This is a genomic window from Bacillus sp. 9.4 (genome assembly GCF_055486415.1).
In genome coordinates this window covers 226389-281785 of the sequence record NZ_JBVFMU010000003.1, presented here as the reverse complement: position 1 = coordinate 281785, position 55397 = coordinate 226389, and the positions used below count along the sequence as shown (strand labels likewise).

65 protein-coding genes and 2 riboswitches (2 of these 67 cut by a window edge) are annotated in these 55397 nt (G+C 44.9%); of the genes, 48 read left to right on the top strand and 17 right to left on the bottom strand.

From position 1 onward, the window contains the following. Positions 1-133, top strand: the 3' portion of a protein-coding gene (gene yvrG, locus ACZ07B_RS13510) for a two-component system sensor histidine kinase YvrG (RefSeq protein WP_015714690.1). 1610 nt of this gene lie to the left of the window's left edge; only the last 133 of its 1743 coding nucleotides appear in the window; its start codon lies beyond the left edge, outside the window; the stop codon is at positions 131-133. Between the two features lie 71 nt (positions 134-204). Further along, positions 205-1083 carry an SMP-30/gluconolactonase/LRE family protein gene (locus ACZ07B_RS13505; RefSeq protein ID WP_003228493.1) on the top strand — a complete coding sequence of 293 codons (879 nt, stop codon included), beginning with the start codon at positions 205-207 and terminating at the stop codon, positions 1081-1083. Positions 1084-1120: 37 nt separating this feature from the next. On the opposite strand, the gene ACZ07B_RS13500 is transcribed toward ACZ07B_RS13505, so the two are convergent. Then, complete coding sequence (locus tag ACZ07B_RS13500; protein WP_217020203.1) at positions 1121-1912, bottom strand: SDR family NAD(P)-dependent oxidoreductase; 792 nt, start codon at positions 1910-1912, stop codon at positions 1121-1123. 153 nt (positions 1913-2065) lie between these two features. Further along, positions 2066-2204: riboswitch (cobalamin riboswitch) on the top strand. A 105-nt stretch (positions 2205-2309) separates the two neighbouring features. On the opposite strand from ACZ07B_RS13500, the gene ACZ07B_RS13495 reads away from it, so the two are divergent. The 11 genes from ACZ07B_RS13495 (at position 2310) to liaR (ending at position 12325) form a co-directional block, all read left to right on the top strand. Then, positions 2310-3254, top strand: a complete 945-nt coding sequence (locus ACZ07B_RS13495) for an ABC transporter substrate-binding protein (RefSeq protein WP_217020205.1) — start codon at positions 2310-2312, stop codon at positions 3252-3254. Next, positions 3217-4278 (top strand): FecCD family ABC transporter permease, encoded by a 1062-nt coding sequence (locus ACZ07B_RS13490; protein ID WP_464877315.1) that lies wholly within the window; start codon positions 3217-3219, stop codon positions 4276-4278. Before ACZ07B_RS13495 ends, ACZ07B_RS13490 begins: the two co-directional genes overlap by 38 nt. Next, positions 4278-5606: an ABC transporter ATP-binding protein gene (locus ACZ07B_RS13485; RefSeq protein ID WP_464877406.1), complete on the top strand. Its 1329-nt coding sequence runs from the start codon at positions 4278-4280 to the stop codon at positions 5604-5606. Before ACZ07B_RS13490 ends, ACZ07B_RS13485 begins: the two co-directional genes overlap by 1 nt. A gap of 22 nt (positions 5607-5628) precedes the next feature. After that, a complete protein-coding gene (locus tag ACZ07B_RS13480) occupies positions 5629-6210 on the top strand; it encodes a cob(I)yrinic acid a,c-diamide adenosyltransferase (RefSeq protein ID WP_464877314.1) in 582 nt (193 codons plus the stop codon). Between the two features lie 176 nt (positions 6211-6386). Beyond that, positions 6387-7655 carry an MFS transporter gene (locus tag ACZ07B_RS13475; RefSeq protein WP_003244338.1) on the top strand — a complete coding sequence of 423 codons (1269 nt, stop codon included), beginning with the start codon at positions 6387-6389 and terminating at the stop codon, positions 7653-7655. A gap of 161 nt (positions 7656-7816) precedes the next feature. Beyond that, entirely contained in the window at positions 7817-8197 is a 381-nt protein-coding gene (gene liaI, locus ACZ07B_RS13470; RefSeq protein WP_038829327.1) for a cell envelope stress-induced membrane anchor protein LiaI, read from the top strand. Positions 8198-8223: 26 nt separating this feature from the next. After that, the gene (gene liaH, locus ACZ07B_RS13465) at positions 8224-8901 is read left to right on the top strand and encodes a stress responsive protein LiaH (protein WP_003243047.1); all 678 of its coding nucleotides are present in this window, start codon (positions 8224-8226) and stop codon (positions 8899-8901) included. A 100-nt stretch (positions 8902-9001) separates the two neighbouring features. After that, positions 9002-9874: a LiaG family protein gene (liaG, locus tag ACZ07B_RS13460; RefSeq protein WP_464877313.1), complete on the top strand. Its 873-nt coding sequence runs from the start codon at positions 9002-9004 to the stop codon at positions 9872-9874. 33 nt (positions 9875-9907) lie between these two features. Then, positions 9908-10633 (top strand): LiaRS two-component regulatory system accessory protein LiaF, encoded by a 726-nt coding sequence (gene liaF / locus ACZ07B_RS13455; protein WP_100505807.1) that lies wholly within the window; start codon positions 9908-9910, stop codon positions 10631-10633. Then, complete coding sequence (liaS, locus tag ACZ07B_RS13450) at positions 10630-11712, top strand: two-component system sensor histidine kinase LiaS (RefSeq protein WP_464877312.1); 1083 nt, start codon at positions 10630-10632, stop codon at positions 11710-11712. The genes liaF and liaS overlap by 4 nt, the downstream gene beginning before the upstream one ends. Then, complete coding sequence (gene liaR / locus ACZ07B_RS13445) at positions 11690-12325, top strand: two-component system response regulator LiaR (RefSeq protein WP_123373831.1); 636 nt, start codon at positions 11690-11692, stop codon at positions 12323-12325. The genes liaS and liaR overlap by 23 nt, the downstream gene beginning before the upstream one ends. 7 nt (positions 12326-12332) lie before the next feature. Here the strand turns inward: liaR and gerAC are convergent, their stop codons facing one another. Genes gerAC through gerAA form a run of 3 tightly spaced genes read right to left on the bottom strand, consistent with a single transcriptional unit; the run spans position 12333 to position 15965 of the window. After that, the gene (gene gerAC / locus ACZ07B_RS13440) at positions 12333-13454 is read right to left on the bottom strand and encodes a spore germination receptor protein GerAC (RefSeq protein WP_124059076.1); all 1122 of its coding nucleotides are present in this window, start codon (positions 13452-13454) and stop codon (positions 12333-12335) included. Beyond that, on the bottom strand, positions 13451-14548 hold the full coding sequence (gene gerAB / locus ACZ07B_RS13435; protein ID WP_464877311.1) for a spore germination receptor protein GerAB: 1098 nt from the start codon (positions 14546-14548) through the stop codon (positions 13451-13453). The genes gerAC and gerAB overlap by 4 nt, the downstream gene beginning before the upstream one ends. Then, positions 14517-15965, bottom strand: a complete 1449-nt coding sequence (gene gerAA / locus ACZ07B_RS13430; protein ID WP_014477941.1) for a spore germination receptor protein GerAA — start codon at positions 15963-15965, stop codon at positions 14517-14519. Before gerAA ends, gerAB begins: the two co-directional genes overlap by 32 nt. A gap of 117 nt (positions 15966-16082) precedes the next feature. Here gerAA and ACZ07B_RS13425 point away from each other — a divergent pair, with 117 nt between their 5' ends. Together ACZ07B_RS13425 and fumC are read left to right on the top strand one after the other, a co-directional pair. Further along, positions 16083-16268, top strand: coding sequence for a YvzF family protein (locus ACZ07B_RS13425; RefSeq protein ID WP_003244599.1), 186 nt, complete (start codon positions 16083-16085; stop codon positions 16266-16268). A gap of 66 nt (positions 16269-16334) precedes the next feature. Further along, a complete protein-coding gene (gene fumC, locus ACZ07B_RS13420; RefSeq protein ID WP_003228523.1) occupies positions 16335-17723 on the top strand; it encodes a class II fumarate hydratase in 1389 nt (462 codons plus the stop codon). Positions 17724-17762: 39 nt separating this feature from the next. On the opposite strand, the gene ACZ07B_RS13415 is transcribed toward fumC, so the two are convergent. Continuing rightward, the gene (locus ACZ07B_RS13415) at positions 17763-18638 is read right to left on the bottom strand and encodes a TetR/AcrR family transcriptional regulator (RefSeq protein WP_064671601.1); all 876 of its coding nucleotides are present in this window, start codon (positions 18636-18638) and stop codon (positions 17763-17765) included. A gap of 167 nt (positions 18639-18805) precedes the next feature. Here ACZ07B_RS13415 and spxO point away from each other — a divergent pair, with 167 nt between their 5' ends. Next, entirely contained in the window at positions 18806-18970 is a 165-nt protein-coding gene (spxO, locus tag ACZ07B_RS13410) for an anti-adapter protein SpxO (RefSeq protein ID WP_003221681.1), read from the top strand. Between the two features lie 27 nt (positions 18971-18997). Here the strand turns inward: spxO and cssS are convergent, their stop codons facing one another. Then, positions 18998-20353, bottom strand: a complete 1356-nt coding sequence (gene cssS / locus ACZ07B_RS13405) for a secretion stress-responsive two-component system sensor histidine kinase CssS (protein WP_003228527.1) — start codon at positions 20351-20353, stop codon at positions 18998-19000. Further along, positions 20350-21027 carry a secretion stress-responsive two-component system response regulator CssR gene (gene cssR, locus ACZ07B_RS13400; protein WP_003228529.1) on the bottom strand — a complete coding sequence of 226 codons (678 nt, stop codon included), beginning with the start codon at positions 21025-21027 and terminating at the stop codon, positions 20350-20352. The genes cssS and cssR overlap by 4 nt, the downstream gene beginning before the upstream one ends. 277 nt (positions 21028-21304) lie before the next feature. Between cssR and htrB the strand changes: the two genes are divergently transcribed. After that, positions 21305-22681, top strand: a complete 1377-nt coding sequence (gene htrB, locus ACZ07B_RS13395) for a serine protease Do-like protein HtrB (protein ID WP_464877310.1) — start codon at positions 21305-21307, stop codon at positions 22679-22681. 43 nt (positions 22682-22724) lie between these two features. On the opposite strand, the gene mrgA is transcribed toward htrB, so the two are convergent. After that, on the bottom strand, positions 22725-23186 hold the full coding sequence (gene mrgA, locus ACZ07B_RS13390; protein ID WP_003228537.1) for a metalloregulation DNA-binding stress protein MgrA: 462 nt from the start codon (positions 23184-23186) through the stop codon (positions 22725-22727). 89 nt (positions 23187-23275) lie between these two features. After that, the gene (locus ACZ07B_RS13385) at positions 23276-24118 is read right to left on the bottom strand and encodes an SDR family oxidoreductase (RefSeq protein ID WP_464877309.1); all 843 of its coding nucleotides are present in this window, start codon (positions 24116-24118) and stop codon (positions 23276-23278) included. A gap of 133 nt (positions 24119-24251) precedes the next feature. Between ACZ07B_RS13385 and ACZ07B_RS13380 the strand changes: the two genes are divergently transcribed. The 4 genes from ACZ07B_RS13380 (at position 24252) to ACZ07B_RS13365 (ending at position 27952) form a co-directional block, all read left to right on the top strand. Beyond that, positions 24252-26048, top strand: a complete 1797-nt coding sequence (locus ACZ07B_RS13380; protein ID WP_464877308.1) for a M3 family oligoendopeptidase — start codon at positions 24252-24254, stop codon at positions 26046-26048. 109 nt (positions 26049-26157) lie between these two features. After that, positions 26158-26595 (top strand): YusW family protein, encoded by a 438-nt coding sequence (locus tag ACZ07B_RS13375; protein ID WP_014665325.1) that lies wholly within the window; start codon positions 26158-26160, stop codon positions 26593-26595. A gap of 217 nt (positions 26596-26812) precedes the next feature. Then, complete coding sequence (locus ACZ07B_RS13370) at positions 26813-27640, top strand: ABC transporter ATP-binding protein (RefSeq protein ID WP_464877307.1); 828 nt, start codon at positions 26813-26815, stop codon at positions 27638-27640. A 24-nt stretch (positions 27641-27664) separates the two neighbouring features. Then, positions 27665-27952, top strand: coding sequence for a YusU family protein (locus ACZ07B_RS13365; RefSeq protein ID WP_003228549.1), 288 nt, complete (start codon positions 27665-27667; stop codon positions 27950-27952). A gap of 19 nt (positions 27953-27971) precedes the next feature. Here ACZ07B_RS13365 and ACZ07B_RS13360 read toward each other — a convergent pair whose 3' ends face one another. After that, positions 27972-28859 (bottom strand): LysR family transcriptional regulator, encoded by an 888-nt coding sequence (locus tag ACZ07B_RS13360; RefSeq protein WP_015714676.1) that lies wholly within the window; start codon positions 28857-28859, stop codon positions 27972-27974. 133 nt (positions 28860-28992) lie between these two features. Here ACZ07B_RS13360 and ACZ07B_RS13355 point away from each other — a divergent pair, with 133 nt between their 5' ends. Continuing rightward, complete coding sequence (locus ACZ07B_RS13355) at positions 28993-29733, top strand: SDR family NAD(P)-dependent oxidoreductase (RefSeq protein WP_464877306.1); 741 nt, start codon at positions 28993-28995, stop codon at positions 29731-29733. Positions 29734-29751: 18 nt separating this feature from the next. Beyond that, entirely contained in the window at positions 29752-30135 is a 384-nt protein-coding gene (locus ACZ07B_RS13350; RefSeq protein ID WP_015251261.1) for a tautomerase family protein, read from the top strand. Between the two features lie 35 nt (positions 30136-30170). On the opposite strand, the gene mdtP is transcribed toward ACZ07B_RS13350, so the two are convergent. From mdtP to ACZ07B_RS13330, 4 genes are all read right to left on the bottom strand, one after another. Then, positions 30171-31796 (bottom strand): multidrug efflux MFS transporter MdtP, encoded by a 1626-nt coding sequence (gene mdtP, locus ACZ07B_RS13345; RefSeq protein WP_003228559.1) that lies wholly within the window; start codon positions 31794-31796, stop codon positions 30171-30173. Continuing rightward, the gene (gene mdtR, locus ACZ07B_RS13340) at positions 31793-32260 is read right to left on the bottom strand and encodes a MarR family transcriptional regulator MdtR (protein ID WP_014480800.1); all 468 of its coding nucleotides are present in this window, start codon (positions 32258-32260) and stop codon (positions 31793-31795) included. Before mdtR ends, mdtP begins: the two co-directional genes overlap by 4 nt. A 158-nt stretch (positions 32261-32418) precedes the next feature. Further along, the gene (locus ACZ07B_RS13335; RefSeq protein WP_003222766.1) at positions 32419-32751 is read right to left on the bottom strand and encodes a spore coat protein; all 333 of its coding nucleotides are present in this window, start codon (positions 32749-32751) and stop codon (positions 32419-32421) included. Positions 32752-32763: 12 nt separating this feature from the next. Continuing rightward, positions 32764-33009 carry a hypothetical protein gene (locus ACZ07B_RS13330; protein WP_003228567.1) on the bottom strand — a complete coding sequence of 82 codons (246 nt, stop codon included), beginning with the start codon at positions 33007-33009 and terminating at the stop codon, positions 32764-32766. Between the two features lie 93 nt (positions 33010-33102). Between ACZ07B_RS13330 and ACZ07B_RS13325 the strand changes: the two genes are divergently transcribed. Beyond that, positions 33103-34011, top strand: a complete 909-nt coding sequence (locus tag ACZ07B_RS13325) for a proline dehydrogenase family protein (RefSeq protein WP_041333072.1) — start codon at positions 33103-33105, stop codon at positions 34009-34011. A 24-nt stretch (positions 34012-34035) separates the two neighbouring features. On the opposite strand, the gene ACZ07B_RS13320 is transcribed toward ACZ07B_RS13325, so the two are convergent. Beyond that, the gene (locus ACZ07B_RS13320; RefSeq protein WP_003240817.1) at positions 34036-34182 is read right to left on the bottom strand and encodes a YuzL family protein; all 147 of its coding nucleotides are present in this window, start codon (positions 34180-34182) and stop codon (positions 34036-34038) included. Positions 34183-34356: 174 nt separating this feature from the next. Here ACZ07B_RS13320 and ACZ07B_RS13315 point away from each other — a divergent pair, with 174 nt between their 5' ends. The 21 genes from ACZ07B_RS13315 to glxB all read left to right on the top strand — a co-directional run bounded on the left by ACZ07B_RS13315 (position 34357) and on the right by glxB (position 52199). Continuing rightward, positions 34357-36726, top strand: a complete 2370-nt coding sequence (locus tag ACZ07B_RS13315) for a 3-hydroxyacyl-CoA dehydrogenase/enoyl-CoA hydratase family protein (RefSeq protein WP_064671661.1) — start codon at positions 34357-34359, stop codon at positions 36724-36726. 10 nt (positions 36727-36736) lie between these two features. Continuing rightward, complete coding sequence (locus ACZ07B_RS13310; RefSeq protein WP_029318441.1) at positions 36737-37912, top strand: acetyl-CoA C-acetyltransferase; 1176 nt, start codon at positions 36737-36739, stop codon at positions 37910-37912. A 14-nt stretch (positions 37913-37926) separates the two neighbouring features. Further along, positions 37927-39711, top strand: coding sequence for an acyl-CoA dehydrogenase FadE (gene fadE, locus ACZ07B_RS13305; protein ID WP_464877305.1), 1785 nt, complete (start codon positions 37927-37929; stop codon positions 39709-39711). A 110-nt stretch (positions 39712-39821) separates the two neighbouring features. Further along, on the top strand, positions 39822-40178 hold the full coding sequence (locus tag ACZ07B_RS13300; RefSeq protein ID WP_003222779.1) for an arsenate reductase family protein: 357 nt from the start codon (positions 39822-39824) through the stop codon (positions 40176-40178). Positions 40179-40244: 66 nt separating this feature from the next. Then, on the top strand, positions 40245-40628 hold the full coding sequence (gene gcvH / locus ACZ07B_RS13295) for a glycine cleavage system protein GcvH (protein ID WP_003222781.1): 384 nt from the start codon (positions 40245-40247) through the stop codon (positions 40626-40628). A gap of 55 nt (positions 40629-40683) precedes the next feature. Then, a complete protein-coding gene (locus tag ACZ07B_RS13290) occupies positions 40684-40920 on the top strand; it encodes a YusG family protein (RefSeq protein ID WP_003228581.1) in 237 nt (78 codons plus the stop codon). 77 nt (positions 40921-40997) lie between these two features. After that, a complete protein-coding gene (locus tag ACZ07B_RS13285) occupies positions 40998-41360 on the top strand; it encodes a toprim domain-containing protein (protein ID WP_015483668.1) in 363 nt (120 codons plus the stop codon). Position 41361: 1 nt separating this feature from the next. Further along, positions 41362-41682, top strand: a complete 321-nt coding sequence (locus ACZ07B_RS13280) for a thioredoxin family protein (protein ID WP_014480792.1) — start codon at positions 41362-41364, stop codon at positions 41680-41682. A gap of 106 nt (positions 41683-41788) precedes the next feature. Then, complete coding sequence (locus ACZ07B_RS13275) at positions 41789-42133, top strand: SCP2 sterol-binding domain-containing protein (protein WP_464877304.1); 345 nt, start codon at positions 41789-41791, stop codon at positions 42131-42133. Positions 42134-42247: 114 nt separating this feature from the next. Continuing rightward, a riboswitch (SAM riboswitch) is annotated at positions 42248-42354 on the top strand. Positions 42355-42459: 105 nt separating this feature from the next. Then, complete coding sequence (gene metN, locus ACZ07B_RS13270; protein WP_464877303.1) at positions 42460-43485, top strand: methionine ABC transporter ATP-binding protein MetN; 1026 nt, start codon at positions 42460-42462, stop codon at positions 43483-43485. Further along, positions 43478-44146, top strand: coding sequence for a methionine ABC transporter permease MetP (gene metP / locus ACZ07B_RS13265; RefSeq protein ID WP_047183148.1), 669 nt, complete (start codon positions 43478-43480; stop codon positions 44144-44146). The genes metN and metP overlap by 8 nt, the downstream gene beginning before the upstream one ends. 13 nt (positions 44147-44159) lie before the next feature. Further along, on the top strand, positions 44160-44984 hold the full coding sequence (gene metQ, locus ACZ07B_RS13260) for a methionine ABC transporter substrate-binding lipoprotein MetQ (RefSeq protein ID WP_032722486.1): 825 nt from the start codon (positions 44160-44162) through the stop codon (positions 44982-44984). Between the two features lie 84 nt (positions 44985-45068). After that, positions 45069-45446: a carboxymuconolactone decarboxylase family protein gene (locus ACZ07B_RS13255; protein ID WP_217017065.1), complete on the top strand. Its 378-nt coding sequence runs from the start codon at positions 45069-45071 to the stop codon at positions 45444-45446. 193 nt (positions 45447-45639) lie between these two features. After that, complete coding sequence (locus ACZ07B_RS13250; protein WP_003228600.1) at positions 45640-45777, top strand: hypothetical protein; 138 nt, start codon at positions 45640-45642, stop codon at positions 45775-45777. Positions 45778-45970: 193 nt separating this feature from the next. Beyond that, positions 45971-46756: a Fe-S cluster assembly ATPase SufC gene (gene sufC / locus ACZ07B_RS13245; RefSeq protein ID WP_003151872.1), complete on the top strand. Its 786-nt coding sequence runs from the start codon at positions 45971-45973 to the stop codon at positions 46754-46756. A 17-nt stretch (positions 46757-46773) separates the two neighbouring features. Further along, positions 46774-48087, top strand: a complete 1314-nt coding sequence (gene sufD, locus ACZ07B_RS13240; protein WP_003228602.1) for a Fe-S cluster assembly protein SufD — start codon at positions 46774-46776, stop codon at positions 48085-48087. Beyond that, a complete protein-coding gene (gene sufS, locus ACZ07B_RS13235) occupies positions 48087-49307 on the top strand; it encodes a cysteine desulfurase SufS (RefSeq protein WP_003228604.1) in 1221 nt (406 codons plus the stop codon). The genes sufD and sufS overlap by 1 nt, the downstream gene beginning before the upstream one ends. Further along, on the top strand, positions 49297-49740 hold the full coding sequence (gene sufU / locus ACZ07B_RS13230; RefSeq protein WP_003222809.1) for a Fe-S cluster assembly sulfur transfer protein SufU: 444 nt from the start codon (positions 49297-49299) through the stop codon (positions 49738-49740). The genes sufS and sufU overlap by 11 nt, the downstream gene beginning before the upstream one ends. A gap of 20 nt (positions 49741-49760) precedes the next feature. After that, positions 49761-51158, top strand: a complete 1398-nt coding sequence (gene sufB, locus ACZ07B_RS13225) for a Fe-S cluster assembly protein SufB (RefSeq protein ID WP_003228608.1) — start codon at positions 49761-49763, stop codon at positions 51156-51158. Between the two features lie 269 nt (positions 51159-51427). Further along, on the top strand, positions 51428-51706 hold the full coding sequence (locus tag ACZ07B_RS13220; protein WP_024571868.1) for an ArsR/SmtB family transcription factor: 279 nt from the start codon (positions 51428-51430) through the stop codon (positions 51704-51706). Between the two features lie 109 nt (positions 51707-51815). Next, on the top strand, positions 51816-52199 hold the full coding sequence (glxB, locus tag ACZ07B_RS13215) for a methylglyoxalase (protein ID WP_063334628.1): 384 nt from the start codon (positions 51816-51818) through the stop codon (positions 52197-52199). Between the two features lie 64 nt (positions 52200-52263). On the opposite strand, the gene ACZ07B_RS13210 is transcribed toward glxB, so the two are convergent. Both ACZ07B_RS13210 and sspG read right to left on the bottom strand, forming a co-directional pair. Continuing rightward, entirely contained in the window at positions 52264-52539 is a 276-nt protein-coding gene (locus ACZ07B_RS13210) for a hypothetical protein (RefSeq protein WP_003243521.1), read from the bottom strand. After that, on the bottom strand, positions 52539-52685 hold the full coding sequence (gene sspG / locus ACZ07B_RS13205) for an acid-soluble spore protein SspG (RefSeq protein ID WP_003228613.1): 147 nt from the start codon (positions 52683-52685) through the stop codon (positions 52539-52541). Before sspG ends, ACZ07B_RS13210 begins: the two co-directional genes overlap by 1 nt. A gap of 158 nt (positions 52686-52843) precedes the next feature. Between sspG and ACZ07B_RS13200 the strand changes: the two genes are divergently transcribed. The 3 genes from ACZ07B_RS13200 to frlB form a co-directional block, all read left to right on the top strand. After that, positions 52844-53962, top strand: a complete 1119-nt coding sequence (locus tag ACZ07B_RS13200) for an NAD(P)/FAD-dependent oxidoreductase (protein ID WP_095843923.1) — start codon at positions 52844-52846, stop codon at positions 53960-53962. A gap of 102 nt (positions 53963-54064) precedes the next feature. Continuing rightward, the gene (locus tag ACZ07B_RS13195) at positions 54065-54439 is read left to right on the top strand and encodes a nucleotide excision repair endonuclease (RefSeq protein ID WP_003228617.1); all 375 of its coding nucleotides are present in this window, start codon (positions 54065-54067) and stop codon (positions 54437-54439) included. A 214-nt stretch (positions 54440-54653) separates the two neighbouring features. Further along, positions 54654-55397: the 5' portion of a fructosamine deglycase FrlB gene (gene frlB, locus ACZ07B_RS13190; RefSeq protein WP_015251278.1), read on the top strand. The gene runs 243 nt beyond the window's last position; 744 of the gene's 987 nt are visible here — the first part of the coding sequence; the start codon lies at positions 54654-54656; its stop codon lies off the right edge, out of view.

Here is a 55397-nt window from a genome sequence, read left to right as displayed (position 1 = left end):
AGATTCAACTGCCGGAACGGGTCTCGGGCTCGCGATTGCCAAGGAGCTTGTCCATCTGCATAACGGAACGATCCATGTGAACAGCAGAATGGACATTGGAACGGTCATTACCATCCTTTTTAAAAAACAATAAACATCATGTGGTTTGGACACCTCTTTGCCGGGAATAACAATATATAGACTGAAGCTAAAGAGGTGTAACACATGGATGCAGTATTGGAAGCAGACACTCGGGCAGTGATTGGAGAAGGCCCGTTATGGGATGAAGAAAACGGCCGCTTATATTGGGTTGATATCCTGGGGAGCGAGCTCCACATCTTTGACCCTGAAGAAAAAATCAACCGATCAATCAAATTCAAATCCTTTGTGACGGCGCTTGCGAAATATTCAAAGGATGAACTGATTATGACGATGAAGGACGGGTTTTACCTGTATCATCTTCGGGATGACAGCTTGGAAAAAATTAAACAGCCGAAGGACATGCATGAGAGCCTGAGATTTAATGATGCTAAATGTGACCCGTACGGAAGGCTTTGGGCGGGGACGACGAGCATGGAAGGCGAGCAAAAACAGGCGTCGCTGTACCGTTTGAATCTAGACGGCAGTCTTGTCAAAATCAAGGATCAAGTCTCCACCTCAAACGGTTTGGATTGGGACCGCGAGCGGAATTTGATGTATTACATCGACACGCCGACGCAGGAGATTGTGCGTTACAGCTATGATCCTCAAAGCGGAGATGTTTCGAATCCAGAACCTGTCTATCGTTTTGATCAGTCGGACGGATTGCCGGACGGCATGACAATTGACCAAAATGGCATGCTGTGGGTGGCGCTGTTTGGCGGCAGCCGCGTTGTTCACATTGACCCGTTTCAGAAAAAAGAAATCAATTCAATCAGCGTGCCGGCTAAATATGTCACGTGCTGCGCGTTCGGCGGCAGAGACTTAAAAACTCTTTACATTACAACGGCAACAGAACAAATGACAGAAAAAGAGAGATACGAGCAGCCTCACGCTGGAGGGTTGTTTTCAGCACAACTGGAAACAGGCGGATATCAGCCGGTACCATTTGCTGGAGACGTATAAAAAAAACGCATCCGAAACAACGGATGCGTTTTTTATACTACAGAGAACGGATAATGCCGCCTTCCACACGCTGTGCCGTGCCGTTAATGGCGGATGCGGCGTCAGACGCGAGGAATACGATTGTGTTGGCGACTTCTTCTGCTGTCGCGTATCGCTGAATAAGCGAGGTTGGCTCATTGACCTTGAAATAGTCTTTGATAAATGTATCTGTATCCTGGCCGGCTGCTTGTGCGGCGCCTTCCATATAGGATGCCACGCCCTCCGTCCAAGTAGGTCCCGGGAGCACTGAGTTGACCGTCACATTTGTGCCTTTTGTCATTTCAGCCATTCCTCTTGAAAGGCTGATCAGCGCCGTTTTTGTCATTGAGTATGGAATCATCGTTGGCAGCGGTTTGACGCCTGCTTCACTTGCAATATTTAAAATGCGGCCGCTGTTTTTGGCAAGCATTTTTGGAAGGAAGTGACGGCTTGTCCGAACGGCGCTCATCACGTTCACTTCGAAATATTGATTCCACTCCTCATCTGTCACATCTGTAAAGTCTTTTACTTCGAAGAAACCAAGGTTGTTGACAAGGATATCGATATCACCGATTTCATTTACTTTTTCAATAAAAGCCGCTGCTTCATCTGTTTTTGACAAATCGGCAGCAGCACCGTGCACCGTTCCATAGCCAGAAAGCTCTTCAATGGTGCGATCGACAGTCTCCTGTTTGCGTCCGTTGACAATGACTGCCGCACCCTCTTGCAGAAAGCTTTTTGCGGCGGCTTTCCCGATGCCGGACGTCGAGCCGGTGATTAAGACGAGTTTGTCTTTTAGCTGTAAATCCATAAGAATCATTCCTTTTGATTGATGATGGTATTAAGTATACAAGATCAAATTTAGTGTTTACGAGGATTTTGCTCCCATACACAATACGGGGAAAAGTCATTCAGGACGCATATACAAGCCTGTCAGTCATATAGTATAATTACTCCGAAAAAAGGATACGAATGTCAAATAGGTGCCGGTCCGTGAACAACAGCCGGCTTAAAAGGGAAACCGGTAAAAGCCGGTGCGGTCCCGCCACTGTAATTGGGCAAGCGCCAAGAGCCAGGATACCTGCCTGTTTGATCAGCACGAATTCTGCGAGGACAGATGATGTGTAAACAATAGGCTTTTTTGTGTTGTTTACAGCATCTTTACCGTCGTAGAGATGCTTTTTTAGTTCGTTTAGGAGGAAAATATTATGAAAAAACGAGCCGGGATATGGACTGCGCTCCTGCTGGCTGCTGTTATGCTGGCAGGCTGCGGCAATCCTGCGGATCAGAAGGATTCAAAGGCAAAACAAAAAACAGAAGCGTTTCCTGTCACCATTGATGATGCGTCAAACCAAGATGTAACCATCAAAAAAGAGCCAAAAAAGATTGTTTCATTAATGCCGAGCAACACAGAAATTACATACGCACTCGGCCTTGGTGACAAAGTGGTCGGTGTCACCACAAACGATACCTATCCAAAGGAAGTCAAAAAGGTTGAGAAAGTCGGAGATATGAATGTAAACGTTGAAAAAGTCATTTCTCTAAAACCAGATCTCGTTCTGGCCCATGAGTCTTCCATGTCAGCATCAGCGGATGCCATCAAACAGCTGAAGGACGCGGGCATTACAGTGCTGACTGTCAATGATGCACAATCATTCTCCGAGGTGTACAAATCAATCGAAATGATCGGAGAAGCTGCCGGGGCGGAGAAAAAAGCCGACCAGCTCGTGAAAAGCATGAAATCAGATCTAAAGGATATTCAAGAAAAAGCGAAAAACATTTCAAAGGACGAGGAGAAAAGCGTATTTATCGAGGTTTCTCCTAATCCTGACATTTATACAACCGGAAAAGATACGTTTATGAATGAAATGCTGAATGTCATCCATGCTAAAAACGCAGCTGCGGATCAGACAGGATGGGTGCAAATGACAGACGAGGCGATCGTAAAACTCAATCCTGATGCAATTGTTACAACGGACGGTGTGAAAGCGAAAGCTGTGGAAAAACGCGATGGCTGGAGCGAAATCAATGCTGTGAAACATCATCGTGTATATGATGTGGACCCTGATCTTGTGACACGTTCCGGTCCCCGTCTGATCGAAGGGGTCGAAGAACTTGCAGAAAGCATTTACCCGGATACGTTTAAGGAATAATCGTTATGCCGCATATATCATTGGTTTCTCATTTTTAGCCGTGAGCATCATCTTAGGAATTTCTTGCGGCAGCCTGCATATTCCTATTCCCGCTGTCTTTCGTGTCTTTTGGCATCAAGGCTTCGGCGGCTCTATCGGTTCTGATGATCCGATGTACACTAATATTATGATGAATATCAGACTGCCGAGAGTTGTGCTGGCCGCCCTTGTGGGGGCGGCTCTTTCTATTGCAGGGGCCGCTTTTCAAGGATTGTTGAAAAATCCGCTTGCTGATCCCTATACGCTAGGTGTGTCATCCGGTGCTTCAGTCGGAGCTGTTGTGACTCTGTTCTTAGGTCTGCACCTTCCTGTCATCGGAGAGTTTACACTCCCGGTTGTGAGTGTAGCCGCGGCACTTGCCACGATGGCGGCGGTCCTTTTCTTCAGCCGCCTCGTTCATGCTTCGATGTCTGTTTCCACCCTCATTTTGACCGGTGTCATCACCAACTCTTTTTTAGGCGCATTTATTTCTCTTATCATCGCCTTGACAGGAGACAACCTGCTTCCGATTGTGCATTGGCTGCTTGGCAGCGTCTCAATGAGGGGCTGGAGCTATGTTATTTTGTTTCTCCCGTTTTTTCTTTTGGGAACCATTTTATTGATTATAAACGGAAGGGAACTGAACGTGATGACATATGGAGAAGATAAAGCAAAGCTTCTTGGAGTCAGTGTTCAGCAGAGGAAGATGATGATTTTAATAGCCGGATCTCTTTTGACGGGAAGCGCTGTGGCAGTATCGGGTACGATTGGTTTTGTCGGCCTTGTGATTCCGCATATCACAAGGCTTTTGTGGGGAACGGACCATCGGCATTTACTGCCGCTGTCCGCCTTGCTTGGGGCAGGGTTTCTTGTTTTAGCCGATCTGCTTTCCAGAACCATCATTGAGCCGATTGAACTGCCGATCGGGATCATTACGTCCTTGGCGGGAGCGCCTGTGTTCGCTCTTATTTTAATTCGGCAGCACCGCGGGGGGAGAAGCTTATGATGAAGGCAGAAGGGCTGTCGGGAGGATACGGCGACAGCCGCCTAATTAACAATGTCAGCTTAACCGTGGAGAAGGGAGAATTTCTCGGAATTCTCGGCCCCAATGGAAGCGGAAAAACTACGCTTTTGCACTTGCTGACAGGTACGCTGCCGGCCAAGGAAGGCAGGGTTTATCTGGCCGGAAAACTGCTGGCGGACTATAAACCGAAGGAACTGGCCCAAATCATGGCTGTCCTGCCGCAAAAAACGGATCAAGCCTTCACCTTTACCGTCGAAGAAACTGTAGCCTTTGGCAGATATCCATTCCAAACGGGGCTGTTCAGACAGCAGACTGAAAAGGATGAAGCCATTGTACAGGAAGCAATGGAGCAAACAGGAGTGGCCGATTTTGCGCAAAAGCCGATTCGCGAACTAAGCGGAGGGGAACAGCAGCGGGTGTATTTGGCACAAGCTTTGGCGCAGCAGCCGCGTATTTTATTTTTGGACGAGCCGACTAATTTTCTCGATCTGGCTTATCAAAAAGACCTGCTTGATCTGATCAAACGCCTGACGAGAGAAAGCGGATTGGCAGCTGTCAGCGTTTTTCATGATCTGAACACCGCAAGCCTGTACTGTGATGAGCTCATGTTTATGAAAAACGGTGCCGCTGGGCCTAAGCAAAAACCGGAATATGCTGTCACAGAACAAAGCATAAAGGCGGTGTACGATACAGATGTCACCGCCTTGGTACATCAAAGCTCACCTAAACCGATGATTGTGATTCAGCCTGAAAAAGATAGCGCGAAGCGGCAGTCTATCCCATTTGAAGCATTGCTCCAAGCGGGGCGTGATAACATTCTTCTGCAAACGGAAATCCCGCTTCGAACATTGTCCTCGACGCCTATCGGTGCAGGGTTTTCGTGGAGCAGGACGCTGATCCATAAACGGCTGCCAGATCAGCCAGATCCGATAGAAGGACTTACGGCCTGTCTTTCAGAAAGCGGTTTTCAACTGCAGGAGACGTGTGCGATGGCTTCTTCAGAAAGACTTGACCGTTTCGTGTATCGAACGTATGAAGACAGAGAGTTATCCGTTTTCATATGCGTTCAGACCGGCTTTTCGATTTGGATTTTGATAAACGGCTATGCGGCAGATCAATTCTTCATCAAAGCTCTTATGGCTGCCGAAGCAGAACGGACGAAAGTGCTGGGAGACGGAGGAGGCACAGGTGATATTCTCATCGCCGCGACTCAAACTCAGCAATCCGAAAACATAGAACAGCGGCTGAACCAATTGATAAAGAAAGGGACAGCTGAATGTGTAAAAGAGGCTGCTGAGTTGTTTGAATAAGTCTGTAAAGGAGATTCAGGGTATGAAACTATATACAAAAACAGGCGATAAGGGACAAACGGGCTTAGTCGGGGGCAGAACGGACAAGGACAGCCTACGCGTCGAAAGCTACGGCACGATTGACGAGCTTAACAGCTTTATCGGGCTTGCTTTGGCAGAGCTTTCCGGGCAGCCCGGCTTTGAAGATCTGACAGCCGAGCTGCTGACCATCCAGCATGGGCTGTTTGACTGCGGAGGCGATCTGGCAATCGTCACAGAAAGAAAAGACTACAAACTAACGGAAGAATCTGTTTCCTTTTTAGAAACGCGCATTGATGCCTATACAGCAGAAGCACCGGAACTGAAGAAATTTATTCTTCCAGGCGGATCAAAGGGTGCTTCGCTTCTCCATATCGCGCGCACCATTACTAGGCGGGCAGAACGAAGAGTGGTGGCGCTGATGAAATCGGAGGAGATTCATGAAACAGTGCTGCGTTATCTCAATCGTCTGTCCGATTATTTCTTTGCCGCCGCACGGGTTGTGAATGCAAGAAACGGTATTGGCGATGTAGAATATGAAAGAAGTGCCATTGTGTTTCGGGACCGAGACAGCAGTGAATCATAAAAAGTGAAAACGAAAGCCGGCGTGTTCAAATACATGCCGGCTTTTTTTGTTTTTCACTCTGTCAATTTCCCATTTTACGACAAAAAATGAACCTTATGAATTATTGACTGAAAAATGGAAAAATGAGATATTGTAATAAATAGATGTAAAAAATAGGCAACGGGGGGCTCTGATGGATGGTGAATTTAATTGAAAGTGATAGCATCTGGAAGAGAAATTTCAATTATCTGTTTTTCTCAAGAATAGTCAAGATATCCGGCGATATGTTCGCATTTAATTCAATATTATGGTTTTTAATTTATGACGGCAAAGGTGCGATCGGCACTGCTTTATTGATTGCTGTCACGTTTTTGCCGGAAGCCGTTCTGGCGCCTGTGACGGGGCCTTTTATGAAACAGACCACGCTGAAATTTTGGATGTACTTTTCAGATCTGACAAGGGCGGCGATTGTTTTGATTATCCCTCTATGTCATTTTGCGGGCTTCTCTCCGCTGTGGTTTGTCATGACGCTTATGATTGTGCATTCAGCTACTGGAGCTGCCTACAATCCCGCCTCTATCGCTTTGATTCCTCAAATCGTAAATGAACAGGGCATTCAAAAAGCAAACGCTGTGCTGCAATCCTCCGCTCAAATTGTCAGGCTCGGGGCTGTCACATTATGCGGCGCTTTTCTTACATTTATCAGTCCTTCTTATACCATGCTTATCGCACTTGTGCTCTATTTGGTGTCGGGTTTTCTCGTTCTTTTTATTAAGTACACTGCGGTTGAATCTCAATCAGAGTCTGCGGTTGTTACACAGAGAGGAACATATATCGGAAGACTGAAACGCGGCTTTAGGCTCGTCAGAAAACACCAGATTTTATATCCGCTCGCCATTTACTGTATCTTTATGAATTTCGCGGCTGCCCCATGGGAAGCGCTCTCTGCCGTATACGTTGCGGAAGATTTAAACGGCCAGCCGATTGTATACTCGCTTTTAAAGGCCACCACCGCCGCGGGCGCGTTTTTATTAGGGTTTGTGCTGGCGAAAGTCAAAGTAAACAGGTACGGCTTGTTATTCGTCACTGCCGGCATTATTGAAGGATTTGCTTTCTTTATTACCGGGATGAATACATTTTTGCCGCTCGTCTTTTTCGCTGCTTTTACCTTTGGCGCCGCAGTCAGTGCTGTTAATGTTCCTGAGTACACGATTATCCAGACGTCTGTGGATAGTGAGGATCAGCCGCAGGTTTACGCCGTTATACATATGATCTCCAATATTTCGATCCCTGCCGGAGCTGTCATTTGCGGGTATGCCGCAAATGCTTTCGGCTCAGGTAAAGTGATCGCTGTCGGCGGGATTGTAGAAATTATTGCGGGTATCGGAATCTTGCTGTTTACAAAACTGGCCAAAGCAGAAAGGTCCGACCTGATTAAAGAAAGGGAAGCAAGTGTTCATCTGTAAAGGGTTTTGAAACGCCATGCCTCGTGCATGGCGTTTTTTTGTGCCGATGGGTCCGGTGCCAGATACGACTCCGGTCTTATATAAAAATCAATCTCTGATTCGTTTTGCATATCTTCCAACTTGTATAAGATGAAGACAAGGAAAACGAAAGGAGGATCTGCATGAAGATAAACAAGAAAACAATAGGCGGATTCTTATTAATTGTATTTGGGATCTCTGTCTTTTTTGGAGGAGGAAGCTTCGGCTTTATCATCCCGCTCGCCATCGGGGGCTTAATGACATACGCAGGAGTCAAAAGGTTTGCCGCGGGAAAAACCATCACGGGAATCATCGTGGGCGGTATCGGAGCCATTATGCTCATCTGCTCACTTCCGTTTGTCGTCGGAATCGCATTGGCAGCCGCTATGGTTTATTACGGCTGGAAGCTGATGAAAAACGGATCAGCTGATAACGGTGTATCATCTTTTGATCCTGAACCGGCTTCTGCTGCCTACCAATCTCACTTTGATGACGAATGGGAAGAATTTTTGAAGAAAAAATAATATCAATATATTAGGAGGAATTAGGTATGGTATTAAAAAGAATCAGAGACATGTTTGTTGCGTCAGTTCATGAAGGACTTGATAAAATGGAGAATCCAAAGGTGATGCTGAATCAATATGTACGCGATATGGAAAGCGACATCGCAAAAGCAAAGCAAACAATTGTGAAACAGCACACGATTGCCTATCAATTTAAGAAAAAATATGAAGAAGCCGCTGAAGTGGCTGGCAAACGGAAAAATCAGGCACAGCTCGCATTTGACGCAGGTGAAGAAGAACTGGCGAAAAAGGCGCTGACTGAAATGAAGTATTTAGAAGGGAAGGCGGCTGAGCATAAAGCTTCCTATGAACAGGCTAACAGTCAGCTGGCTGACCTGAAAGAGCAGCTGGCGGCACTTGAAACAAAGCTTCAGGACGTAAAGGATAAAAAACAGGCGCTGATTGCGCGGGCAAATGCGGCGAAAGCTAAAGAGCATATGAATACGACATTTGACAAAATTGACAGTGAAAGCGCGTATCGTGAATTTTTACGTATTGAAAATCGTATTGAAGAAATGGAAATCCGCGCGAATTATTCAAAGTCAGCGGAAGCCGGCACAGAACTTACACGTAAAGAATTCGCAGACGATGTGGAAGCGGAGATTGAAAAAATGCGGACACTTTCACTGCAAAAATCAGACCAGACAAAAGCGGCAAATGAATAAGCGGAACGGGGAAGGATTTGCGGTCAAGTCCTTCCCTTCCGCACGTATCAATTCGCAAGCTTTTCCTTTATAATAGAATGAATGAGAAGGATGAAACCGAATGAAAAAAATGCTTGGCAAACTGTTGATCACTGCCGGTATTCTGGTTTTTTTCGCCGTCGTCGTAAAAGATGTGTTTGCTGCAGGCCTGGGTTTCATAAATGGCACAGAAGCCGATTCAGCCAGCGCATCGCCGCGGGACATTGACAGCATGGTCATTGAGTCGGATAGCAAGGATGTCCGGATTATAGCGGAAGAACGAAGTGACATATCGGCAGGCATTTCAGGAGACTCAGGAAAGTTATTTGTTACTGAAAACAATAGAAAACTGGAGCTGACCGTAAAGGAAAAAGAATTTCAATTTTTGAATGGGTTTAACCGTTCAACTCTTATCGTCAGGCTTCCGTATGATTATAAAGGTGATCTGGCAGTACGAACCTCAAGCGGGGACGTGTCTGTGGTCGGAAATGACCATCTTGCGCTTTCCAGGCTGAACACAGTATCTGCGAGCGGAAATGCGAGCGTGACGGACGTCCGCCTTCAAGACCTGAAAGTGAAGGCGTCATCGGGGGATGTAACCATTTCAAATACCGTCTCCAAAACATCCGGCATTGATTTAGCTTCAGGGGACGCAAATCTGGTTCATGTATCAGGCTCTCTTGATGTGAAAATGACTTCAGGAGATTTTAATGCTGTATTGACAAAGATAACCGGTCCCGTATCTGTCACGCTGACAAGCGGTGATGCCAATCTAAGCCTTCCCAAAAACGGCAGCTTTACAGTCAAAGCGAAATCAGCGAGCGGTGACGTCAGTTCGCCGTATTCATTTGCTGATAAAGCACATAAAGAGCAGCATCACATCACAGGCACGCAAGGAAGCGGCCGGCATCCAATCGACATTAAAACGGACAGCGGGGATCTAGCGATACGGTAGCACCAGGCAGAAGAAAGGAGGCGGACACCAGGAATGACAAAAAAACAGCTTCTCGGATTGATCATTGCTTTATTCGGCATCAGTATGTTTTTGCAAATTATCGGAATAGGCGATCTGCTGTTTTGGCCGCTCTTTTTTCTGATTGCCGGCTATTTCCTTAAAAAATATTCCCGTGATTGGCTTGGCTCCGTCATGTATATCTTTGCCGCGTTTCTATTTTTGAAAAACCTCTTCAGCATCACCTTTAATTTATTCGGCTATGCGTTTGCCGCATTTCTGATTTACGCCGGCTACAGGCTTATCAAAGGGAAGCCGATATTTGAACCGAATGAGAAACAGGTCAATCTCAATAAAAAAGAACATCATGAGACGCCAAAAGATGTAAAACATCCCGACATGCGCAGCTTTTTTATCGGAGAGCTGCAAATGATGAAGCAGCCGTTTGACCTGAATGATTTAAATGTCTCTGGTTTTATCGGTGATATCAAAATCGATTTGTCTAAAGCGATGATTCCCGAGGGAGAAAGCACAATCGTCATTAGCGGAGTCATTGGAAACGTTGATATATATGTACCATCGGACCTTGAAGTGGCTGTCAGCTCGGCTGTTTTTATAGGAGACATCAATCTGATTGGCTCGAAGAAAAGCGGATTAAGCACGAAGGTATATGCCGCGTCAACCGATTTCAGCGAGTCAAAGCGCCGGGTCAAAGTGTCCGTTTCTTTATTTATCGGTGATGTGGATGTGAAGTACGTATGAGAAAAAAAATGCTTGCCAGCCTCCAATGGCGCGCCATCCGCATGACAACGGGAATCAGCCTGCTCCTTTTTGTTTGCCTGATTTCTTTTATGATGTTTTACTATCGGCTCGATCCGCTTGTTTTGCTGTCATCAAGCTGGTTCGGAATTCCGTTTATCCTGATTTTGCTTCTGATCAGCGTGACCGTCGGTTTCGCCTCAGGGTATATGTACGGCAACCGGTTGAAGGCAAGGATTGATACATTAATTGAATCCATTTTAACCTTTGAAAACGGCAATTTCGCTTATCGGATACCGCCGCTCGGTGATGATGAAATCGGCCTGGCCGCTGATCAGCTGAACGAAATGGCGAAGCGCGTGGAGCTTCAAGTCGCATCCCTGCAGAAACTTTCCAATGAACGTGCGGAATGGCAGGCGCAAATGAAGAAGTCGGTTATCTCAGAAGAACGCCAGCGATTAGCCAGAGATCTTCATGACGCGGTCAGCCAGCAGCTCTTTGCCATATCGATGATGACATCAGCCGTGCTGGAACATGTCAAGGATGCTGATGATAAAACAGTCAAGCGGATCAAGATGGTCGAGCATATGGCAGGCGAAGCCCAAAATGAGATGAGGGCGCTGCTGCTCCATTTACGGCCTGTTACTCTTGAAGGAAAAGGGCTGAAGGAGGGCCTTACGGAGCTTTTGGACGAGTTCCGAAAAAAGCAGCCGATTGATATTGAGTGGGATATACAGGACACAGCGATATCCAAGGGTGTTGAAGACCATTTGTTCAGAATTGTGCAGGAGGCCCTTTCAAACGTATTTAGACATTCAAAAGCGTCAAAAGTAACCGTGATTCTGGGCATAAAGAACAGCCAGCTCCGTCTGAAGGTGATTGATAATGGAAAAGGCTTCAAAATGGACCAGGTGAAAGCATCCTCATACGGATTGAATTCTATGAAAGAACGTGCAAGTGAAATCGGCGGGGTCGCCGAAGTGATTTCAGTAGAAGGAAAAGGCACTCAAATCGAAGTGAAGGTCCCGATTTTCCCGGAAGAAAAAGGAGAGAACGAACGTGATTCGAGTATTATTGATTGATGATCATGAAATGGTCAGAATGGGGCTCGCGGCTTTTTTGGAGGCGCAGCCCGATATTGAAGTCATCGGCGAAGCATCGGACGGCAGCGAAGGTGTTCGGCTTGCTGTGGAACTGTCGCCTGATGTCATTTTAATGGACCTTGTCATGGAGGGCATGGATGGCATTGAAGCTACAAAGCAAATTTGCCGGGAGCTTTCCGACCCGAAAATTATTGTACTCACTAGCTTCATTGATGATGACAAAGTGTACCCGGTTATTGAAGCTGGCGCGCTCAGCTATCTGTTGAAAACCTCAAAAGCGGCAGAAATCGCCGATGCCATCCGCGCCGCAAGCAAGGGAGAGCCGAAGCTGGAGTCAAAAGTGGCGGGAAAAGTATTATCCAGGCTGCGCCACTCAGGTGAAAACGCGCTCCCGCATGAATCGCTTACGAAACGGGAGCTCGAAATACTCTGCCTGATCGCAGAAGGAAAGACAAACAAAGAAATAGGCGAGGAACTGTTTATTACGATTAAAACAGTCAAAACACATATTACCAATATTTTATCAAAGCTGGATGTCAGTGACCGGACGCAGGCGGCGGTATACGCACATCGAAACCATCTCGTAAAATAGGCGGCTGCTATTTGTTGGCGCCTTTCGTTCCGAAGTCTCTGACAACCACATTGACCCGGTAGTCTATTTCCGCATTGCTGAAATAATCATCATCCCATTTTCTTGAAATCTTTTTCCACTTTTGAGGATAATGAATTCTGACCTCGTTTCCCAGCCCGGTTACGTCCGCTTTGATCTCTTTCTGCAGCTTCTCTGTAATAAATGACGTTACTGTTTCGTGTACTCGTTTTTCGACTGTCTTTTCAATACTTTTAATATATGAATCCTTAAACGAGTCTTCATTGGGATTCCAGTCCTCAGATAGACGACCTTCAATATTGCGGGTAACGGTGAATTTGAACTTTCCGTCCTTGTATGCCGTCTTGATCTTCCGATTGCTCGAATATACTTCATAAGAAAAGAGATGGCCATCGCGCTTCAAGTCAATGACGCCTCCTTCGACAGTGCCTGAAAATAAGTTGATATTTTGAATCTCAATCGGGGTGAGATCCCGGTGCCATAATTTGTTTTTGATGATAGAGGCTCCGTTTATCGCGAGCTTGCCGTTTTCCTTACCGACATGAGGGATGAGGAATGAATCGTCAGAGGTTAAGTGTTCTGAGATCTCCCCCAATGTAACTGGCTCCATCATTCTGATCGTCACCTTATTATTCTCTGTCAGATCATATATCACGTTGGATGCGGGTTCACCTTCATCATTCATTTTAAATATATCCTTAGTTCGGCCGTTGGTGATAAAGACGTAGGAACTCCTCCTTGTTCCGTTGTCTCTGACAAACTGGTTAATGATCGCGTCCATTCCAATTTGATCCGCAATCACGCTTTTGGAAAGCAGAATGAGACGCAAATGCTGTGAAAACGTAGGATTATGCTTTAATGCAGAGGTTCTCATCATTTGATGGACAGTTTCACCCTTTGTGATAGAAAGCTGTGTCGGATCAGATGAAGAGCCCTCCTTGGCGCTGATTTTTTTCGGCACGAGAATTTGCTGTGTCAGCTCTAAATTTTCATCGTCAGGCTTGTCTAGCCCTACTCCGATCACTAAGCTTAATTCCTCGATATTCTCACTGTCCCAGCATCCGGACAGCAATAGGGTGCATATAAACATACATAAAATCCGGATTTTCATTTTGCTGTAATCCTCCTCTTGAGAGCTACAATGAAAAAGAGAATGAAGGGAAGCAGAAACAGGCAGACGAAAATGTACCCGAGATAATCGCTGTACATCATGACTTGATTGGCGTCATCCGGCCAGAGAGAAAAATAAAAGACCGTTATGCCGATAATCACCATGCTTGTTTTAGTCGATAACCCAAACGTCTTCTTTAGTCCGTTAGCGGCAAAATATCCGTAAATGACAAAAGTCGTGAAAAACTGGATAATCCAGACGACCAGTAAAAAGGATTCAAACCGTTCAATAAATATGCCTTTAAGCTCAAAGGACTGAAAGAGAGAAATAGTCGGCCAAATCAGCGTTTTCACCTCGGGAGCGGTCAAAGCTCCGACAACGAGAATATACGTCAGGATATATAAAATAATCGGAATCAAAAATCCTATAGATGCATACCTGAACGTGTATTTCTTTTTCTTCATATTTTCAGGGAGAAACAGCATTACTTCCATTCCTAAAAAAGAGATGGAAACAACGGTAAGGGAGTTTGCAATGGGGCCAAGGCCTTGGCCTAAAACAGGACGCAAATTATTGATATCAAAAATTTTAAAACTGATCCCAAACACAACCAGCAAAATAATAATGGTTACCGTTAAATAAAAGGGAAACAGCCGCGACACATCGCTTAAGCCCCCAACCATTAAATAAATACCGCAGCAAATAAACGTTAATATAATGACTTGAATTGGGGTTCTCTCCAGCAGGAAAAACTTCACCATTTCAGCCATTGCCCGGGTCTCGAAGCTGGCTACGCCGAGGAAATAGCCGCAGATCAAAAGGCCGATGATGCTGCCGATCCATTTCCCAAGCCCTTCCTTCAAATATTCAAAGAGTGAAGGGTATTGATGTTTTTTCTGAATGAGCGTGTTTAAATAAATGAAGAAAATAAAAATGAAACCTTCTAATATCAGCGTGATCCAGCCGTCAGGCGTATTAGCCTTAGTGGTCAGCGCTCGCGGCAATGTTAAAAGTCCGGCCCCAAGCATTGTATTTGCAACAATAGAAATACCTTGAAAGGTATTAAGTTTCAGTGGAGTCTGTTTTTGGCTCATTTGGATTATTCGCCTCTTTTGGTTTGTTTTTAATTGGGAGACGGATAATGGAGTCATCCGTATTTTTCAGGCTAAAGAATCCGTTTGGCGAAAAATACGGAGACCCAAAGCTCGTTTGTCTCGTTAAGTGCGTATAAACGACAAGCATAAATAAAATAATGCCGTACAGTCCTAAAATAGCGGCGGAAAACATCGAAATAAAACGCAGCACCCGGAAAGACAGACCCATTCCGTATTGAGGAACGGTAAAGGATGCCAGGGCAATGACACTGACGACAATGACCATAATCGAACTGACGAGATTCGCTTCTACAGCAGCCTGTCCGATGACCACGCCCCCTACGAGGCCGATCGTCTGTCCGAGCGGATTGGGGAGTCGCAGCCCGGCTTCCCTTAGCAGCTCGATGGTTACTTCCATCAGCAGGGCTTCAAATATCGGAGGGAACGGCACGTTTTCCCTGTTCGCCGAAATCGTGACGGCGAGCGCGGTCGGCAGCAGCCCCTGATGGAAGGAAACGAGTGCAATATAAATCGATGACAAAAACAAGGTGATAAAGATAGAAGCAAAGCGCAGCGACCGGATAAGAGATGCTGAAATCCAGCGTTCATAGTAGTCATCCGGGGATTGCATCAGGATGCCGAGAGAAACCGGCACCAGCAGCACAAATGGTGAACTGTCGACCAAAATTGCCACACGGCCGTTAAACAGGGCTGAAGATACTTTGTCAGGTCTTTCCGTATTTTGTATCTGCGGAAATGGTGAATATTTATTATCTTCAATGAGCTCCTCGAGCGTTCCGCTGTCCTGGATATCTTCCAGCTGGATATTTTTAAGCCGCGCCTTCACTTCTTTTATGACGGACTTTTTCGCTTTGCCCTCAATGTACATAATGGCTGCGGGCTTCAGCTTGTTTTCGCCGATCATGATTTTTTTGGTGATCAATTTCGGATGAGAGGTTCTTTGTCTGATCAGAGCGAGATTTGTATCAATATCCTCTACAAACGCAACTTTTGGGCCGCGTACCACTTTTTCAGTTGTCGGCTCTGTCAAGCTTCTTGTTTTTTTCTTTCCTGTGGTCAGAATATAGGCTTTATCCAATCCGTTGATAAACACAGCACAATTGCCGTTGAGAATCGATTCAATCGTTTTTTTTGCGGTTTCAATAGGTCTTGCGTCAAGCTGGTCAAGGCGTTTTTTGACCTGGTCAAGCGTTAAGGTCTCCTCATCTTTAATTAAAGTTTTAATGGCTTCTGACACCTTATTCTCATCAGTCAGTTCACTGAAATAGAGATAGTAAAAAACCAGTCCGTTCGCAAGCATTTTTTTGTTTTTCACCAGATCATCGTTTTCTTTTAATTTTGGCAGCACCAATGCTAAATTATCGTGTATATATTCCTTAAACTCTGTTTGTTCCAATGAGGTCACCTCTTATCCAAAACCTTAGTAGAGGTTATCTTTTCCTGTTAAAAAAATGATATACTGTGTTAGAGTATTTCATGGAGTAAGTTTTTTTATGAAAGCGGAGGAGACGAAGTGGCACAGGTAAGGCTAGCTGGAAAACAAGAAGAAATTGAACAGCTCATTAGATCATTTGAACAGCATTATGATGTCTCTTATACATCAAAGGAGTACGGAAGGACGAATCCAAAATACAAATATTCAAAGGATTCCCGCGTATATCTTGAATTAAAATTAAAATCTGCCAAGATCGAAAAATAAAAAGGATTTTTTGTGTCATTGGCGAATTATGATCTATTGAAGCAACCGTTATGGAGGGATACATAAATGGAATACAGAATTGAACGAGACACCATGGGAGAAGTAAAAGTTCCTGCTGATAAATTTTGGGGCGCCCAAACACAGCGAAGCAAGGAGAACTTTAAGATCGGTTCTGAAAAAATGCCGATGCGTGTTGTGAAGGCGTTTGCAATCTTAAAACGAAGCACTGCTCTAGCTAATAAACGCCTCGGCAATCTGGATGCTGAAAAAGCAGAAGCGATTGCAGCGGTTTGTGATGATGTGCTCAAAGGCAAGTACGATGACAACTTCCCGCTTGTCGTATGGCAGACCGGAAGCGGCACACAAAGCAATATGAACATGAACGAAGTGGTAGCCAACCGTGCGACTGCTTTATTAAAAGAGAAGAACTCTGATCAAACGATTCATCCAAATGATGACGTGAACCGAAGCCAAAGCTCAAACGACACATTCCCGACTGCGATGCATGTTGCCGCTGTTTTGGCTGTTTACGAGCAGCTTGTGCCGGCGCTTGATCAGCTTCGCAATACACTGGATGAAAAAGCAAAAGCATACAATGATATTGTCAAAATCGGACGCACGCATCTTCAGGATGCTACGCCACTGACCCTCGGACAGGAAATCAGCGGATGGGTTCACATGCTGGACCGTTCGAAGGAAATGATTTTGGAAGCGACAGATAAAATGCGTGCGCTTGCAATTGGTGGAACGGCTGTCGGAACGGGTATCAACGCCCACCCAGAGTTTGGAGAGCTTGTCTCAGAAGAGATCACTAAGCTGACCGGCCAAACGTTCAGCAGCTCGCCGAATAAATTCCACGCGCTGACAAGCCATGACGAAATCACTTATGCGCATGGCGCATTAAAAGCGCTTGCGGCTGACTTAATGAAAATCGCGAACGATGTCAGATGGCTCGCAAGCGGACCTCGCTGCGGCATCGGGGAGATCGTCATTCCTGAAAATGAGCCGGGAAGCTCCATTATGCCTGGTAAAGTCAACCCGACACAAAGCGAAGCGTTAACAATGATCGCAGCGCAAATCATGGGGAACGATGCGACAATCGGCTTTGCGGCGAGTCAGGGGAACTTTGAACTGAACGTGTTTAAGCCTGTTATTATTTACAACTTCCTGCAATCTGTGCAGCTGCTCAGTGACGGCATGAATTCATTCCATGATAAATGTGCTGTCGGTATTGAGCCTAATAAAGAAACCATTCAGGAAAACCTGTCAAATTCATTAATGCTTGTTACGGCGCTGAACCCGCATATCGGTTATGAAAACGCGGCGAAAATCGCCAAGCTTGCCCATAAAGAGGGATTGACGCTCAAAGAAGCAGCTTTGAAGCTTGAATTGCTGACAGAGGAGCAATTTAACGAAATGGTTAAGCCGGAAGACATGGTAAAACCAAAGGCGTAATAGAAAGAAAGAACGGCTGCTTTTTAAGCAGCCGTTCTTCTAAATATGTTGCTGTTTTAATAAATATTTAAGCTGTTCCGCATCTTTGGCGAGAGCTTCAGACTCCGTCAGATTATGAATCATTCCTTTAATGATCACAAGCTTCGGTGTTTTTTTCTTCATTTCTGCTTCAAGTATGTCCAAGCTCTCCGATAATTCAAGAGAGGAGTTTGTGTTTAAGCTGTTAATTTTGTCACGTAGGCTTTTCACAATCGATTCAGTCAGCGGGTCAGGCCGTCCGTGCGTAAGAGGCCCGAATAAAGAACTCGCCTCTTCCAATGTGATGAAAGGCTTATCGTTTCGTTCAGACATGCCTTTTACCATATCATCTATTCGATTCATAATGATATCAGCTAATTGAGACGGCTTTACAGTGTACCCGAGCAAAATCATGCATTCCAGGTAAATCTGGCTGATGCCCTCTATTAAAAAACAAAGCTCAGCAGTGTACGGTTCCGCTTTTTTTCCATAGATGTTCAGCAGGCTGTCGATATGAAATTGAAGTGAGGACTGGCGGATTTTTTTTGCGCATTGCTCCACTTCTTCTGTGTAAGGCAGAGAACCTTCCTTCAACTGCATACTGATAAAATCTTTGTGTTCAAGAATGTTTTCATAGAGGACGGTCAGCTGTTTACGGTAAGCCGTTCTGGGGCTGTCGCCCTTCGTTTTAATATTTAAAATTCGGGTAAACGTTTTATCATAATAGTAGTTCAGCATAGAGAGAAGAAGCGCTTCTTTCGAAGGAAAATAAATATAAAAAGCGCCTTTAGATATTTTGCATTCTTTTGCGATTTCCTGAACTGATGTTGAGTTGTATCCTTTTTGGGCAAATAGTTTTAAGGCTGTTTCAATAATCAGTTTTTCTTTTTCCTTCAATGGTTCCACCCTTTCGGAGCCCGGAGGCCTGCTAGGATATGACCATATAGTCACACCGTCTGTTATAAAATTAACCTTATTGTAACTTGTTTTTTTATCATGTATTATTTATATTATAAATTGAGATGACCGAATGGTCAAAGCTCAAGCGAAAGGGTGAATCTAGAATGAGAGAATTGGACGAAATGATCAGCCGCTTGCGAAACAGAGGAATCAAAGTGGAGAAAGTCAAATATCCGAAGCAGACCTTGTCAGAGAAAAAATGGGTTCATCAATGCAAACAGCCGCTCAAAACAAATTACAGAGATTTTAACGGCTATTCTTTCACATAAAAAAATAGACTGCAAAACATCTACAGTCTATTTTGGCACTGCTATGCGGTATGTTACACCCGTTTTGTCATTTTCAATTGAGATAGATGCCTTATGAAGAGTTAAAATTCGTTTTACGATGCTTAGACCAATGCCGAATTCGCCTTTCTTCCCTTTATTAAAAGGCTCATAGAGGCTGGAGAGCATCTCATCTTCAATATGCGGACCGTCATTTTTAATGGTGATCACGATATTTCGATCATCTTGTTTCATGCTGATTTCTATTTTTGTCTCAGCATAGCGGATTTGATTTTCCAGAATGTTTTCGAGGAGTTTGTTCCATTGCTCCGGATCGCCCGGCATCAAAATATCCTCTTCTACATCAATTTCCCACGATAGTTCTTTCCGCGCCCACTTCAATCGTTCGATGACTTCTTCTGTCACTTCCACAATACTGAACATGTCGTGCTGCACTTTTTGCTTCGCTAAATAATCCAGCTTCGTTAAATATAATAAATCCTTTATTTTTTTCTCCAGCTTAAGAGCTTCGCATTCAATAACATCTACAGTGTTTTCAAGGTCTCCTTTAGGAAAAATCCCGTCTTTAATTGATTGTGTATAGCCTCTGATGACCATGACCGGCGTTTTTAAATCATGAGAGATATTTTGCAATAGAGTTCTTTCTGTTTCATCCTTTTGCACAAGCTTTTGGCGCATCTCTTCGATGGTATGGCCCAATTTGCCGATTTCATCTTTCCGGTCCACTTTTACTGGGTCATCCCAATCCTGTTCAGAAATCCGTTTGACGTGTTTTTCAAATGATACAAGAGGCCTTGATAAATACTTTGCAAGCCAAATAGCCGGAATCCAGCTTAATAAAATGACGACAGCTATAATAAACAGAAGCTGTTTGAACAAGGTATAGGCCAAATCGTCCCGATAAGAATCAAGCGCGTAAGAGAGCATCATCGCTGATTGTCCATTGACGGAAAGTCCCTTTTTAATGACAAAAAACACTTTCTCTCCATTGACGTCGGCGCTGTAACGTTTCTTTTTAGCTTCCTGCTTATCAGCCAGCTTGTACACCTTGTGGATAAATGAAGATGACAGAATGCTTAAATCCTTGTCTGAAGAAGCCTCTTCATTTTCAGGAAGGAGCACGTGCTGTACGGAGCGGACAGTTGTTGGCGCCGTCGCTTCCTCGCTGTAATAGCGCCTTTCAATCGAACCTGGCAGGCGGTACTCTGTCAGAACATGCTGCTCATTTTCAATCGTCGTATACGTTTCATTAGTGAAAAAATCGCGCAGCGTGTTTGAAAATAACACTAGCAGTAAAATCGATATTGCTAACAGGATGCCGGATATCACAACCCATATCTGAAACGCGAGCGGTTTGTTTTTCATGATGACATCATCCTGTAGCCGAAACCGTAAATCGTTTCCACCTTCAATTCAGGCATCTTTCTGCGCAGTCTCCGGACGAGATCATCAACGACCCGGTCTGTTCCGAAGTAGTCATGTCCCCACACTTTTAGGAGGATATCCTCACGAGAGTATGGATGCCCTTTATGATGGATAAATAATAGCAGCAGATCAAATTCCTTTGACGTCAAATTGATGATATTCCCGTTTTCGTCATAGACCTCGCGGGCGTCTTCAGCGACCCGATACGAGGAGACGGCAATTTCATTTTTTTGTACAGGAGGAGCTTCCTTATATACGAGCTGCAGCAGCTTTTGCACACGGATAATCAGCTCCCGCGGCAGAAACGGCTTTGAAATGTAGTCATTGCTGCCAAGCTCTAAGCCAAGCACTCTGTCAATATCCGCATCTCGGGCGGAAATAAAAATGACCGGCACGTCAGGATCTTTCGCCTTGATTTCTTTTATTAATGTATAGCCGTCGGTATCCGGCAGCATGATATCGAGAATCCATAGGTGGGGAGACGGTGTCATTTTCTTTCTGGCGTCTTCACCTTTCGTAAAAGATGTAATGTTCCAGCCCTCATTCTCTAAATACTTCGTTAGCAGTTCATTCAGGTTATCCTCATCTTCAACTAGATAAATGGTGTATGACAAGGCTCTTCACATCCTTTCAACGTCATTATAAACTAGTTTTAACATACGGCAGGCAATTTTCATAATTTCACATATTCTTTTCATTTTTATCCCACAATGTTTGTTTATGATATGTATAAGGGAAGAAAGGAAGAGAAAAAGAGCGAGGAAGATGTAGGATGATCAAACATATTCTATTTTGGTGCTTTGCTTTTCTCCTCATTATTGGGACAATTGAACTTGTACATGCGATGAATATGTAACGATAAATGAATAACCGTTAAAGGAGTGTAAGAACATGGATTATCGACGTGATGGCCAAAACGATCAACATCAAACTGAACCTTCACATACAGAACAGCAGAATACAGAAAACCAGAAGCTGATTGGACATTCTGAACAAGAATTGCTTGACGCGCCTGAGTCGTATGAAGCGGGACGGCAGGAAACGGCTTCTGCTTTAGAAATGGAAAAGCAAGAAACGGCTGTGAAAAAAGAAAAGAAACGGAGAGCCGCATGGCTGAGCCCGATTTTAGGCGGTATTATCAGCGGGGGTCTCATGCTTGGCATCGCGCCTTATCTGCCGTCAGACCAAAATCAGGCGACCGAGACCGCTTCCGCAAATAAACAGGTGCAGTCTGATAATTTTACAACGGCGCCGATAACGAACGCATCAAACATCGCTGATATGGTAGAGGATTTAGAGCCTACGATTGTCGGAATCTCAAATATCCAAACCTCTCAAAATAACACATTCGGCACGGGAGGAGGCTCCAGCTCAGAAAGTGAAAGCGGAACCGGGTCAGGTGTTATTTTCAAAAAAGACAGCAATAAAGCGTATATCATTACAAACAACCATGTCGTTGAAGGCGCGAACAAGCTGACTGTTACGCTATACAACGGAGAAACGGAAACTGCCAAGCTTGTCGGCAGCGATACCATTACTGATTTGGCAGTTTTGGAAATCAGCAGCAAGAACGTCAAAAAAGTGGCGAGCTTTGGTGATTCTTCACAGCTGCGCACTGGCGAAAAGGTAATCGCTATCGGTAACCCGCTCGGACAGCAGTTTTCCGGTACGGTGACACAAGGCATCATTAGCGGACTGAACCGGACAATTGATGTGGATACAACACAAGGGACGGTGGAAATGAACGTGCTGCAAACCGATGCAGCGATCAATCCGGGGAACAGCGGAGGCCCATTAATCAATGCAAGTGGCCAGGTCATCGGCATCAACAGCTTGAAGGTGAGCGAAAGCGGCGTGGAATCACTTGGATTTGCGATCCCAAGCAATGATGTCGAGCCGATTGTTGACCAGCTGCTGCAAAACGGGAAGGTGGACCGTCCGTTTTTAGGCGTGCAGATGATTGACATGTCACAAGTTCCTGAAACCTATCAGGAAAATACGCTCGGCCTGTTTGGAGATCAATTGGGCAAAGGTGTTTATGTAAAAGAAGTTCAAGCAAATTCACCGGCAGAAAAAGCAGGTATTAAATCTGAGGATGTCATTGTCAAACTAAACGGTAAAGACGTGGAAAGCAGTGCGGATATCCGTCAGATCCTTTACAAAGACTTAAAAGTCGGAGATAAAACAACAATCCAAGTGCTGCGAAAGGGAAAAACGAAAACGTTGAACGCGACACTGACCAAGCAGACAGAAAGCAGTTCAAGCTAAGAAAAAAACAAAAAGCTGAACCCAAAATAGGGTTCAGCTTTTTTTATCCTAAGTAAGAGGAAAGCATCCACACTTGTTTTTCAACTTCTTCAATTAATCCGACAAACAAGTCCGCTGTCGCATTGTCTTGATTTTCTTCAGCCAGGCCGATCACGAATTTAGATTCGCTGCTGATTTGTTTGTAGTCGTTTACCAGTGCTTGTACCATTTCTGAAGCTGATGTTTCGTTTCCGCCGTCTGTGATAGATGCATGCTCAGTGTATTCTTTCACTGTGGCAACAGGCTGTCCGCCAATCGCCAGCAGGCGCTCAGCGATTGTATCGACTGTTTCAGCCGCATGGTCATAAAGTTCTTCAAATTTCTCGTGCAATGTAAAGAAATGAGGCCCTTTCACATACCAATGGAAACGGTGGAGCTTCGAGTATAAAAGAAACCAGTTTGATAATTGTGTGTTCAGTGAATTCTCAACTAATGTTTGATTTGTTTTTGCGTTTTCAGTTTTCATAAGATAACGTCCTCCTTGTGATCTGTTGTTTTAATTATATCATATACTAAATAAAAATCAATACTAAATTATAATAATTATAATTTAGGTTATTTGAATAGCTTTTTCTTCAGGATAGACTCCCACGCAGACCAAGGAAAAAGCGATCGGAATAGCAGGGTGAGCTTGATGCCCTTTCCGATCGGGTATCGCAATTTCTTTATGTGCTGTTTTGTTGCCAATTGATAAATGAGGTCGGCAACCTCTTGGGGATCTCCGCTTTCTTCTCCGTTTTTTTGAACGTAGGAAAGGATCTTTTTATAGTATTGATGATAGGCTGAATCGTCAGCAGGCACCGACATAAAATTTGATAATGACGTTGACCAGATCGATGTCTTGTATGAGCCCGGCTCGATCAAAGCGGTATCGATACCGAACGGAAGCAGCTCGATACGCAGGCTTTCAGAAAAACCTTCTAATGCATGCTTAGAAGAAACATATGGCGACAGCGCTGGGAATCCGGTCAGTCCGCTGATGCTGCTCACGTTTATAATCTTTGCGCCGCCATGCTTTCTTATGTAAGGCAGAACGGTTTTTGTCACATGGATCACACCGAAGACATTCGTTTCAAATTGTTGTCTGAAATGTTCCATCGGCACATCCTCGATAAATCCTCCATAAGCCGTTCCGGCGTTGTTAACGAGTAAATCGATCGGGGCGTAAGCACTAACGGCTTTTCCGAATGAGACTATAGATTGTTCATCGGTGACATCGAGAGCTGTAATGTGAATAGAATCAGACATATTGTGTGCTGCAGCCAATTCTCGAAGCTGTTCCGCTTTTTCAGGCTGTCTTGATGTGGCTATCACGAAAAATGATCGGGCAAGCTTTACAGCTGCCAGCAGACCGAAGCCGCTGGAGGCTCCCGTTACGATTGCTATTTTTTTATTCATCCTAACCCTCCTATTAAACTGCTACAGCTATTGTACAATCCTGAACAGGAAATGACGTCTGTAAAAGAAATTTTTATACAACAATTCAGAATTGTTCTATAATAGAACAAAAGAGGGAAAGGGGTTTTGTGATATGGCGCTGCAAGGGGTAGGCCAAAGATGGGATCTTGATTCATTTTTTAAGGGCGGGAGCCAATCAGAAGAATTCAAAGGATATATTGAGAAGCTGTCACAAAGTCTGCGTGCATTTCAAGACAGGACTGATGCGTTTCAGGTGCCTGAATCGCCTGAAGAGGCTGAAGGGCTGACCGCGTTGCTTGATTTATTCGAACAGACATCCGTCAAGCTTCAGCAGGCCGGCGCTTTTGTTGCTTGCCTCCAGGCCCAGAATATCAATGATCAAAAGGCTATAGAGCATCAGGCACTCATGAACCGGCTTTCCGCAGATTTTCAATCGTCGCTCGTTACATTAGATCATAAACTTGTGGACATTGATCAAGACGTGTGGAATGAATTATTAACAAAACCGGGATTGCGCGATGTATCTTACATATTAAATGAAAGAAGACAGAGGGTTGCCGAAAAGCTTAGCCCCGGTAAAGAAAAACTGATCGGGAACCTTGCGGTGGACGGATATCACGCTTGGAGTGACTTCTACAATATGGTTGTCGGGAAAATGACGATCCCGTATGAGGAAAACGGTGAAAACAAGCAATTGTCTGTCGGTCAGGCAGAGAATATGATGGACCATCAAGACCGTGCTGTCAGAAAAACAGTATATGAACGTTTCCGCCAAGCTTGGGAGAGCAAGCAGGATATTTTCAGCAGCACGCTGAATCATTTGGCGGGATTCCGGCTTGAAACCTATAAAGCGCGCTGCTGGGAGAATGTCCTGAAGGAACCGCTGCAAATTAACAGGATGAAAAAAGAAACACTTGATACGATGTGGCAGGTCATCACTGAAAACAAGAAGCCGTTCGTTCAGTTTTTGAACCGGAAAGCATCCATGCTCGGCCTTGAAAAACTCAGCTGGTACGATGTCGAGGCACCGATCGGTTCTGACGGAAAGGTCTATTCGTATGATGAAGCCGCAAATATCATTACCAGCCAGTTTTCAACGTTTGGCAAAAAGCTGTCCTCATTCACTGAAAAAGCGTTTCGGGACGGCTGGATTGAGGCGGAAGACAGGAGTGGAAAAAGAGTCGGCGGCTTTTGCACGAGCTTTCCTGACAGCGGGGAATCCCGGATTTTCATGACATTTTCGGGCAGCGCCTCAAATGTCTCTACTCTTGCGCATGAACTCGGGCACGCGTTCCATCAGGAAGCAATGCTCGACGTCAGGCCGTTAAACCGCTCCTACGCCATGAATGTTGCGGAAACAGCTTCAACGTTTGCAGAGATGATAGTCGCGGACGCGACTGTCCAGCAGGCCGAGACGAGGGAAGAAAAGCTTGTTCTTCTGGAGGATAAAGTGCAAAGAAGCGTTGCGTTCTTCATGAACATTCACGCAAGATTTCTATTCGAAACGAGATTCTACGAGGAACGAAAGCGGGGAGTGGTACCGGCCAGCCGCTTGAATGAGCTGATGGAAGAGGCGCAAAGAGAGGCATACTGCAATGCGTTAGAAGAATATCATCCGCTTTTTTGGGCATCAAAACTTCACTTTCACATCACGAGGGTGCCGTTTTACAATTTCCCTTATACATTCGGCTACCTGTTTTCTCTTGGCATTTACGCGCTGGCGCTTGAAGAAAAAAACGCATTCGAAGAGAAGTATATGGCGCTATTGCGAGATACGGCTTCTATGACAGTGGAGGATTTGGCGATGAAGCATTTGGGCGCTGACATCACGAAGCGCGATTTCTGGGAGAATGCCATCAAGCTGGCTGTGCGTGACGCCGAAACCTTTTTACAAATGACCGAATCTTAAAGAAAAAGCCGTGGCGTTAAATGCCCCGGCTTTTTCAATTCTTCTCTGAATGAGGATTTCATTCTCTGGATATACCTAAAATAAATGGAATCCTACAGGGGGGAAACATATGCATTTGATCAGAGCAGCCGGGGCTGTATGTCTCGCAGTGGTTCTGATTGCAGGCTGCCGTCTCAATGAAGACCAGCAGCAGGCAGAAGGAGAAAATACAGCCGTCACCCAGCTGAAGTCCGTTCCTTACAGCAATTTTTCGCTTCGTGTGAGCTATGGGGATGGTGAGCATAACCGTTATGAAGGAATCTATACAAAGAACGGGACTCAGGAAAAAGCGGAAATACAGGATAAGCTCTCCGGTGTCAATCAGGAAGGAGAAGAAGCATTGGATGAGATGAAAATGATTCTGAGCGAGCTTTCCGTGACAGACCAAATGGCTGAAACAGAAGTGATACACAGTGTGCTGGCAGCATTTAATCTGGACAGTCATTATGATCATATCGATTTAAAATTGAAGCTGAAGGACGGCTCCATCAGAGAAATCAAGAAGTAATCTTGTGATAAAAAACCCATAAACGTCAATTATGTCCATAAAACTAATTGAAAATGATTTTCAAAGTCAGTGTTTTCTGCTACAATGAGGGATATATGACCATATCAAATGGCTGAATATCGGAATCACTTGCATTGATGACAATTGACTTAAAAGCATGTATATAGAAAACGTGCAATACATAGTGCTGCTAAAAAGCCAGCAAAAAGGAGCGGTTATGGGTATGAGTGCAATTTCTACAGAAACGCTGAGCTTAGGATACGGGGATGCCGTTATTATTGATGAGTTGAATTTAACAATTCCCAAAGGTGAAATTACCGTATTTATTGGCAGCAATGGCTGCGGAAAATCGACACTTTTACGTTCATTAGCGCGCCTGATGAAGCCGAGAGGCGGTTCAGTGCTGCTGGAAGGAAAAGCCATTGCCAAGCTTCCGACGAAGGAAGTCGCAAAAGAGCTCGCAATCCTGCCCCAAGGTCCTTCGGCTCCAGATGGGCTGACGGTGCATCAGCTGGTGAAGCAAGGAAGATATCCTTACCAAAACTGGCTGAAGCAGTGGTCAAAAGAGGATGAGGAAGCAGTTGAGAGAGCGCTTAAAGCAACAAAGCTTGAGGACATGGCTGACCGCGCCGTTGATTCTTTGTCAGGAGGACAGCGCCAGCGGGCTTGGATCGCGATGACGCTAGCCCAGGAAACGGATATCATCCTTCTAGACGAGCCGACGACGTATTTAGACATGACGCATCAAATTGAAATTCTTGATTTGCTGTTTGAGCTGAATGAAAAGGAAGAGCGGACGATTGTTATGGTTCTCCATGACTTAAACTTGGCGTGCCGCTATGCACATCATCTTGTGGCCATAAAAGATAAACGGATTTATGCAGAAGGCCGTCCGGAAGAGGTCATCACTTGTGATCTTGTGCAAAATGTGTTTTCTATGAACTGTCAGGTTACACAGGACCCGCTCTTCGGAACGCCTCTTTGCATTCCTCATGGCAGGGGCAGATGCATTGTCCAGGAAGCGGCTTTCACATCGCATGGATAAATAACGCAGCGAAGGAGCTTTCAATTGAGAAAGCTCCTTGCTGTTTTTTCGAAAGGAAGATGGAAAATGGAACAAAAACTTCAGGAGCAGCTGGATGGATTGCTGGAGAAGTATACTGAGCTTCTGCTTGGTGAAACAAACGATGAGCTAAAAGAAGAAGTGAAGCAATGGATTTTGTACACGCATATAGCCAAGAGCATGCCTCCGCTCGCTAAGCATTGGAATGCGACATACCCCGACGCAAAGCAGGGCATTAAAGAGATCATTCAGCATATTAAGGAATTAAATGAAGCGCATCGAAACAAACAATAGCCAAAAAGCAGTCTGTACATTATAGCAGACTGCTTTTTTGTGATTCAGCCGTTTTATCTGGCGTAAAGGAATCCATAAAGGTTCTCAGCGCGCTGCTGATAAACGAATCTTTTCGAACAATAAACTCTGTTTTCATCTGGCTGAGCGCTTCAGGCAGCGGGTACAATCGAATTGATCCTTCTGCTTCATGTTTCTGCACAACCGTTCTTGGCAGCAACGAGATGCCAAGACCTGCTGTAACCCCGCCGATAATTGCTTCAAGCGTCCCAAATTCCATAATGACTGGCTGTGTGACACCGACGGAGCGCAGCCATTTTTCAAGTGTTTCTCGATACGAACAGCCTGTGCTGTAAACGAGAATCGGCTTTGTGATGGCTTCCTCAACATCGGGCACGGAGGCAGCCGAAACAACTACTGGTTCTTCCTCAAACGCAGGATAGGATTCGAGCTCAGGATGATGGCATTCGCATCCGATAAACGCGCCATCCAATTCATAACGAAGAACTTTATCAAGGAGAAATTGCGTATGTCCTGTTGTTAAAGATAGCTGGACGTTTGGATGTTCTTCATAATAAGATGCCAGGAGCTTTGGAAGCCTTACCGCGGCGGTTGTCTGAGTGGAGCCGATCATAAGCGGCCCGCTTGGTTCTGCGGAGGATGAGAGCGCTTTAGACGCTTCATCAAGCAGGCCGATAATTTTATTTGCGTAGTCCAGCAGCAATTTTCCGCTTGCAGAAAGTGTCATGCCCCGATTATGGCGCAAAAACAGTGTGGTACCCAGCTCAGCTTCCAATTGCTGAATTCTGGCCGTGACATTCGATTGTACATAGCCAAGCTGCAGGGCTGCTTTCGTAATGGTTCCTTCACGAGCTACCATTTGAAACACACGTAAATCTCCGCTTTCCATTTTGAACTCCTCCGTTCGTTTGCTATCAATCTAAGTGATATCTAGTATCTTTAACAATCATTATACGTAACATCAAAGCTGGATTACAATGGAATCAGAAATATACTTTAGTCAACAGCAAGGAGTGGCGGCAATGAATGTCTTGAACAAAATAGCTCTCGTAACGGGGGGCGGCACAGGAATCGGAAAAGCAGCCAGTATGGAATTGGCAAAGCGCGGGGCGATTGTGGCGGTGAATTATTCACGCTCGCAATCAGAAGCGGAGGAAACAGTGGAAAAGATTCGAAAAGCTGGCGGGCAAGCCTTCGCCATCCAAGCAGATGTATCCAAAAACAGCGACGTGCAGGATATGATTCAAGCAATCGTGAACACACACGGAACGGTTGATATTTTAGTCAACAATGCCAGCATTACACGGCATATTCCAATGGATAATCTTGAGGCTGCGACAGAAGACATATGGGATGAGCTGTATGCCGTCAATGTGAAAGGGATGTTTTTCTGCGCGCGGGCAGTGACTCCGTTCATGAAGAAAAGCAAGGCCGGGGCGATCGTAAACGTCGGCAGCATCGCAGGGGTAACTGGTGCCGGCTCATCTATGCCTTATGCAGTATCAAAATCGGCGGTGCACGGTTTAACGAAATCATTGGCCCACGCCTTAGCACCTGAAATCAGAGTGAGCGGTGTAGCACCAGGAGCTGTGGCAACGAGATGGTGGGCCGGCCGGGAAGAAAAAATGAAAAGCATGATCGGCTCTTTGCCGCTGCAGTGTATTGCTGAACCAGATGATGTTGCCAAATTGATTTGTTCACTAATTGAACAGGAATCACTCACAGGCCAAATTATCACAATTGACAGCGGACAGACGCTGTAAAGAAAGGGGTGCAGGGAGATGCCATTTGTACAGATTCATTTACGGTCGGGAAGAAGCGAAGCGTGGCTTCAAAAACTGAGCAGGACTGTCCACCAATCGATGATTGAAGAAATCAATGTGCCGGAAGATGACTATTTTCAAGTCATCAGACAATATGAAAAAAGCGAATTTTTTTATGATCCATTTTATCTCCAAGTCGAGCGTACTGATGAACTGATATACATTCATTTTACACTGAAACAGTCAAGAACAACTGAACAGAAAAAAGCACTTTACCGCTCAATCGCGAGCCGGATTCATTCCGAGCTTGGTGTAAGAAAAGAAGATGTGTTTATCATGCTGGCCGGAAATCAGGCTGAGGATTGGTCTTTCGGAAATGGAAGAGCCCAGATGATTGAATAAAAAACCCCGCGGATTGATACCCGCGGGGTGCTCTATTAATGGGAAGGTGATTCAACGGCTTTTGCCGCCTTCTCTTTTTCTTGTTGGTCTTCCGCTTTCTTATTTGATAGCTTGATAGGTTTTAAGAACAAGGTGAATACGGCTCCGACTGCGATAAAGATCAGGCCCGTATAAAACACGCTGTGGAGCGAATCCATCAACGATGTTTTTAAAATCGGCACAATATGGGATGAGAAAGCCGCAGGGATTTGTTTGACCGCGTCCGGACTGAACAGTGATTGCAGCAGCCCTTGCGGATTTGTATCAATCATACCCTTTAGCTGGGCGGCAAACGAGCTTGCCTGTGCCGGAAGAGAGTCTAAATATGGAACCAATTTATCTGTTAATAGATTTCCTGATCTCGCATTCATTACGGCTCCCAGCATGGTAATGCCGAATGTTCCGCCGATAGAACGGAAGAATTGGCTGGATGAAGTGACAACTCCAAGCTCCTCCTTCGAAAAGCTTTCCTGTAAAGCCAATGTCAGAATCGGCATAACAAGACCCATTCCCAGACCAATAATCGCCATAAAAGATGTAGCGACAAGCTTGCTCGTGTCGAGATCCAATGTCGTTAACAGCAGGAATCCGCCGGCCATAACCAGCATGCCTGTAATGATTTGCGGTTTAATCCCGATTTTATAAACAAGCTGTCCGCCGATGATACTTGTGATAATCATAGAAATCATCATCGGTGTCATAATTGTACCCGATTCAGACGCACTTACACCGACAATTCCTTGCATAAAGAAAGGAACAAACGTAATGGCGCCAAACATACCGATACTCATAAAGAAGCCGATCAAGTTTAGAAATGTAAATGTTCTGTTTTTAAATAAATACATTGGCAGGATTGGCTCTTTTGCTTTTGATTCTACGATGATAAAGCTGACAATGCCGATCAGTGCGAGAGCGAACAACCCAAGAATCTGCCATGAATCCCATGCATAATCTTTTCCGCCAAAGCTTAAGGCGAGCAGGAGGCTGACCACACCCACAATCATTGTGAAAATACCAGCGATATCGAAGTTGATCGGCCCAGTCTGCTGGCGTCCCTGTAATCCCCTGGCAATAAAAATAACCGCAATAATTCCGACTGGCAGGTTAATATAGAAAACCCATTTCCAGTTTAACGAGTCTACAATCCAGCCGCCGATTTGCGGCCCAATCACTGAAGCCAGCCCGTAAATTGCGCCAAAGACACCTTGGAATTTAGCACGCTGTTTTCCTGTGAACAAGTCACCGATGACAATCATCGCCATCGGCATCATGATGCCTCCGCCGATTCCCTGCAGTCCACGGAAGATAATCAATTCCGTCATGTTGTTGGCCATTCCGCACAAAGCAGAAGCTGCCATGAAAATAATTAAACCTGATACATAGACAATGCGGCGTCCCAATAAATCAGCCAGTTTACCGGCAATTGGAACAATGGTTGTTGATGTTAACAAATATGCCGTTGTCAGCCAGGTCATCATGCTCAAACCGCCCAGATCACCGACAATTTTCGGCATGGCCGTTCCGACAATAGTACCGTCAAGGGCTGAAAAAAACATGGCAATAATTAAGCCTGTTATTAATAACGTTCGTTTTGATTGTTTGCCTTCTTTACTCATTTTCATCCGTTTCCTCTTTTCATGTTTTGCTTTTCATCCGTTTCTGCTGCTTGTGCGAGCTTTGCAGTAATATGCGCCGCCTGCAGCATTTCCTCCTCCGTCAAAAAGGAAAGGTAGCGCGCCATAATGGCCTTTCTGCCTGCCAAAACCTCCTCGAACTTTCTGTCTCCTTCGTCAGTAAGACTGAGATCAATCACTCGCCTGTCTTTTGTGTTGTGTGTTCTGGCGATAAGATTTTTTTGTTCAAGGCGATCTGCCATCAGCGTCACCGCGCTTGGCTTCACCTCCATACGCTCGGCAATTTCAGAAATTTTGAGGCTGCCGTGTTTCTTTAGGCTGGCCAGCACAAACAGCTGCGCTGGGGTGACACCTTGTTTCTCCATGCTTTCCAGCATTTCAGGCTGTATCTTTTGAAAGAGCGCCTGAAGCGATAATTGAATATCGGACATTAACTGATCCGCACTCTTCATATTCATTTCCCCTCTGTTACATACACTGTATATATATTTTAATGACAAAATAGTTAATGCTTATTAAATATAAATAAGCGTAAATGAAAAGTCAACTGATTTTACACAAAAAAAGGATAGATGCCCGAAAGAACATCGTATCCTTTTTACTAATGTTGTTATTGCTGATAAGGAGACTGCTGCTGAATGGTCTGCTGGAATTTTTGATAGGACTGCTGCAGCTTTTGTGCATCCTCCGCTTCAACAGAATACCATCCATATTGGAACATGAGATCATATAGTTTTCTTTGCGCTTTTTGTGACTCATCAAAAATGGATTGAATATCCTGATAAAGAGACTCGTGGCTGAATTCGTGCAAAGCAGTGCAATAAGCTGTTGTCATGTATTTTTCGGTTGTCAGCAATTCGTTGACGAAATCTCTGTCATTCATTTCCGATGTTGTCGGTACAGGTGTCTGCGGGTTGCTGATTTTTTGATTTTGCTGATTCATTCTGGCGCCTCCTTATTGGATGTAGCCGGACTGCTGCTGGCCTGGCTGCAGGTGCTTTAATATTCTTTGATAGTGATCATGATGCATGTGTCCGACGCGGTCGAGTTCTTGCTTTAACGTTTGATCCTGGCACTGCTGCGCCATGAAATGCGCTTTTTTCATCGCGAGCAAATTCCAGTTCAGCATGTCATTGAGATACAAATGATCCTTTGTCGAAATAACGGAAGGCGGCATTTGAGATTGCTGCTGATTATCCATTGTGATCCTCCTTTGGTTTCTGTTCATTTTATAGTTTCCTTCAGACTGGGAGTTATATACAGGGTTTTGAAGATGACGGCGGGAGGGAGTCGGATGTTGAGACATGTGTTTTTATTCTTATCTCAAAATAAAACACTTACCAAGTTCGCAAAAGCATACGGAACGCGGCTTGGAGCACGAAGGTTTGTCGCAGGGGATACGATTGAATCGGCGGTTAAGACCGTCAAAAGGCTAAACAGATCCGGTTTGTGTGCAACAATTGATTATTTAGGCGAGTATGCAGCTTCGGAAAAAGAAGCAAACCAAGTCGCAGAGGAATGCAAGAAAGCCATTCAAGCCATTGCCGAACATCAATTGGACTCAGAGCTTTCACTTAAGCTGACCTCAATCGGGCTCGATCTTTCAGAAGAACTTGCTCTTACTCATTTGCGCGCCATTCTTTCCGTTGCGAAGCAATATGATGTTGCTGTTACCATTGATATGGAAGACTATTCCCATTATGAACAGACACTTTCTATTTACAGGCAATGCAAACAGGAATTTGAGAAGCTCGGCACGGTCATTCAGGCGTATCTGTACCGGGCGGCAGAAGATATCAGAAAGATGCGGGACTTAAAGCCGAATCTCAGACTTGTAAAAGGCGCTTATAAAGAATCTGCGGCCGTAGCGTTTCCCGACAAAAGAGGAACGGACCTTCATTTTCAGAGCTTAATAAAGCTGCAGTTGTTAAGCGGGAACTACACGGCTGTCGCCACACATGACGATGACATCATTGCATTTACGAAACAGCTCGTCGCCGAACATCAAATCCCCGCGTCGCAATTTGAGTTTCAAATGCTATACGGCATCAGGCAGGAGCGTCAGAAGGAACTCGCCAAGGAAGGCTACAGAATGCGTGTGTATGTCCCATATGGAACGGACTGGTTCAGCTACTTTATGAGAAGAATTGCCGAACGGCCTGCCAATGCAGCGTTTGTGTTAAAAGGAATTTTGAAAAAGTGAAAGCAGCCGCGGGAAGCAGCTGCATTATGATTGTTCCATGTTATGTTTTTTATACTGCTGATTTTGACTTGTCCGTTTTCCGCCGCCGTAATGCTGAGTCGGACCGGCATCTCCCTTTACGCTCGCCGCGCTGACTGCCGCTGAAGACGGATTTTTTTTCTCTCGTACCATTCCCTTCACCTCCGGGCTTAAGTTGCCCGACTTTTATAGGCTTCATACAAAAAAATAACAAATTAGCTATTGAAGTCGAACCGGAAATCTTTTAAGATGAAAGAAGAAACGGGTTTCATTTTTTTTGGTCAAAAAATGAATGACTATTCATTCAATGTTCAAGGGGGATATCTCATGCACAAACACATTCGGAAGGCAGCCGTTTTAGGATCGGGGGTAATGGGTTCCGGGATTGCGGCGCATTTGGCTAACATCGGAATTCCTGTCCTGCTGCTAGATATTGTGCCGAACGATTTGACAAAGGAAGAGGAAAAAAGGGGGCTGACGAAGGACAGTCCGGAGGTGCGCAGCAGGCTGAGCCGGCAGGCGATGAAAAAACTGCTGAAACAAAAGCCCGCTCCCCTCACATCAGCGAAAAATACCTCCTATATTACACCTGGCAATCTGGAGGATGATGCAGAAAAACTGAAAGAAGCAGATTGGATTATTGAGGTCGTTGTCGAAAACCTTGAAGTCAAAAAGAAAATTTTCGCTCTTGTGGATGAACATCGAAAGACTGGAAGCATCGTCTCAAGCAACACATCCGGCATATCAGTGCAGGAAATGGCTGAAGGCCGGTCGGATGATTTTAAAGCCCATTTTCTCGGAACGCATTTTTTTAATCCCGCACGCTATTTAAAGCTGCTGGAGATCATTCCGATTAAGGAAACGGATCCTGATATTTTAAAGTTTATGACAGCTTTCGGAGAAAATGTCCTCGGGAAAGGCGTTGTTACAGCAAAGGACACACCGAACTTTATCGCAAACCGAATCGGGACTTACGGGCTTCTCGTGACAGTCCAAGAAATGCTGAAAGGCGGTTATCAGGTCGGGGAGGTTGATTCGATCACAGGACCGCTGATCGGCAGGCCGAAAAGCGCCACCTTTAGAACGCTTGATGTGGTCGGCCTCGATACATTCGCCCACGTTGCCCGAAATGTGTATGACAAAGCTGATGGCGATGAAAAAGAAGTGTTTCGCCTTCCAAGCTTCATGAACGATATGCTGGAAAAAGGGTGGATCGGAAGCAAGGCCGGTCAAGGCTTTTATAAAAAAGAAGGAAAAACGATTTATGAGCTTGACCCAGTGACGCTTACTTACGGCGAGCGGACAAAAATGAAATCACCGGCACTTGAAGCGGCAAAACAGGCAAAAGGGACAAAAGCCAAAATGAAAGCGCTTATTTATTCGGATGACAGGGCCGGCCGTTTGCTGTGGAATATCACTTCTCAAACCCTGCTTTACTCAGCCGAGCTGCTTGGCGAGATTGCCGATGATATTCATGCGATTGACCAAGCCATGAAGTGGGGATTCGGCTGGGAACTGGGACCTTTTGAGATGTGGGACGCCATCGGCCTCAAGCAGTCAGCGGAAAAGCTCGAGCAGCTTGGAGCAGATATGCCTGGCTGGATAAAAGAGATGCTGGATAAAGGAAATGAAACCTTCTACATCAAAGAGAACGGAACGGTATTTTATTATGACCGCGGCGAATATAGAGCCGTGAAAGAAAACAAAAAACGGATTCATTTACAAGCACTTAAAGAAACAAAAGGCGTGATTGCGAAAAACAGCGGAGCAAGCCTGATTGACCTTGGAGATGATGTCGCCCTTCTTGAATTTCATTCGAAAAGCAATGCGATCGGCCTCGATATCATTCAAATGATCAACAAAGGATTAGAGGAAACAGAGCGGAATTACAAGGGCCTTGTCATCGGCAACCAAGGGAAAAATTTCTGCGTCGGCGCGAATCTCGCCATGATCTTAATGGAAGTCCAAGACGACAACTTTTTGGAAGTTGATTTTGTGATCCGCCGTTTTCAGGAGACGATGATGAAGATCAAATACAGTGCGAAACCGGTCGTCGCCGCGCCATTTGGCATGACGCTCGGCGGAGGAACGGAAGCATGCCTGCCGGCGGCGCGCATTCAAGCGGCAAGCGAAGCCTATATGGGACTTGTGGAATCCGGTGTCGGCCTCATCCCTGGCGGAGGAGGTAACAAAGAGCTGTACATCAACCATCTTCGCCGCGGCCATGATCCGATGAATGCGGCAATGAAAACATTTGAAACAATCGCGATGGCGAAAGTGTCCGCTTCCGCCCAAGAGGCTCGTGAGATGAACATTTTAAAAGAAACGGATCACATCAGCGTGAATCAAGACCACCTGCTGTACGATGCGAAGCAGCTGGCTGCATCTTTATACGATACCGGCTGGCGGCCGCCTGTAAAAGAAAAGGTCAAGGTGCCGGGAGAAACCGGTTATGCAGCACTATTGCTTGGCGCTGAGCAGATGAAACTGTCCGGCTATATATCTGAGCATGATTTCAAGATTGCGAAAAAACTCGCTTATGTCATTGCGGGCGGAAAAGTGCCGTTCGGTACTGAGGTTGATGAAGAGTATTTATTGGAGATCGAAAGAGAAGCGTTTTTGAGTTTGGCAGGAGAGGCAAAATCTCAAGCGAGAATGCAGCATATGCTTGTGAAAGGTAAACCTTTACGGAATTAGGAGGGAGCTTATGAAAGAGGCAGTCATTGTGTCAGGTGCAAGAACACCGGTTGGAAAAGCAAAAAAAGGATCGTTGGCCACCGTTCGTCCGGATGATTTGGGAGCGATTTGTGTAAAAGAGACACTGAAACGGGCAGGCGGTTACGAAGGCAATATTGACGATTTGATTATTGGCTGTGCAACACCTGAAGCGGAGCAGGGGCTTAATATGGCGAGAAATATCGGTGCGCTCGCGGGCCTGCCGTACACGGTTCCGGCGATTACAGTTAACCGCTATTGCTCTTCAGGCCTTCAGTCTATTGCATATGCAGCAGAAAAAATTATGCTGGGCGCCTACGATACAGCGATCGCCGGCGGAGCGGAATCCATGTCGCAAGTTCCGATGATGGGGCATGTTACCCGTCCGAACCTTGCTTTGGCAGAAAAGGCACCGGAATATTATATGAGCATGGGGCACACAGCCGAGCAAGTCGCGAAAAAATACGGCGTCTCCCGTGAGGATCAAGACGCGTTTGCCGTTCGCAGCCACCAAAACGCCGCTAAAGCCCTTGCAGAAGGAAAATTTAAAGATGAAATTGTACCCGTAGAAGTGACGGTGACAGAAATTGGAGAAAACCATAAGCCTCAGGAAAAACAATTTGTATTTTCTCAGGATGAAGGTGTTCGCCCGCAAACGACTGCAGACATCTTATCGACATTGCGCCCGGCCTTTTCCGTTGACGGGACGGTGACTGCGGGCAATTCCTCGCAAACGAGTGACGGAGCGGCGGCTGTCATGCTGATGGACCGGGAAAAAGCCGATGCTCTTGGCCTGGCGCCGCTTGTGAAATTCCGCTCCTTTGCGGTAGGCGGCGTGCCGCCGGAAGTGATGGGAATCGGACCAGTGGAAGCGATTCCGCGCGCTTTGAAGCTTGCCGGACTTCAGCTGCAGGACATCGGCTTGTTTGAACTGAATGAAGCTTTTGCCTCACAGGCCATTCAAGTTATCAGGGAATTGGGAATTGATGAAGAAAAAGTGAATGTCAACGGGGGCGCAATCGCGCTTGGACACCCGCTTGGCTGTACAGGCACAAAGCTTACACTCTCACTCATCCATGAAATGAAACGGAGAAACGAGCAATTTGGAGTCGTGACCATGTGTATCGGCGGCGGGATGGGAGCGGCCGGTGTATTTGAATTATGCTAAAGGGGGAAAAACAAATGGCAAAAAAAGCGGCTGAAGTACAAAAAGGCGGCGGATTTTTAATCGAGGATGTCACATACGATCAAATGTATACACCGGAGGATTTCACTGACGAGCATAAAATGATTGCGAAAACAACAGAGGATTACATCGAGCAAGATGTTCTTCCTCATATAGATGATATCGAAAACCATCAATTCGAGCATTCTGTCAGACTGTTGAAGAAAGCGGGCGAACTAGGGCTGCTTGGCGCCGATGTGCCGGAAGAATACGGAGGGCTCGGCCTTGATAAAATCAGCTCGGCACTCATCACTGAGAAATTTTCGCGTGCGGGAAGCTTTTCTCTTTCTTATGGGGCGCATGTCGGTATCGGTTCCTTGCCGATCGTCTTTTTCGGATCAGAAGAACAAAAGAAAAAATATTTGCCGGGACTCGCTTCAGGCGAAAAGATCGCCGCTTATGCTCTGACTGAGCCTGGCTCTGGATCTGATGCACTTGGAGCAAAAACAACAGCTGTGCTGAATGAAGCAGGAACGCATTATGTATTAACAGGGGAAAAACAGTGGATTACCAACTCTGCTTTTGCCGATGTATTTGTGGTTTACGCTAAGGTAGACGGCGACAAGTTTTCAGCCTTTATTGTAGAAAAAGAGTTCCCGGGTGTCTCCACGGGACCGGAAGAAAAGAAAATGGGAATCAAGGGATCATCGACAAGAACCCTCATTCTGGATCAAGCTGAAGTGCCAAAGGAAAACCTGCTCGGAGAAATCGGCAAAGGGCATGTCATCGCCTTTAATATTTTAAACATCGGCCGTTACAAACTGGCGGTTGGCACAATCGGCGCATCTAAACGCGTCATTGAGCTGTCTTCGGCATACGCAAATCAGCGCCGCCAATTTAAAACGCCGATTGCTGGTTTTTCATTGACACAGGAAAAAATCGGGACAATGGCCTCAAGGCTGTATGCGATGGAAAGCTCTGTATACAGAACCGTCGGGCTGTTTGAAGACAATATGAGCCAGTTCACGGCCGAAGATCTCAAGGACGGCCGGCAAATTGCCAAATCGATTGCGGAATATGCCATCGAATGCTCTCTGAATAAGGTATTCGGCTCTGAAACGCTTGATTATATCGTTGATGAAGGCGTGCAGATTCATGGAGGCTACGGCTTTATGCAGGAGTACGAAGTAGAAAGGGCCTATAGGGATTCAAGGATCAATCGGATTTTTGAAGGCACAAACGAAATCAACCGGTTAATCGTGCCGAGCACCTTCCTGAAAAAAGCGCTTAAAGGCGAGCTGCCTTTATTCGAAAAAGCGCAGTCGCTGCAGGAAGAACTCATGATGCTTATGCCTGAAGAGCCTGGAAGCGGCGTCTTAGAGCAGGAGAAATATATCGTCAAGCAAGCCAAAAAAATTGCGTTGTTTGCTGCCGGCCTAGCCGCGCAAAAATACGGAAAAGCGATCGATCGTGAGCAAGAAATTCTCGTGAACGTAGCGGATATCGTCAGCAATGTATACGCAATGGAATCAGCCGTGCTCAGAACGGAAAAGGCCATTGCCGCAGAAGGCGCTGAAAAAGCAGCGCAAAAGGTGCTGTACACAGAAATTTTCGTTCAAGAGGCCTTTAACGAAATTGAAGCGCATGCAAAGGAATCCCTTATCGCAATGGAAGAAGGAGATTCACTCCGCATGATGCTTTCCGCTCTGCGCAAGCTGACACGCGTAACGCCTAAAAACGTGATTCAGAAAAAACGCGAGGCGGCGGCAGGCATTTTTGAGGCTGAGAAATATATTGTCTGATTGGCCATGAGCTCCGCATGCGCGGAGCTCTTTTTTAAGAAGCACTGTTTTAGGTTTTTAAAACAAACTGTGTTAAAATAACCTCGATTATTTTATTGAGGGGGAAGAAGATGTCGTTAACTTTTTACTGGTACCCTAAATGCGGAACGTGCCGCAAAGCAAAGAAGTGGCTTGAAGAGCATGGGAAAGAAATAAACGAAATACATATTGCTGAGCAGCCGCCAAGCAAAGAAGAATTAAAAGCGCTTTATGAAAAAAGCGGGCTGGATCTCAAGAAATTTTTCAACACGAGCGGCATGAAATACCGCGAGCTCAATCTCAAGGAAAAGCTGTATCACATGTCAGAGGACGAACAGCTCGAACTGCTGGCTTCAGATGGCATGCTGATCAAACGCCCGCTTACAACAGACGGCGAAAAAGTGACTGTCGGATTTAAAGAAGACCAATTTGAAGAAAACTGGGCTTAATGTAAATTTTTTTTGAAAAGTGTGGTATCTTCTTATTGTAGTGCTGTAAAAAATGGAGGGATTCAATTGAGCATACCAAAAGATTTGCGTTACTCAGGAGAACACGAGTGGGTAAAAGTTGAAGGAGAAAAAGCCAGAATCGGAATTACGCATTTTGCCCAGTCCGAACTAGGCGACATCGTGTTTGTCGAACTTCCTGAAGTGGGCGCTGAAATCAAAGCGGACGAGCCATTCGGCAGTGTTGAATCCGTTAAAACGGTATCTGAGCTTTATGCACCGATTAACGGAACGGTTGTGGAAGTAAACGAAGATCTTGATGACAGTCCGGAATTCGTCAACGAATCTCCGTACGAAAAAGCATGGATGATCGTCGTTGAGCCATCCGACGCTTCTGAAATTGAAAAACTGATGACAGCAGAGCAATACGAAGAGATGACACAAGAAGACTAAAACAGGATAGCCGTAAAAGCAATTGGACACGCTAACGTTATGGGAGGTGTCCAATATGGCTTTCGACAAACAAAAGCTCGATGTCACCAATGACGTGACAGGCCGCTTTCAAAATGGCCGGCTCTCGTTATATCATGATAATGAGATGATCGGCCAAATGACAAGCATGAATGAATATGAGCTTAAGTCCGGTTATTCCTTTGAAAATGAGAAATTTTATAAGACAGCCGATGTGGTCTCTGGAGACGACGCAAAATATGTAGATTGTGACTACGAAAACGGCTGGTGTTAATGTTGGCGGTGAATTTCACTGCCTTCTTTTACAATCTGAACGTTTCAAATTTGACGCGGCAGGTGAACAAGATGAAGATGGATGAGCTGGAAAAGGTTATGATTGTCGAGGGGAAATCAGATAAAGAGAAAATCGAAAGCGTCCTGAATGAACCGGTGCGCATTATCTGCACAAACGGAACAATCAGCCAGCTGAGGCTCGAGGAATTGGCTGACGAGCTTTATGATAAAGACGTCTATATATTAGTTGATGCTGATGAATCAGGTGAGAAATTGAGAAAACAGCTGAAGCGTGAATTTAATGAAGCCTGCCATCTCCATATCGACAGAGCCTATAAGGAAGTAGCGGCTGCGCCCAGGCACCATGTCGCCTCTGTATTGCTGCGTGCGAATCTGAATGTCCATACTATTTTTCTTGAAAGAAAGTCCCGAGGTGTATAGCATGAAAGAACTCCAAGAACACGAACTTGATCATATTGAAGATGATGTGTACCTTCTATATTTATATACTCCGTTTTGCGGCACCTGCCAGCTTGCAAGCAAAATGCTGACAGTGGTGAAAGAAATGCTGCCGGATGTCGCCTTCTATCAAAACAATGTCAATTACTCTCCGACATTCGCAAAAGCGTATCAAATTGAAAGCGTCCCTTGTTTTCTGCTGTTTAAAGGCGGAAAGGTGGTCGAAAGAGGATATGCATTTCATTCCGTTTCTTATTTATATGAGCTGATCAAACAAAAATCATCTTCCGCATCCCATTTATGACATATTTCTCAGCATATCCAATGAAATTGTCGTTCGTTTTATAAAGGGGTTCTTGCGACAAAGAGAGAAATGTGTATGTATGACCAACAAATAGGAGGTTGTACATATGGAGAAAGCGGAAGTTTTAGAAGATGAGTATCAGCATCTGTTTTTAAAACCCCTTTTGAATGCCTCAACATTGCTCATTACCTTCCAAGGAGAAGCAGAAGCCTTAACCGTCTCAATAAACGAACAGGGAGAAATGAAAAAAGTTTCTCCGCCCCAAACGTCCAACCTGACCTTTTACGGAAACCAAACGGAAATTATTGATTTATTGCACGGAGACATTTCCCTTCAGCACCTGATTCGGAGCGGAAGCCTCAAAGTAAAGGGATCATTCAGGGCCCTGTTAAAACTGGAAGCCATTCTCTGGCTGACAAATGGGTTTTTTCAGAGGATTTTAAAAAATTAAAAAATAATAAATTATTATAATAGTAAAAGTTGACATCATTTATTTTATTGACATTTAATCATTCGCCGTGCTATTCTACATTAAGAATTTCCGGACGAAAAAGACTATATATTTCTCTTATCAAGAGAGGTGGAGGGAAGTGCCCTATGAAGCCCGGCAACCATCAACACTGTTGAAATGGTGCCAATTCACACGAAGCGTTCAGCTTTGAAAGATGAGAGAAAGGCATTTTATATAAGCCTTTCTGCTCAAGTGTGCAGAAAGGCTTTTCTTTTGCAGAAAAAACCGGAAGATTTCTTAGAATAGTGTTAAGGCAGGTGATTGCTTTGATCAATCTTCAGGATGTTTCAAAAGTTTACAAGTCGAAACATGGAGATGTCAATGCTGTCCAAAATGTCTCGCTTTCCATTAAAAAAGGTGAGATTTTTGGAATTATAGGATATAGCGGAGCTGGTAAGAGTTCCTTAATCCGTCTGCTGAACGGCCTTGAGAAACCAACCTCAGGAACCGTGGAAGTGGCGGGAACCAAGATTAATGAAGTAAATGGACGCGGTTTAAGAAAAGCACGCCATGAAATCAGTATGATTTTCCAGCATTTCAATTTGCTTTGGTCGCGGACCGTCAGAGATAATATCATGTTTCCTTTAGAAATTGCCGGGGTGAAAAAGAGCGAGCGGATCAAGCGCGCCAATGAACTGATTAAACTGGTAGGTTTAGAAGGAAAAGAAAAATCATATCCGTCCCAGCTGAGCGGCGGGCAGAAGCAGCGTGTCGGAATTGCCAGAGCGCTTGCAAACAATCCGAAGGTTCTCCTTTGTGACGAAGCGACATCAGCATTAGATCCGCAAACGACAGATTCAATTCTGGATCTATTGTCCGATATTAATGAAAGGCTCGGTTTGACGATTGTGCTGATTACGCACGAAATGCATGTCATCCGCAAAATCTGCAACAGAGTCGCCGTCATGGAAAACGGCAAGGTGGTCGAAGAAGGCGAGGTTCTCGATGTCTTTAAAAATCCAAAGGAACATATGACAAAACGATTTGTTCAACAGGTGACAGAGCCGGAAGAAACGAAAGAGACGCTTCAGCACCTTCTTGATGATACAGCATCAGGAAAAATGGTTCAGCTCACATTTGTCGGTGAGTCAGCTGAACAGCCTCTGATTACAGAGATGATCAGAAACTTCAATGTCAGCGTCAATATTCTGCAAGGGAAAATTTCGCAGACGAAGGATGGGGCTTACGGTTCACTGTTCATCCACATTGACGGAGACGAGGAAGAAGTGCAAAACGTGATCCGATTCATTAATGACAAACAGGTGAAAGCAGAGGTGATCACGAATGTTTGAAAAATACTTCCCGAACGTTGATTTAACTGAATTATGGAACGCGACATATGAAACACTTTATATGACGCTGATTTCTTTACTGTTTGCTTTTGTCATCGGGGTCATCCTCGGCTTGCTGCTCTTTCTGACGAGCAAAGGAAGCCTCTGGCAGAATAAAGCGGTCAACTCTGTGATTTCGGCCGTTGTTAACATATTCAGATCGATTCCGTTCCTTATTTTAATTATTTTACTATTAGGTTTTACGAAATTTTTAGTCGGCACGATCTTAGGGCCAAACGCCGCATTGCCGGCGCTGGTAATCGGCTCGGCACCATTTTACGCGCGCCTTGTTGAAATCGCGCTGCGTGAGGTGGATAAAGGTGTGATTGAAGCCGCTAAATCAATGGGCGCGAAAACGTCTACGATTATTTTCAAAGTGCTGATTCCGGAATCAATGCCTGCTCTTATTTCTGGCATTACGGTTACTGCCATCGCTTTGATCGGCTCAACGGCAATTGCCGGAGCCATTGGTTCAGGAGGCCTTGGAAACCTTGCGTACGTAGAAGGATATCAGTCTAATAACGCTGATGTTACCTTCGTTGCTACTGTGTTTATTTTAATCATCGTGTTTATTATTCAAATCATCGGTGATCTAATAACAAATATTATAGACAAACGATAAGGGAGGATTTACATTGAAAAAGCTATTTTTGGGTGCATTACTGCTTGTATTTGCAGGAGTTATGGCTGCCTGCGGTTCGAATAACGGCGCTGAATCCGGCAAGAAAGAAATTGTCGTTGCGGCAACGAAAACACCGCATGCGGAAATTTTAAAAGAAGCTGAACCATTGCTGAAAGAAAAAGGCTATACGCTGAAAGTGAAAGTGCTTAGTGATTACAAAATGTACAATAAAGCTTTAGCTGATAAAGAAGTGGACGCGAACTACTTCCAGCACATTCCTTACCTTGAGCAAGAAATGAAAGAAAACACAGATTACAAACTTGTGAATGCCGGTGCTGTTCACTTAGAGCCATTCGGTATTTACTCTAAAACATACAAATCACTGAAAGACCTTCCAGACGGTGCGACAATCATTCTGACAAACAACGTTGCTGAACAAGGACGTATGCTTGCAATGCTTGAAAACGCTGGATTAATCACTCTTGATTCTAAGGTAGAAACAGTTGACGCAACATTGAAAGACATTAAGAAAAACCCGAAAAACCTTGAATTCAAAAAGGTAGCGCCTGAATTAACGGCAAAAGCATATGAAAACAAAGAAGGAGACGCTGCCTTCATCAATGTAAACTATGCGATCCAAAATAAATTAAATCCTAAAAAAGATGCAATTGAAGTAGAATCAACGAAAAACAACCCATACGCTAACATTATCGCAGTAAGAAAAGGCGAAGAAGATTCTGCCAAAATCAAAGCGCTGATGGAAGTTCTTCATTCTAAAAAGATCAAAGACTTCATCGAGAAAAAATACGACGGAGCTGTGCTTCCTGTATCTGAATAAGACTGAAACCCCGGATGAGAAATCCGGGGTTTTTTTCGCGTATTTTCTTAAAAGCTGTTCATAATAAAAAGGAATGTTAAACAGATGGAGGGATTTTCTTTGAATCAAGACAGAGGAAGCATGCAGGACGCGTTAAAACAATATAAACATGGTTTAGGCACATTTGAACAAAAGATGCCGCTGATGGGAAGAAAATTTAACGAATTTACTGAACAGTGCTTTGCCGGGAATTCTCTGACTGAAAGAGAAAAACAGCTGATCGCCCTCGGAATTGCCATCAATGCTCAGGACGAATATTGCATGATCTATCATACAAAAGGCTGTCTCGATCAGGGAGCGACAGAAGAAAACATTCTCGAAGCCGTCAGTGTGGCAGCGGCATTTGGAGGCGGCGCAGCTTTCAGCCAAGGCGTGACAGTCGTTCAACAGTGCATTGAGGAATTCGGAAACAACACGCATTAAGAGAAGGAATATTCCGAAAAACCATTCTCATTTGTTCTGAAAGGATGCTTTCGTCTCATCTGCCGCTATTTCACGCCAAATCGTTTTTGCGGCATCCAACGCAGCACTGGTACAATAAAAAGCAAATATATGAAGGGATTGATTCATTATTTGCAGCAGCCAGGACAGACTGAACCTCGATTATACGTCAGAAATGGAAAAAGCGATGCAGCTGTCACACGGAATTGGATACGAGGAATATGGACGCCGGCTGGAAACAAGAATGAAAGTAGAGCGGCAGAGAGAGCTTGATTATGAAAAAAGCAAGCGGATTTCTGCGGGAGCTTATTGAGAAAATCAATCTTTTAAAAAAGGGTGGGAATCCACTCTTTTTCTTTTTCAATCGCTTTAATAAAGTGCTGATCTTTGTTAAACTTGAGGAATGTGCAAGGCACGATAAAAAGTTGTATTTACTTTTCATTTGTTATAAAATTAGAATGAGAATAAAATGAGAATAATGATTATATATTTTTGGAGGTATAGATATGGCTGCTTCAACATTAACGATCAAAGATCTTCACGTTGAAATCGAAGGGAAAGAGATCTTAAAGGGTGTAAACCTTGAAATAAAAGGTGGAGAATTCCACGCAGTAATGGGCCCGAACGGAACTGGTAAATCCACTTTATCAGCTGCTATTATGGGGCATCCTAAATATGAAGTAACAAAAGGCAGCATCACGCTTGACGGCAAAGATGTACTGGAGATGGAAGTGGACGAGCGTGCGCAGGCAGGCTTATTCCTTGCGATGCAGTACCCAAGTGAAATCAGCGGTGTGACAAATGCCGACTTCCTTCGCTCAGCAATCAACGCGCGCAGAGAAGAAGGCGATGAAATTTCTCTCATGAAATTCATCCGCAAAATGGACGAAAACATGGAGTTCCTTGAAATGGACCCTGAAATGGCTCAGCGCTATCTTAACGAAGGCTTCTCAGGCGGGGAGAAAAAACGCAACGAAATCCTTCAATTAATGATGATTGAACCGAAAATCGCCATCCTTGATGAAATTGACTCAGGTCTTGATATTGACGCTTTGAAAGTTGTATCAAAAGGGATCAACAAAATGCGCAGCGAAAACTTCGGCTGCTTGATGATCACTCACTATCAGCGCCTGTTAAACTACATCACTCCGGATGTTGTTCACGTTATGATGCAAGGCCGCGTTGTAAAATCCGGCGGTGCAGAGCTTGCACAGCGTCTTGAAGCAGAAGGTTATGACTGGATCAAACAAGAACTTGGCATTGAAGACGAAACTGTTGGCCAAGAAGCGTAAGCGTTAGGGGGATTAATATGACACTAGGTACAAAACTATCCGTAGATCAGGAGTATCTCAAAAGCTTTTCCGAAAAGCACCAAGAACCTGCCTGGCTGAAGAACCTGCGCTTACAGGCTCTTGAACAAGCTGAGGATCTGCCGATGCCGAAACCTGACAAAACAAAAATCACAAACTGGAACTTCACGAATTTCGCGAAGCATACAGTGGATAACGAACCGCTTTCTTCATTAGAAGATTTGACTGATGAAGTAAAAGCGCTGATCGACATTGAAAACGAAGATAAAACATTATACGTACAGCGTGACCAGACGCCGGCACATCTTTCTCTTTCTCAAGAATTGAAAGACAAAGGCGTCATCTTCACTGATATTCTGACTGCTGCACGCGAGCACAGCGACTTGGTGGAGAAATACTTTATGAAGGACGGCGTGAAGGTTGACGAACATAAGTTAACTGCACTTCACGCGGCTCTTGTTAACGGAGGAGCATTCCTTTATGTTCCGAAAAATGTTCAGGTGGAGACGCCGGTTCAGGCTGTTTATGTCCACGAAAGCAATGATACAGCTCTATTCAACCACGTGCTGATTGTGGCTGAAGACCACAGTTCTGTAACATATGTAGAAAACTACATCAGCACTGTAAACCCGAAAGACGCTGTCTTCAATATTATCAGTGAGGTCATCACAGGTGATAATGCCAGCGTGACATACGGTGCGGTGGATAATCTGTCAAGCGGTGTGACAACTTATGTGAACCGCCGCGGTGCTGCGCGCGGACGCGACAGCAAAATCGAGTGGGCTCTCGGCCTGATGAACGACGGCGACACGATTTCCGAAAATACAACAAACCTTTACGGTGACGGCACATACGGCGATACGAAAACGGTTGTTGTAGGAAGAGGAGAGCAAACAGAAAACTTCACAACACAAATCATCCACTTCGGTAAAGCTTCTGAAGGCTATATCTTGAAGCACGGTGTGATGAAGGATTCCGCTTCTTCTATCTTTAACGGAATCGGCAAAATCGAACATGGCGCTTCTAAAGCGAATGCGGAGCAAGAATCACGCGTGCTGATGCTCAGCGAAAAAGCACGCGGAGACGCAAACCCTATTCTTTTAATTGACGAAGACGATGTAACTGCAGGACATGCGGCATCTGTCGGCCGTGTGGACCCTATTCAGCTTTACTACCTGATGAGCCGCGGAATTCCGAAAGAAGAAGCAGAACGCTTAGTTATTTACGGATTCCTTGCACCGGTAGTAAATGAACTTCCGATTGAAGGCGTTAAGAAACAATTAGTTTCTGTTATCGAAAGGAAAGTGAAGTAATGAATATCACAGATATTCGTGAACAGTTCCCGATCCTTCATCAGCAAGTGAACGGACATGATCTCGTTTATCTCGACAGCGCGGCGACTTCCCAGAAGCCGCGTGCTGTCATTGAAACACTGGATAAGTATTATAACCAATACAATTCCAATGTTCACCGGGGCGTCCATACACTTGGAACCAGAGCGACAGATGGTTATGAAGGAGCGCGTGAAAAAGTCCGCAAGTTTATTAACGCGAAGTCAATGGCTGAGATTATTTTCACAAAAGGCACGACCACATCACTGAATATGGTGGCGTTAAGCTATGCGCGCGCCAACCTGAAACCTGGTGATGAAGTGGTCATCACCTACATGGAGCATCATGCGAATATCATTCCGTGGCAGCAGGCTGTAAAAGCAACTGGCGCCACATTAAAATATATTCCGCTGCAGGAAGACGGAACGATTTCTTTAGAAGACGTCAGAGAAACGGTCACAAGCAACACAAAAATTGTTGCGGTGTCTCATGTATCTAATGTTCTCGGCACGGTCAACCCGATTAAAGAAATGGCGAAAATCGCTCATGACAATGGGGCTGTCATTGTGGTGGACGGTGCACAAAGCACGCCTCACATGAAAATTGACGTGCAGGATCTCGATTGCGACTTCTTTGCGCTTTCTTCCCATAAAATGTGCGGACCTACCGGTGTTGGTGTGCTGTACGGAAAGAAAGCCCTGCTGGAAAACATGGAGCCTGCCGAATTCGGCGGTGAAATGATCGACTTTGTCGGGCTTTATGAATCAACTTGGAAAGAGCTTCCGTGGAAATTCGAAGCGGGTACGCCGATTATTGCAGGAGCAATCGGCCTCGGTGCCGCCATTGATTTTCTCGAAGAAATCGGTCTTGATGAGATTTCCCGCCATGAGCACAAGCTTGCTGCTTATGCGCTTGAACGCTTCCGCCAGCTTGACGGCGTAACGGTTTACGGGCCGGAAGAGCGTGCCGGGCTTGTCACATTTAACCTTGATGATGTTCATCCGCACGATGTGGCGACTGTGCTTGATGCGGAGGGAATCGCAGTCAGAGCCGGCCACCATTGTGCGCAGCCGCTGATGAAATGGCTGGATGTAACTGCTACTGCAAGAGCAAGCTTTTATCTGTATAATACAGAGGAAGAGATTGATAAGCTTGTGGAAGCTCTTCAAAAGACAAAGGAGTATTTTACAAATGTCTTTTAATGCAAACTTAGATACATTGTACAGACAGGTGATTATGGATCATTACAAAAACCCGCGAAATAAAGGGGTTTTGAATGACAGCATTGTCGTGGATATGAACAATCCGACATGCGGCGACCGCATCAGACTGACAATGAAGCTTGACGGAGACATCGTGGAAGATGCGAAGTTTGAAGGGGAAGGCTGTTCCATTTCAATGGCATCCGCTTCGATGATGACTCAGGCGATTAAAGGGAAAGATATTGAAACTGCCCTTTCCATGTCTAAGATTTTCTCGGATATGATGCAAGGGAAAGAGTATGATGATTCTATAGATCTCGGGGATATTGAAGCCCTTCAAGGCGTTTCAAAATTCCCGGCCCGTATTAAATGTGCAACCCTGTCATGGAAAGCACTTGAAAAAGGAGTCGCGAAAGAAGAAGGCGGCAATTAAAAGGATTGGAGTGAAAATGGATGGCTAAAAAAATGCCTGATATTGGTGAATACAAGTATGGTTTTCACGACAAGGACGTTTCCATTTTCCGTTCAGAGCGCGGATTGACAAAAGAAATCGTAGAAGAAATTTCTCGCATGAAAGAAGAGCCTCAATGGATGCTTGACTTCCGCTTGAAATCACTTGAGCATTTCTACAATATGCCGATGCCTCAATGGGGCGGAGATTTAAACTCACTGAACTTTGACGAAATTACGTACTACGTAAAACCGTCTGAGCGTTCAGAGCGTTCTTGGGATGAAGTTCCTGAAGAAATTAAACAAACATTCGACAAGCTCGGTATTCCTGAAGCTGAACAAAAATACCTTGCGGGTGTTTCTGCTCAGTACGAATCTGAGGTTGTATACCACAACATGAAAGAAGATCTTGAAGCGCAAGGCATCGTCTTTAAAGACACTGACAGCGCGCTGAAAGAGAATGAAGATATTTTCCGTGAGCACTGGGCAAAAGTAATCCCGCCGACTGATAACAAGTTTGCGGCGCTTAACTCAGCTGTTTGGTCCGGCGGATCTTTCATCTACGTGCCTAAAGGCGTGAAGGTTGAAACACCGCTTCAAGCTTACTTCCGTATCAACTCTGAGAACATGGGTCAGTTCGAACGTACACTGATCATTGTTGACGAAGAAGCAAGTGTTCATTATGTTGAAGGCTGTACTGCGCCTGTTTACACAACAAACTCACTTCACAGTGCGGTCGTTGAGATCATCGTGAAAAAAGGCGGCTACTGCCGTTATACAACGATCCAAAACTGGGCGAACAACGTTTACAACCTTGTAACAAAGCGTACAGTCTGTGAAGAAAACGCAACAATGGAATGGATCGACGGCAACATCGGTTCTAAGCTGACAATGAAATATCCGGCTTGTATCCTAAAAGGCGAAGGCGCGCGCGGTATGACGCTTTCTATTGCTCTTGCGGGTAAAGGCCAGCATCAGGATGCAGGTGCGAAAATGATTCACCTTGCACCAAACACATCATCTACAATCGTATCAAAATCGATTTCAAAACAGGGCGGAAAAGTAACGTACCGCGGAATCGTCCACTTCGGACGCAAAGCGGAAGGCGCCCGCTCTAACATCGAGTGTGATACGCTCATTATGGATAACAAATCAACATCAGACACAATTCCTTACAATGAAATCTTAAATGATAACATTTCATTGGAGCACGAAGCGAAAGTGTCTAAAGTATCTGAAGAGCAGCTCTTCTACTTGATGAGCCGCGGTATTTCTGAAGAAGAAGCAACTGAAATGATCGTAATGGGCTTTATCGAGCCATTCACAAAAGAGCTTCCGATGGAATACGCAGTTGAAATGAACCGTTTGATTAAGTTCGAAATGGAAGGTTCTATCGGTTAATGATGAAAACCCCTTTGTTTATCAAGGGGTTTAGAGATAGTTATCAACTTTAAAATGGCCGGCGTGCCGAATTTGATTGTAGAAGACGAACTTTTGAAGTTCGTCTTCTTTTATTTTTCAGAGACATATCCACTGTTATTTTAATGGTTTTAATTCCTTATCGATTAGAACATTTCAGACCTGCGCCGGATAGGTTCAGTTCCTATATCACGCAACCATACAGTTGCTTATACTTGACATGCAACTAATGAGTTGCTTATACTCAATATATGAATTGGAACAAAGACGCTATATTCAAAGCACTCGGCGATTCGACTCGGCGGCTTATATTAGACGAATTATCTGAACGCAACGAGCTGACGTTGTATGAACTTACGATACGTCTTAATACAAAGTACGACCTTTCTATTACGCGACAGGCGATAGCTAAACACCTTTCTGTACTGGAGGATGCAGGACTTGTAACATCAAAACGAAAGGGAAAATATCGAGTACTTATATTCAACAACGAACCGCTTAAAAATTTGCTGAAAGGATGGATAGAGTAATTTTATAAAACCAGTACTGAGTTTCTGACAAATGTTGGTTTGTTTTGCTTGAAGCCGGATTGTTTGCACAGTACCATGCACCATAAATATCAAAGGAGGCAACAACAATATGAAAATCATTGTGACTAGTATATTCGTGCAAGATCAAGACAAGGCACTGAAGTTCTATACAGAAAAACTGGGGTTTGTAAAAAAGGAGGATGTTCCCATGGGGAAATTCAGGTGGATAACGCTTGTTTCTCCAGATGATCAAGACGGAACCGAGCTTTTACTCGAACCGAATGAACATCCTGCCGCCAAGGAGTATCAAAAGAAGATATTCTCCGAAGGCCTCCCGGCCACAATGTTTGGCGTTGCAGATATTCAAAAAGAGTACAACCGATTAAAGGAAAAAGGCGTGACGTTTACGATGGAACCGACAAAAATGGGCGAAGTCACAATAGCTGTCTTCGACGATACATGCGGTAACCTTATTCAAATTGTACAGAAGTAACCGATTCAGTCGCGTCCTTTTTGTATGCAGAAGAAAAACCGCTGGCCACAGGGCCCGCGGTTTTTTACTCTTCTTCTGTCTCCTGATTGATAATTTGCTTTACAGATGATCTGCTGTTATTTTCTCTGTTCATCTCTCGCAATTGAGTATAAGCCATATCGAATTCCTCTTTTGTCATCTGCTTTGCGGCTAATGCAGAGCATAATATAGCAAAAGCAATTGGCATTGTATCAATGTGAATGTCGATATGGACCTCTGAGTTGCCGCTGTTTTTGATAACAGATTCAGTAGTGGGTATCTCTTGAGTATGTCTGTTAAGAGGAATGATGTTTTCGTTCATTAGTCTTCTCCGTCTTGTGACTGCGCCTGTGCCTGATCCTGATCTGTGTTCACGCTGACCACGACTTTTGCATTACCGCTGTTTTGGACTTTTGCCACTGCCGCATCGCGTCTGTTTTCTTCATTTTCATGACGATTTTCGCTCATGGTATCATCCTTTCTCTATTGATAGTGACAGGATATTCGATAGGAGAGTAAAGAGATTGGACGAACTTCGCGGTTTTTCCACATTAGGGCAAAAGGTCGAAGGAAAGCATTCTATTTGGTAAAATGAATAGACATTATAATAGAAAAGGTGTTTGCATATGAAATCGTACATCATCGTCGGCGCAGGGATTCTGGGCGCGTCGACGGCTTATCATCTCGCAAAATCAGGCGCTCGCGTTACTGTCATTGATCGGAAAGAGCCGGGACAAGCGACTGATGCGGCGGCGGGGATCGTCTGTCCATGGCTCTCGCAACGCCGTAATCAGGATTGGTACCAGCTTGCTAAGGGGGGAGCCCGGTACTATAAGGATTTAATCCATCAATTGGAAAAAGACGGTGAATCGGATACAGGATACAAACGTGTCGGTGCCATCAGCATTCATACTGACGCGTCTAAACTCGATAAAATGGAGGAAAGAGCGTATAAGAGACGGGAGGATGCGCCGGAAATCGGCGACATTACCCGCTTGTCTGCAAGTGAAACGAAAAAGCTGTTTCCGATTTTAGCTGACGGCTATGAATCGGTTCATATCAGCGGTGCCGCCCGTGTGAACGGGAGAGCGCTGTGCCGGTCGCTTTTAAGCGCTGCAGAGAAACACGGCGCAACGGTCATCAAAGGAAATGCGTCTTTGCTTTTTGAAAACGGAACAGTCACCGGCGTGCAAACAGATGCAAAGCAGTTTGCGGCTGACGCGGTCATTGTGACGGCGGGAGCATGGGCCAATGAGATATTGAAGCCTCTTGGCATTCATTTTCAAGTGTCATTTCAAAAAGCGCAGATTATGCATTTTGAAATGACAGATGCAGATACAGGATCGTGGCCGGTTGTAATGCCGCCGAGTGATCAGTACATTCTTTCGTTTGATAACGGCAGAATTGTAGCCGGCGCCACACACGAAAACGATGCCGGCCTTGATGATCTTCGTGTGACAGCCGGAGGCCAGCACGAAGTATTGAGCAAAGCGTTAGCCGTTGCACCGGGTCTTGCTGATGCGGCTGCTGTTGAAACAAGAGTGGGCTTCAGGCCGTTTACACCCGGATTTCTGCCGGTCGTAGGGGCCGTGCCGAATGTTCAAGGCCTGTATGCTGCAAACGGTTTGGGTGCTTCTGGACTGACGATGGGGCCGTTCTTGGGTGCAGAGCTCGCAAAACTCGTTCTCGGAAAGCAGACTGAAATCGACCTTGGCCCGTATGATCCAGCCGGAGCGCTTGCATAATAAATAAAGGCTTAACAAACAAATAGTATAAAGCTGTTCTGGCTTTTCTTTTCTGTATGTGTTAGCATTTATCTTTAATGAAAAAGAGGACGTGAACTGATTTTGATAAAAATTGATATACCCGCACCGAATGTCACCATCACTGAACGACAGCAGTCAGCTAATGATAACGAACCGAAGATAAAACCGATTCACGGATTCATCGACTTTCACCAGATCCCAAGGGACAAAGGCGGCATTTTTATGTTTTACAACATTCATGACGAGCTGCTGTTTGTCGGTAAAGCCAGAAAGTTAAGACAGAGAATTAAGAAGCATTTCGAAGACACTGTTTCACCGATCAAACATCACAGAGACGAAGTATATAAAATTGAGGTATGTGTAGTTGATGATCCAATGGAAAGAGAGATTTACGAAACATATATCATCAATACACAGCACTCGAAGTACAACATAGACAAGGTATTTTTTAAATAAGACGTCAGTCTGCGGATTGAACAGCGAGCCAGAGCTTAAGTCAAGTTCTGGCTTTTGATTTGGGCATTTTTTCGCATATAGACCCTTTGTCTATCATTCGAATAAGTTATTGAGAAATTTCAGAAAATAATATTGACAATCCTAGCCGCGGACTTTAATATAACAATATATAATGTTATATAACGTTATATAATAAAAACGGGGAGTGAAGGATTTGAGTCAGGCCACAGCAAAAGTAAATCGTGAGGTTCAAGCTTTCTTGCAGGATTTGAAAGGGAAAACCATTGATCATGTATTCTTTGTCGCATGCGGAGGGTCTTCTGCCATTATGTATCCGAGTAAGTATGTGTTTGACAGAGAGTCAAAATCAATAAACTCCGACCTCTACAGCGCCAACGAATTTATTCAGCGCAACCCTGTTCAGCTTGGTGAAAAGTCTCTTGTTATTTTGTGCTCGCATTCGGGAAATACCCCGGAGACAGTCAAAGCTGCTGCGTTTGCAAGGGGCAAGGGTGCACTTACGATTGCGATGACGTTTAAACCGGAGTCTCCTTTAGCGCAGGAAGCGCAATATGTTGCCCAGTACGATTGGGGTGATGAGGCGCTTGCGATCAATACAAACTATGGCGTTTTGTATCAAATCGTTTTTGGAACCCTGCAAGTATTAGAAAACAATACGAAATTCCAACAAGCAATTGAAGGCTTAGATCAATTGCAGGCTGTATATGAAAAAGCCCTTAAGCAGGAAGCTGACAACGCCAAGCAATTTGCAAAAGCCCATGAAAAAGAAAGTATTATTTATACCATGGCAAGCGGTGCAAACTACGGTGTCGCTTACTCCTACAGCATCTGCATTCTCATGGAAATGCAATGGATTCATTCCCACGCCATTCATGCCGGAGAATATTTTCACGGACCGTTTGAAATTATTGATGAATCCGTGCCGTTTATCATCCTG

What these genes read in the sequence shown, in the direction of transcription:
- ACZ07B_RS13320 (WP_003240817.1), bottom strand. Translation starts at nt 34,182, where the DNA reads ATGGTACGAGAGAAAAAAAATCCGTCTTCAGCGGCAGTCAGCGCGGCG.
- ACZ07B_RS13495 (WP_217020205.1), top strand. Translation starts at nt 2,310, where the DNA reads ATGAAAAAACGAGCCGGGATATGGACTGCGCTCCTGCTGGCTGCTGTT.
- ACZ07B_RS13500 (WP_217020203.1), bottom strand. Translation starts at nt 1,912, where the DNA reads ATGGATTTACAGCTAAAAGACAAACTCGTCTTAATCACCGGCTCGACG.
- ACZ07B_RS13360 (WP_015714676.1), bottom strand. Translation starts at nt 28,859, where the DNA reads ATGGAAAGCGGAGATTTACGTGTGTTTCAAATGGTAGCTCGTGAAGGA.
- liaH (WP_003243047.1), top strand. Translation starts at nt 8,224, where the DNA reads ATGGTATTAAAAAGAATCAGAGACATGTTTGTTGCGTCAGTTCATGAA.
- liaF (WP_100505807.1), top strand. Translation starts at nt 9,908, where the DNA reads ATGACAAAAAAACAGCTTCTCGGATTGATCATTGCTTTATTCGGCATC.
- ACZ07B_RS13300 (WP_003222779.1), top strand. Translation starts at nt 39,822, where the DNA reads ATGTCGTTAACTTTTTACTGGTACCCTAAATGCGGAACGTGCCGCAAA.
- ACZ07B_RS13325 (WP_041333072.1), top strand. Translation starts at nt 33,103, where the DNA reads ATGTTGAGACATGTGTTTTTATTCTTATCTCAAAATAAAACACTTACC.
- sufS (WP_003228604.1), top strand. Translation starts at nt 48,087, where the DNA reads ATGAATATCACAGATATTCGTGAACAGTTCCCGATCCTTCATCAGCAA.
- cssS (WP_003228527.1), bottom strand. Translation starts at nt 20,353, where the DNA reads ATGAAAAACAAACCGCTCGCGTTTCAGATATGGGTTGTGATATCCGGC.
- ACZ07B_RS13350 (WP_015251261.1), top strand. Translation starts at nt 29,752, where the DNA reads ATGCCATTTGTACAGATTCATTTACGGTCGGGAAGAAGCGAAGCGTGG.
- ACZ07B_RS13250 (WP_003228600.1), top strand. Translation starts at nt 45,640, where the DNA reads ATGGAAAAAGCGATGCAGCTGTCACACGGAATTGGATACGAGGAATAT.
- ACZ07B_RS13475 (WP_003244338.1), top strand. Translation starts at nt 6,387, where the DNA reads ATGGTGAATTTAATTGAAAGTGATAGCATCTGGAAGAGAAATTTCAAT.
- ACZ07B_RS13335 (WP_003222766.1), bottom strand. Translation starts at nt 32,751, where the DNA reads ATGAATCAGCAAAATCAAAAAATCAGCAACCCGCAGACACCTGTACCG.
- ACZ07B_RS13315 (WP_064671661.1), top strand. Translation starts at nt 34,357, where the DNA reads ATGCACAAACACATTCGGAAGGCAGCCGTTTTAGGATCGGGGGTAATG.
- ACZ07B_RS13330 (WP_003228567.1), bottom strand. Translation starts at nt 33,009, where the DNA reads ATGGATAATCAGCAGCAATCTCAAATGCCGCCTTCCGTTATTTCGACA.
- sufC (WP_003151872.1), top strand. Translation starts at nt 45,971, where the DNA reads ATGGCTGCTTCAACATTAACGATCAAAGATCTTCACGTTGAAATCGAA.
- mrgA (WP_003228537.1), bottom strand. Translation starts at nt 23,186, where the DNA reads ATGAAAACTGAAAACGCAAAAACAAATCAAACATTAGTTGAGAATTCA.
- ACZ07B_RS13385 (WP_464877309.1), bottom strand. Translation starts at nt 24,118, where the DNA reads ATGAATAAAAAAATAGCAATCGTAACGGGAGCCTCCAGCGGCTTCGGT.
- ACZ07B_RS13200 (WP_095843923.1), top strand. Translation starts at nt 52,844, where the DNA reads ATGAAATCGTACATCATCGTCGGCGCAGGGATTCTGGGCGCGTCGACG.
- ACZ07B_RS13370 (WP_464877307.1), top strand. Translation starts at nt 26,813, where the DNA reads ATGGGTATGAGTGCAATTTCTACAGAAACGCTGAGCTTAGGATACGGG.
- glxB (WP_063334628.1), top strand. Translation starts at nt 51,816, where the DNA reads ATGAAAATCATTGTGACTAGTATATTCGTGCAAGATCAAGACAAGGCA.
- ACZ07B_RS13210 (WP_003243521.1), bottom strand. Translation starts at nt 52,539, where the DNA reads ATGAACGAAAACATCATTCCTCTTAACAGACATACTCAAGAGATACCC.
- fadE (WP_464877305.1), top strand. Translation starts at nt 37,927, where the DNA reads ATGGCAAAAAAAGCGGCTGAAGTACAAAAAGGCGGCGGATTTTTAATC.
- ACZ07B_RS13480 (WP_464877314.1), top strand. Translation starts at nt 5,629, where the DNA reads ATGAAACTATATACAAAAACAGGCGATAAGGGACAAACGGGCTTAGTC.
- sspG (WP_003228613.1), bottom strand. Translation starts at nt 52,685, where the DNA reads ATGAGCGAAAATCGTCATGAAAATGAAGAAAACAGACGCGATGCGGCA.
- ACZ07B_RS13220 (WP_024571868.1), top strand. Translation starts at nt 51,428, where the DNA reads ATGAATTGGAACAAAGACGCTATATTCAAAGCACTCGGCGATTCGACT.
- gerAB (WP_464877311.1), bottom strand. Translation starts at nt 14,548, where the DNA reads ATGAGCCAAAAACAGACTCCACTGAAACTTAATACCTTTCAAGGTATT.
- mdtR (WP_014480800.1), bottom strand. Translation starts at nt 32,260, where the DNA reads ATGAAGAGTGCGGATCAGTTAATGTCCGATATTCAATTATCGCTTCAG.
- ACZ07B_RS13505 (WP_003228493.1), top strand. Translation starts at nt 205, where the DNA reads ATGGATGCAGTATTGGAAGCAGACACTCGGGCAGTGATTGGAGAAGGC.
- mdtP (WP_003228559.1), bottom strand. Translation starts at nt 31,796, where the DNA reads ATGAAAATGAGTAAAGAAGGCAAACAATCAAAACGAACGTTATTAATA.
- sufD (WP_003228602.1), top strand. Translation starts at nt 46,774, where the DNA reads ATGACACTAGGTACAAAACTATCCGTAGATCAGGAGTATCTCAAAAGC.
- liaI (WP_038829327.1), top strand. Translation starts at nt 7,817, where the DNA reads ATGAAGATAAACAAGAAAACAATAGGCGGATTCTTATTAATTGTATTT.
- htrB (WP_464877310.1), top strand. Translation starts at nt 21,305, where the DNA reads ATGGATTATCGACGTGATGGCCAAAACGATCAACATCAAACTGAACCT.
- sufU (WP_003222809.1), top strand. Translation starts at nt 49,297, where the DNA reads ATGTCTTTTAATGCAAACTTAGATACATTGTACAGACAGGTGATTATG.
- liaS (WP_464877312.1), top strand. Translation starts at nt 10,630, where the DNA reads ATGAGAAAAAAAATGCTTGCCAGCCTCCAATGGCGCGCCATCCGCATG.
- ACZ07B_RS13290 (WP_003228581.1), top strand. Translation starts at nt 40,684, where the DNA reads ATGGCTTTCGACAAACAAAAGCTCGATGTCACCAATGACGTGACAGGC.
- ACZ07B_RS13280 (WP_014480792.1), top strand. Translation starts at nt 41,362, where the DNA reads ATGAAAGAACTCCAAGAACACGAACTTGATCATATTGAAGATGATGTG.
- spxO (WP_003221681.1), top strand. Translation starts at nt 18,806, where the DNA reads ATGAGAGAATTGGACGAAATGATCAGCCGCTTGCGAAACAGAGGAATC.
- sufB (WP_003228608.1), top strand. Translation starts at nt 49,761, where the DNA reads ATGGCTAAAAAAATGCCTGATATTGGTGAATACAAGTATGGTTTTCAC.
- ACZ07B_RS13275 (WP_464877304.1), top strand. Translation starts at nt 41,789, where the DNA reads ATGGAGAAAGCGGAAGTTTTAGAAGATGAGTATCAGCATCTGTTTTTA.
- ACZ07B_RS13355 (WP_464877306.1), top strand. Translation starts at nt 28,993, where the DNA reads ATGAATGTCTTGAACAAAATAGCTCTCGTAACGGGGGGCGGCACAGGA.
- ACZ07B_RS13285 (WP_015483668.1), top strand. Translation starts at nt 40,998, where the DNA reads ATGGATGAGCTGGAAAAGGTTATGATTGTCGAGGGGAAATCAGATAAA.
- fumC (WP_003228523.1), top strand. Translation starts at nt 16,335, where the DNA reads ATGGAATACAGAATTGAACGAGACACCATGGGAGAAGTAAAAGTTCCT.
- ACZ07B_RS13375 (WP_014665325.1), top strand. Translation starts at nt 26,158, where the DNA reads ATGCATTTGATCAGAGCAGCCGGGGCTGTATGTCTCGCAGTGGTTCTG.
- ACZ07B_RS13255 (WP_217017065.1), top strand. Translation starts at nt 45,069, where the DNA reads ATGGAGGGATTTTCTTTGAATCAAGACAGAGGAAGCATGCAGGACGCG.
- ACZ07B_RS13380 (WP_464877308.1), top strand. Translation starts at nt 24,252, where the DNA reads ATGGCGCTGCAAGGGGTAGGCCAAAGATGGGATCTTGATTCATTTTTT.
- ACZ07B_RS13485 (WP_464877406.1), top strand. Translation starts at nt 4,278, where the DNA reads ATGAAGGCAGAAGGGCTGTCGGGAGGATACGGCGACAGCCGCCTAATT.
- ACZ07B_RS13310 (WP_029318441.1), top strand. Translation starts at nt 36,737, where the DNA reads ATGAAAGAGGCAGTCATTGTGTCAGGTGCAAGAACACCGGTTGGAAAA.
- liaG (WP_464877313.1), top strand. Translation starts at nt 9,002, where the DNA reads ATGAAAAAAATGCTTGGCAAACTGTTGATCACTGCCGGTATTCTGGTT.
- metP (WP_047183148.1), top strand. Translation starts at nt 43,478, where the DNA reads ATGTTTGAAAAATACTTCCCGAACGTTGATTTAACTGAATTATGGAAC.
- gerAC (WP_124059076.1), bottom strand. Translation starts at nt 13,454, where the DNA reads ATGAAAATCCGGATTTTATGTATGTTTATATGCACCCTATTGCTGTCC.